Raw genomic sequence first — 55,965 nt, 5'->3', positions numbered from 1 at the left:
GGGTCTCCAGCATGCGCTGGCGCATGTTGCGCACCTCGTCCGCCAGCAGCGCCGGATCGCGCGGCGCGGCGAGAATCGCCTGGCGCGCCCGATCGAAGCGCTGTCCCAGCTGCTCGTCGCCGGCAACGAAGCGCGCCCGGCTCAGTGCCTGGTGCTCCCAGACCCAGGCCTGCTTCTCCTGATAGTTCTCGAAGGCCTGTACCGTGCTGACCAGCAAACCGCTGGAGCCGTTGGGACGCAGGCGCAGGTCGATGTCGTAGAGCCCGCCGGCGGCCGTGGTGCTGGTCAGCCAGGTGACCATCTTGCGGGCCAGTCGCGAGTACAGCTCCGGGGCGTCGGGGTGCGGGTCGTCGAACAGGAAGATCACATCCAGGTCGGAGGCGTAGCCCAGCTCCTTGCCGCCGAGCTTGCCGTAGCCGATGACCGCGAAGCAGGGGATATCGGTATGGCGTGCCGCAATGTCCAGCCAGGCATGACGCAAGGTCGCGTCGAGGATCAGGTCGGCCAGCCGGGACAGTTCGTCAGACAGGGCCTCGACGGTCCACATGCCGGCCAGATCCTGGGCAACCAGGCGGAAGGCCTGGGCGTGCTGCACATGGCGCAGGGTGTCCATCTTGGCTTCGACATCGCCCTGGCAATCAATCAACTGCTGTTCCAGCTGGGCGGCGATGGCCGGCCAGTCCGGCGTGCCGTACAGCACGCGGGCATCCAGCAACTCGTCCAGCAGGATGGGGTGACGGGTCAGATAGGTGGATACCCAGGCGCTGGCCGATGACAGCGAGGCCAGTCGTTGCAGCGTCTGCGGATATTCCGTCAACAGAGCCAGATAGGGCGCACGACGGCTGATGGCCTCCAGCAGGGTCAGGACGCGCGACAAGGTGGCATCCGGATTGGGAAAATGGCCGGAAACCTCCACCAGCGGGGGAATCAGTGCGTCGAATTTCTTGCGGTTGGCCAGTGCCATCTGCTGATAGCGCTGACTGGTGGACAGGCCGTGCAACAGGCGGGCGACGTCCTGCGCCTGCTGATAGCCGAGGGCTGCCAGCTGCGGGCTGATGTCACCTTCCCCGATATCACGCCACAGCGCGGTCAGCGGATGGTCGGGTGCCGCCTCGGTCGGCAGGAAAAACACTTGTTCGAAGTGCCGCGTGACATGGCGGCGGTGCTCGGTCAGTGCCGACAGAAAGGCATCGGTGCTGGAAAAGTTCATGGCACTGGCCAGATTTTCCAGTGCCTGAGGTTGTTCCGGCAGGGTCTGGGTCTGCTGGTCGTCGACATATTGCAGCCGGTGTTCGAGATTGCGCAGGAAGGTATAGGCCTGCATCAGCTCGTCGATGGCCTGCGGTTCCTGCAGACGCAGTACCGCCAGGCGTTGCAGTGTCTCCCGGGTGCCAAACAGCTGCAGGCTTTTTTCACGCCCGCCGCGAATCAACTGAAAGACCTGGGCGATGAATTCAATTTCGCGAATGCCGCCCGGGCCGAGCTTGATGTTGTCGGCCAGGTCGCGTCGTGCCACTTCGCGCCGGATCTGGCTCGACAGTTCGCGCATGGCGCCATAGGCGTTGTAATCGAGGTATTTGCGGTAGACGAAGGGACGGACCAGCTCGGACAGGCCTTCGGCATCGCCGGTCAGGGCGCGGGCCTTGATCCAGGCGTAGCGCTCCCACTCCCGCCCCTGGGTCAGCAGGTAGTTTTCCAGTGCGCTGAAGCTCATGGCCAGCGGCCCCGAGTCGCCGTACGGGCGCAGACGCATGTCGACACGGAACACCTGGCCATCGGCGGTGACATCGTTGAGCAGTGCGATCAGCTTCTTGCCTGCCTGGCAGAAATACTCGTGATTGCTGATGCTGCGGCTGCCATCGGTCTGGCCGTTTTCCGGATAGATGAAAATCAGGTCGATATCGCTGGAGGCATTCAGCTCGCGCCCGCCCAGCTTGCCCATGCCGATGACGATCAATTGCTGCGGGGTGCCGGTATCCTCGCCGATTGGCTGGCCGTACTGTGCCAGGGCCTGGCAGGCGACCGGCAGCGCGGTACGGACGGCAAACTCGGCCAGGGTGCTGATGCTGGAGACAATTTCGTCCAGTTCGGCCAGCCCGCCGACATCGCGGGTGATCAGGCGTGCCATCACGGCACGGCGCAGGGCGCGCAGGGCCGGCGCGAGGGCGTCGGGGCTGTCGAGTGCCGTCCAGTCGGTGAACGACTGCATCTGCTGCAGGGAGAAGGGCTGGTCAAGCTCCCGCTCCAGTCGCTCGCGTTCCTCCGGGTGTGCCTGCAAGACACGCGCCAGATAGCCGGAATAGGCGATGGCCCGGGTGATGGCACTGGCACGAATGGCGTTTGATGGCATAATGTCTCCGCGCTATAGAAGATGCATGGATTTCTCCGGGTGCGTGGTGTTTGCGGCCTGAACGCCGGTGCCGGAAAATCCTTGCGGTCGCCCTCCATTGTACTGGTTTGTCTCCCTTGAAAAAGCTCATTGGCTTGTTGCGTCACCTGCCGGTCATTCGCACCCTGAAATGGGGGCTGAGGCTTTCGGCTTGGCTGCTGGGTCTGGCGCTGCTGGCCGTGGCGGCGGGCTTCCTGTTTTTTACTTACCAGGTTCTGCCGAATCTCGACCGCTATCGTCATGCGCTGGAGCAGCAATCGGCTCAGGTGCTGGGGCGCCAGGTGCACATCGCCCGGTTGTCCGGAAGCTGGGACGGGATTGCGCCGCGCTTTGAGCTGCGGGCCCTGTCCATTGACGATCCGCACGGCAATCCGCTCACGCTCGACCGCATCGTGGTGGTGCCCTCCTGGAAAAGCCTGCTGGCATTTGAGCCGCGCATGGCGCTTATCCAGATCACCTCACCCTCGCTGGATATCCGCCGGGGTCATGACGGCAGGTTCTATCTGAATGGCTTCCCGCTTTCGGGCAACAAGCCGCGTGCTGCCGGCGCGGCCAATCCCGGCGATTTGTTGCTGCGCCAGAGCCGTATCCTGATCAGCGGTGCACGCATTGCCTGGCAGGATGAATACCTCGGCCTGCCCAGGCTGACTCTGGCCCGGGGGCGACTGGAGCTCACCAGCGGGCTGTTGTCGCATGAGCTGCGCCTGTCCGGCCGGCCTCCGGCCGCCGTCGGCGACAGTTTCGAGTTGAGCGGCAACTGGCGCGGGGATCATCTGGACGAGTGGTCGCAGTGGCGTGGCAGTGTATCGGCCAGTCTGCAAGGGGCCCGGGTATCACCCTGGAGCCGCTATCTGCAGAACTTTGGTCTGCTCAGTCGCGGCGAAGGGGATGGCTCGATCGAGCTCGCCTTTGCCGGTGGCCGCATCAACAGCCTGCAGGCCGACGTCAAGGTGCGCAATGCCGCCTATACCTTGCCCGGCGCTTCCGAACTGACCCTGCCTGCGCTGGGCGGGCACCTGCAGCTGGAGCGCAATGGCGAGGTCTATCAGATCAATGCCACGCATTTGTCGCTGCTCGGTGCCAACGGGCCGGTGTTTGAAGACTCCAGCATCAATGGTTACTGGGATACCGGCGCCCCGGGCGGCGGCGAGCTGCATGTCGACAACGTCAATCTGGCGGCCCTGCAGCCCTTCCTGCGTGCGCTGGGGATTGACCGCAATCCGCTGCTGGCCCGCTTTGCCCCGGCGGGCCAGCTGAAGAATCTCTCGGTCAGCTGGCAGGGCCGGATCGATGCCCCGACGCGCTACCGCTTCGAGTCCTCCTTTACCCGTCTGGCCTGGCAGCCCTTTGGCGAAGTGCCTGGCGTGACCGGGGTCAAAGGCTCGGTCAGCTTCGACCAGACAGGCGGCAAACTGCGGGTCGACCATGCCGAAACCGTGACCATGCCGCACATTTTTCCGCTGCCGCTGCGTTTTGGCTCGCTGGCGGCCGATGTGGGCTGGCGCAGCAGCGGGCAGGGCATCGATGTGCGCTTCGATCGCCTGCAGTTCGCCAATGATGATCTGCAGGGCAGTGTCACCGGCAGCTACCGCAACACCGGTTCGGGTGCCGGCCAGATCGACCTGACCGGCCAGATCGGTCAGGTCTCGGCGGTACGGGTCGCGGATTACCTGCCTTACCAGGCCGGTACCGATACCCTCAAGTGGCTGCGTGCCGCCCTCAAGGCCGGCACGCTGGAAAGCGCCCAGCTGCGTCTGCGCGGCAATCTGGATCAGTTCCCCTTCAAGGGCGGGCAGGGCGGCGAGTTCCTGGTACAGGGCAATGTGCGTCATGCTTCGCTGAAGTTCGATCCCGCCTGGCCGGTGCTGGAAGGGTTTGATGCCGCCCTGTTGTTCAAGAATGAGCGCATGGACATCCGCTCTGCCCAGGTGACGACGCTGGGCAATCGCCTCAATCAGGTGCAGGTGTCGATCCCCGATCTGTCCGCCCAGGACATTCATCTGGAGATCCAGGGCCAGTCATCCGGTCCGTTGGCCGATATGTTGCGCTATACCGCGCACAGCCCGGTCGATGGCTGGTTGTCCGGTTTCCTGGGCAAGACCCATGCCAGTGGCGCGGCAGCCTTGCGCCTGCAGTTGTCGATTCCGCTCAGTGGCAACAACGGACCGAAGGTCAACGGCCAGCTGCAACTGATGAACAATCAGCTGGCGCTGACGGTCTTGCCCCTGCCGCCGCTGCAGGCGGCCACCGGCACGCTGGCCTTCAATGAGCGGGGGGTGGCGACTTCCGGCATTCATTTCAATGCCTTCGGCGGCCCCTTCCTGCTGCGCGCCAATACCGATGCCAATGCGCGCATGCATTTCAGTGTCGACGGACAGGCCGACAGCCATCAGGTGCTGGCACAGTATGTCGATTTTCTGGCACCGCACATCACGGGTAGCTCGCACTATCAGGCGCGATTTACCTTGCACAATGGTCTGGAGTCACTGCAGGTCGGCTCGGATCTGCGCGGCACCCAGCTGTCGGCCCCGGCGCCACTGGCCAAGGCTGCCGGCGATGCCTTGCCGTTCAATCTGACCATGCTGCCGGCACGACAGCCGGCCAATGGCATGAGGCTGGATTTTTCCGCCGGCAGCCAGATCGCAGGCCGGGTGCGCTTCGATGCCGAAGGCAATGCCCTGGGCACCGAAGTGGTTGTCGGTCGCCTGCTGGGCGAGCAGCCGGCGCCGGGCATCCATGTCAAGGTGGCCCTGCCGGTGGTTGATGCCCAGGCCTGGACCAACTGGGCCCTGGCCGGGGTGCCGGCCCAGTCGCAGAGCCAGGCCATGCCTCCGCTGTATATCGAACTGGCTTCGCCGGAAATCCACTGGGGCGCCCTGGCGATTCACAAGGCATCGCTCTGGTTGGGGCACAGTCCGGGGGACGCGCGCTGGCATGCCATGGTGGACGCGGCGGAAGCCAAGGGCGAAGTGGACTACGACCCGAACGGCAATGGCAGCATTCGTGCCCGCCTGCCGCTGCTGGTGCTCAATCCGGCCTGGCGCGGCGGGAGCGGTGGCAGCGGCCCGGCCAGCCTGCCGGCGATGGATATCCACGTCAGCAAACTGGTATTCAAGGGAAACACCCTCGGCAGCCTGCAGCTCAATGCCCGCTACCTGGCTCGCGACTGGCAGCTGGATGATGTCAGCCTGACCCTGCCGGAAGGGACGCTCAGCGGCAGTGTGCGCGTACTGGATGCCGGGCGGGTCGAGACCCGCTTCAAGGGGCAGGCGACCGATGTCGGCAAGCTGCTGAGCCGTTTCGGCGAGGGGGATACTTTTAACAAGGGGCATGGCAGCCTGTCCGGCAGCTTGTCATGGCCGGGGGGATTGTCCGACTTCAATCCGGCGGCCCTCAGTGGCCAGGTCAGCATCAGTCTGGCCGATGGCCGTTTTGCCAAGGTTGATCCGGGCGTGGCCCGCCTGCTGGGGGTGCTGAGTCTGCAGTCCCTGCCGCGCCGCATCCATCTGGACTTCACCGATGTCTTCAGCGAAGGCTTCGCCTTCGACTCATTGCGGGGTGACGCCGCGATCAATCAGGGTATATTTAAATCGGATAATCTGATCATGAAGGGCCCGGGTGCCGACGTCAGTATCAATGGCGAAGTCAACCTGGGGGCCGAAACGCAGAAGCTGCTGGTGCATGTCGAACCGCACTTGTCCGAGGGGGTGGCGCTGGCAACCGGCGCCGCCCTGATCAACCCGGTGGTCGGTGTGGCGGCCCTGGCGGCACAAAAGGTGCTGCGTGATCCGGTCAGCAAGATCTTCTCGGTGGATTACAGTGTCAGTGGCACCTTCACCGACCCGGTGGTGACGCGGCTCAAGTCCGCCACCTTGACCAATACCTTGCGAAAGCTTCAACCATGAAATCCAAATTTCTCGTGGCTGCGGTGCAAATGGTGTCCGGCACCGACTGGCATCGCAATCTGCGCGATGCCGAGCGGCTTGTGGCCGAGGCGGCCGGACGTGGCGCCAGCCTGGTGGTGTTGCCGGAATACTTTTGCCTGATGGGGGCTCGCGATCAGGACAAGGTGGCGCTGGCCGAGGTGCCGGGTGAAGGCGTGCTGCAGCAGGCGCTCGCCGATATGGCGCGCTGCCACAAGATCTGGCTGGTTGGCGGGACGGTGCCGCTGGCGTCGGGCGAGGCGGGCAAGGTGTATAACACCAGCTGGGTGTTTGATCCTGCCGGCATGGCGGCAGCCCGCTATGACAAGATTCATTTGTTCGATTTTACCGGTCAGGGCGAGAGCTACTGCGAGTCGAATACCATCCGTCCCGGCAGCCTGCCGGTCAAATGTCGTACCGAGTTTTGCGAACTGGCCCTGGGGATCTGTTACGATCTGCGCTTCCCCGAGTTGTTCCGCCAGTTGGCCCCCTTTGATGTGCTGGTGTTGCCGGCGGCCTTCACGGCGGTAACCGGTCAGGCGCACTGGGAGGTTCTGCTGCGCGCGCGCGCCATCGAAAACCAGTGCTATGTGATTGCCTCTGCCCAGGGCGGTCAACACGAGAATGGCCGTGCCACCCATGGTCATTCGATGATCATCGATCCCTGGGGGCGCATCCTGACCGAATTGCCGCAAGGCGAAGGCGTGGTGCTGGCCGAGATCGACGCCAACATGATTCAATCTGTCCGCTCGCGTCTGCCAGCCCTGGCACACCGGGTACTGAAATGAAAGAAGCTGACATGCAAGAAGCCTTTGCCGCTGCCGAACAGTTGCTGCTGACCCCCAGCGGCCTGGACGAGGCCACCCTGGAATCTGCCTTTGCCCGTCTGGCGCGTCGTGATATCGACTACGCCGACCTGTATTTCGAATACATCCGCAACGAAGGCTGGAGCCTGGAAGAGGGTATCGTCAAATCCGGCAGCTTCAATATCGAGCAGGGCGTGGGTATCCGTGCCGTCAGTGGCGACAAGACGGCCTTTGCCTACTCCGACGAGATCAGCGGTGCCGCCCTGGCCCGTGCCATTGATGCCGTGCGTGCCATCGGCAGCAATGAGGGGCATTTGCCGGTGTCGGTGCCGCAGCGTCGCCAGCCCGAGGCGCTGTATCCGGCCATCGACCCCTGCGCCAGCCTGGAGGCGGCCGCCAAGGTGGCGTTGCTGGAAAAAGTGGAAAAACTGGCACGCGCCATGGATCCGCGCGTCATTCAGGTCATGGCGGGCCTGGCGGCCGAATACGATGTCATTTATCTGGCTCGCCACGATGGCGTCCGTGCCGCGGATGTGCGTCCGCTGGTGCGCCTGTCGGTCTATGTGATTGCCGAACAGAACGGTCGGCGCGAACAGGGTTCCAGCGGAGGCGGCGGCCGCTACGACCTGTCCGGCTTTACCGATGAAGTGGTCGAGCGCTTCGTCCGTCAGGCTGTCAATCAGGCGCTGACCAATCTCGACTCCCGCCCGGCCCCGGCTGGTCAGATGACTGTGGTGCTCGGGCCGGGCTGGCCTGGCGTGCTGCTGCATGAGGCCATCGGCCATGGCCTGGAAGGGGACTTCAACCGCAAGGGCACTTCGGCCTTCAGTGGCCGCATCGGCGAGCGGGTGGCAGCCAAAGGCGTGACCGTGGTGGATGACGGTACCCTGAGCGGTCGTCGCGGCTCGCTGGCCATCGACGACGAAGGTAATCCGACCCAGTGCACCACCCTGATTGAGGACGGCATCCTCAAGGGGTATATGCAGGATGCCATGAATGCCCGTCTGATGAAGGTAGCCCCGACCGGCAACGGCCGGCGTGAGTCCTATGCCAGCATTCCGATGCCGCGCATGACCAATACTTACATGCTGGGCGGCAGCCATGATCCGCAAGAAATCATTGCCTCGGTCAAGGATGGCCTGTATGCCGTCAACTTCGGTGGCGGTCAGGTGGACATCACCAGCGGCAAGTTCGTCTTCTCTGCATCGGAAGCCTGGCGCATCGAAAACGGCAAACTGACCTATCCGGTCAAGGGGGCCACGCTGATTGGCAATGGTCCGGACGTGCTGCAGTATGTCTCCATGATCGGCAATGACCTGGCGCTGGATCAGGGGGTGGGCGTCTGCGGCAAGGAAGGTCAGAGCGTGCCGGTGGGGGTCGGACAGCCGACCTTGCGCATCGATGGTGGTCTGACGGTTGGCGGCACCGGCGAGTGAGATGACGGGCCAGCCTTCTCCGGCTGGCCTTATCCTGCCTGCAGACCGCAGATCGAGGCGATCGGCTGGGGTCTGGCAAACAGAAAGCCCTGCTGGCAGTCGACACCGATCTGCCACAGATAATCCGCCTGCTCCTGCTGTTCCACTCCCTCGGCGACCACGGTCAGCTCAAGCTGCCGCGCCAGCGTCATGATGCCTTCGATGATGGTGCGGTCCTTCTCTCCCTGCGGTAGCGCGTCGATGAAGCTTTTGTCGATTTTCAGATAGTCGAACGGAAACTGGCGCAGGTAGGCCAGTGAGCTGTGCCCAATACCGAAGTCGTCAATCGCTACACCAATGCCCTCGGCCCGCCAGCTGGCCATGATCTGCCGGGCATGCTGCGGATCCTGGATCAGACCTTCTTCCGTCACTTCAATCACCAGGCTGTGTCCGGCCTGGCGCAAATGGTGCTGAAACTGGCGGATGGCCGCCAGCATCTCCTGTTCGAGCAATTGCTGCGGGCTGAGGTTGATGGCCAGCCGACTGCCGCGGGGAAAGCCGGCCTGACGCAAATCGCGCTCTACTTGCTGCATGACCTGGATCATCATCGGCGACAGCCAGCCCAGTGCCTCGACCTGCGCGATAAATGCTCCCGGCATCAGCAAACCCTTCTGAGGGTGCTGCCAGCGCACCAGCACTTCAAAGGCGCTCTCGCCCTTGCGGCAGCGGATGGCCTGGTAATACGGCACGAATTGCCGGCCGCGGATGGCGGTCAGGATGGCCCGCCGGAAGAAATAGCCGGGACTGTAACGGCGCCACAATACCCAGGCCGAGCCGAGCATGAAGAGCGCGATGCCACACAGAGCGAGCGGCAGATACAGGCGGGCCAGTCGCCAGACCAGAGCCGGGCTGTAGCGGGCGCTGACCTGCAGGCCGGGCTGCAGGTCTGAGTGTTGGCGAACCTCGAGTGGCGCATTGGCAGGCTGGCTGTCCCACTGAATGGTTCCCTGCCGATTTTCCAGGCGCAGCCCTGACAGGGTGATGCCGATTTCATCAATCATTTCGCCACGCATCACCTTGAGCAGATCTTCCAGCATGTTGGCATGCATGACCCCGATCAGGGCCTGACCATTGGCCATCGGCCGGTAGAGCACCATGCCGTGCTGGCTGGTCAGCGGCAGTTGCCGGCGCCAGAGCAACTGTGCCCTTGCCGGATCGGCTCGGCCGATCAGGGCGGACAGCGGCACGGCGGCGGGGGCGGGCGTTGTCCAGGCAGAGGCACAGAGGATAAAGCCATGTTCGCGGTCAGCAAGATAGATGGCATTGAGCGAGGTGGCCTTGGCCGCCAGTTGCTGCAGCGCTGGCAAGGCCTGTTGGCAGGACTGGGTCAGCAGCGGATGACTGCGCGTCAGATTGAGCTCGGCGCGCCGCAGCGCATTTTCAACAATCTGCAGGGTTTTGTTGACACCAACGCCGGTCAGCACACGTGCCTCATGGTCGGCGCGGGACCAGAGCAGGGACAGCATCAAGGTGGCGAACAGCAAGTTGAGAGTGATGAAGCTCAGCAGACGCAGTCGTTGGCTTGGGCCAAACAGGGGGGAGGCAGTCATGGGCAACAGCAAACGATCAACGTCCTCGTGAAGGCGGGCAGAATGAATCATCCTGCCAGACAATAGGACACGAGGTCAATAAGATGTTTGGTTAAATAATGCCAATATCTTTTAGTTATTGTATTAAATCAAAACCTGCTTTCCTGCGGCGGGCCCTCGCTCAGGCCCGGAACCCTGAACAGACGGCGCAGCCAGCGTACCGGCACACCGATCAGCGGCAGCTTCTGCAGCAATTCCTCGGCAGCATCCCAATAGTCGCGATGCCATACCACCATCCCGGCGGCATCGAAGCGCAGATGGCTGCCACCATGAATGTGATAGTCGCGGCCACGGATGCGGCAATGGAAATCCCAGGTGACAAAGGCCTGCCGGCCGTCCAGCAGGCGATCGGCAATGACGAAGCGAGCCGACTCGCTGCTGTCGAACATGTGCTGGAACAGCCGCCGCAGATCGCTGCGCCCGTTGACACGATTGAACGGATCCTGAAATTGCACTTGCTCGGCGTAGAAGTGATCGATCAGCGGTAGCGTCTGCGGTGATAAACGACCAAACCAGTCGAGCAGCGCATCGAGGCGGTCAGAAAAGGCGGGCTCAGACATGGTGTGGCTCCTCAGGCGCCGTGCCGTGAACGGGCAGGGCAAAACGGGGGTGGGCGAGATACTGGCGCAGGAAGTCGTTGAACTGGCGGGCCGCCGGCGAGGCGGCGCGCTCCTTGCGGGTGTAAACGAAGAACCGTCGGGTGACTTCGGGCTCGATCAGCGGGCGCATCACCAGGCCATGCAAAGACACCATGCTGGCTGCGTAGGCCATGCAACTGGTGACCCCGAGCCCGGCACTGACCATCGACAAGGCCGTCGACATGAAGCTGACCTCGGTGCCCGGCGTCAGTGCCTGGTCGCGGAATACGGCATGCAACTCCCCCGACAGCCGTTCGGTAAACTCGCCGCGCAGCGAGATGAAGGGCTGCGCCAGCAAGTCACGCCAGCGTACCCGGTCTTCCCGTGCCAGCGGATGGCTGGCCGGACAGACCGCCATGAAGGGCAGGTCAAAAAGCAGGGAGGCCTGAATATCCGAATTCTGCGTTCGTTCCGGGCCGATGCCGAGATCGGCCTCGCCGGAGAAGACCGCGGTCATGATGTTCTCTACCACGCAGTCGACCAGGCGCACCTGGATCCCTGGGTGGTGCGCCGAGAAAGCCGCCATGACTTCGGGCAGGAAAGTGGCTGCCATCAGTTGCGGGGCCGCAATGCTGACCGAGCCGGTCTTGAGTGTGCGCAGATTGCTGGCTTCCTCCAGTACGCCATCCAGATCCAGCAGAATCTTGTCGACACGCGGGTACAGGCTGCGCCCCACCTCGGACAGCTGGATGCGGCGCGTGGTACGGTCGAACAGTCGCAGGCCGAGACTGTTTTCCAGCTCCTTGATCAGGCCGCTCAGCGCCGATTGCGTGACAAACAGCTTGTCGGCGGCCAGCGTGAAGCTGCCGCTGCGGGCGACAGCGACAAAGGCCCGCAATTGGCGAAGCGAGATGCTCATCATGAAATCTGATAAATCTATTAAATAATACGGTTTGTACAATAAATCTGCCTGGGCTTCAATAACAGCATCCGTCCGGAGGACTTCGCGATGCAGATCCGCAAGATTCATCATGTGGCCTACCGCTGCCACAACGCCAAACAAACCGTCGAATGGTACGGCAAGTACCTCGACATGCGCTTCATTCTGGCGATCGCCGAAGACAAGGTGCCGTCCACCGGAGAGCCCGATCCCTATATGCATGTGTTCCTGGATGCCGGCAATGGTAATGTGCTGGCGTTTTTCGAGCTGCCGACCCGGCCGCCGATGGGGCGCGACCCCAATACCCCCGCCTGGACCCAGCATCTGGCGCTGGAGGTCGGCACCATGGAAGACCTGCTGCAAACCAAGGCCCGGCTTGAGGCAGACGGGATCGAGGTGGTCGGGCCCACCGACCATACCCTGTTCCAGTCGATCTATTTCTTCGACCCCAATGGCCATCGGCTGGAGCTGGCCTGCAATACCGCCACCAGCGACATGAACCGGCGCCTGGATGAGGTCAAGTGGGCGATGCTGGAGGAATGGGATCGTACCAAACAGGCCCCGCAACACGCGCGCTGGATGCACGATGGCAGCCATGCCCGCCGGCACGACGAGCCTTGAGCGCGCCGGCCATTGAACCAGACAGGAAAGGAATCCGATGAAGTTGGCTTCTCTCAAGCAAGGCGGCCGCGATGGCACCCTGGTGGTGGTCAGTCGTGATCTGCAGCACTGTGTGACCGTGCCGCAGATCGCCGCCACCCTGCAATCGGCGCTGGACCGCTGGGACAGTGTGGCCGGTCAGCTGGCCGAAGTCTCCGCGGCGCTCAATCGCGGCGAACTGGCCGAGGCCCGGCCCTTCGATGCCGCTGCCTGCCACTCCCCGCTGCCGCGCGCCTACCAGTGGGCCGATGGCTCGGCCTATGTCAACCATGTCGAGCTGGTACGCCGCGCGCGCAACGCCGAATTGCCGCCGTCGTTCTGGACCGACCCGCTGATGTACCAGGGCGGATCGGATGCTTTCGTCGGCCCGCGCGACCCGATCTACGCCCGCTCGGAAGACTGGGGGATCGACCTGGAGGCCGAAGTGGCGGTCGTTACCGGTGATGTGCGCATGGGCGCCAGTGAAGCCGAGAGCGCCGCCGCCATTCGCCTGCTGATGCTGGTCAACGATGTGTCGCTGCGTCATCTGATTCCCGGCGAGCTGGCCAAGGGCTTTGGCTTCTTCCAGTCCAAGCCGGCCTCAGCCTTTAGTCCGGTCGCCGTCACCCCGGACGAGCTGGGTGAATCCTGGCGCGATGGCAAGCTGCACCGACCCATGACCGTCCATGTCAACGGTGCCCTGTTCGGCCAGCCGGATGCCGGGGTCGACATGACCTTCAATTTCCCGCAGCTGATCGCCCATGCGGCCAAAACCCGCGAGCTGACTGCCGGGTCGATCATCGGTTCGGGTACCGTCTCCAACAAGCAGGACGGTCTGCACGGCTCTTCGATTGCGCACGGCGGGGTCGGCTATTGTTGCCTGGCGGAGCTTCGCATGTACGAAACCATCGAGAGCGGGCAGGCGCACACCCCCTTCCTGCGCTTTGGTGACACGGTGCGCATCGAGATGCTCGATACTGCCGGACACAGTCTGTTCGGTGCCATCGAACAGCGTGTGGCTCCCTATCCGGATTGATCTGCCCCCAGGAGGCGACCGTGCAGCTCTATACCTACTTTCGCAGCTCTGCCGCCTGGCGTGTGCGCATCGCACTCAATCTGAAGCAACTGCCCTGGCAGGCGCTGCCGGTGCATTTGCTGCGCGATGGCGGGCAGCAGCATCAGGCGGCCTTTCGCGCCATCAATCCGGCGGGCACCGTGCCGACGCTGGTGACCGATGACGGCCTGTTGATCCGGCAGTCACTGGCCATCATCGACTATCTGGATGAGGTGTATCCAAACCCGCCACTGCTGCCGGCCGATCCGGCCGGTCGGGCACGGGTGCGCGCCCTGGCGCTGCAGATCGCCTGCGACATCCATCCGCTCAACAATCTGCGCGTGCTGCAATATCTCGAGCAGGTACTGGGCCAGGACAAGCCGGCCCGTGACCAGTGGTACCGCCATTGGGTCGCTGCAGGTCTGCAGGCGCTGGAAGCCCTGCTGAGCGATGACCCGGCCAGCGGTCCGTTCTGTCATGGCGATCAGCCTGGCATGGCCGATTGCTGCCTGGTGCCTCAGCTGTTCAATGCCCGCCGTTTTGACGTGCCGCTGGACGGCTACCCGCGTCTGCTGGCCATCGAAGCCGCCTGCCTGCCGCTGCCGGCTTTCATCGCGGCGCATCCGGCGCAACAGGCCGACGCCGAGTCCTGATGTTGTCTGACAGTCGTGTGCTGTGCAGCAAAGTCATTGCATCAATCCCAAAGCTTGCCGCTTGTCCCCATGGCACGATTCTGCGCATCAATCAATCGGAGCAAGACGATGCCAAGTGGAATCTTGAAGAAGGTGGGGGGCGTTCCTCTGTACAAGCAGGGTGAGGTGGGTGATAAATCCCGACCGTATCTGTCGGTTGAGGGCGACAAGTTGGCGTCGCTGAACTGTAAAGTGAATTTCCCGGGGACGCAGAAAGAGATTGCTTGTCGCCACCTGGCGACCCAGGTGGTACTGGACTTGCTGCAGGGCAGCGATCAGCCAAAAGTGAACTGGTCGCACTATGCCTCAGCCGATGCCATTGTTCGCCATGTTCCGGCGGAGGTGGAGTCGCGATACCTCTCATTGCTGAATGGTGCCTCAACCGTCCATCTTGTTATCCCTGAACGCTTTGGCGAGTACCTGCAGCAGGAGTTCGACGAGATGGCGCGGTCGGGCGAGGCCTTGCGGGTCAAGTTGATGACATCGACTACCCATGTCATGGCGTTGTGGCTGACGCGCAAGCCGACGCCGGTGGTGCATTTCTACGACCCGAACCTGACCAACAAGGCGGTGCGCTGCAAGCCGCGAGATGTCGCGGCTTTGAGGGCGATGCGCTGGGAGGATTTTTCCCCGGCGGCAGGTAAAAGTTACTTCATCGGTGAGCAGCAACATTTCATGATCCTGGATTGTGGTGAGGAGACGCTGAGCCGAAACGCTGCAACCACACAACTGAAAACCAACCACTTGCCCGAGGCTTGCTCGGCTGCGGTGTTGATGGATCTGATGACCCTCAACCTGGGTGAAGCCGTGTTGGCGACAGCCCCGCAACTGCTCAGCATGTCTGTTGATCAGCGACTGGCTGTCCTGTGCTGTCAGGCGCCCGGCATGCTGGATGCCGCACACTACGCCATGAGCCATGCCCGGCATGCCTCGGCCAGCGCCTACCTGCATTTATTGGCCACCTTGCCGCTGATTGCGCGCGAGCGGCGTGCACTGCTGAACAATCGCTCAAGGGTCGGGAATCATTTGCTGACGCTGGCCATCTCTTTTGCGACCCCCGAAATCGTTGCCGGTTTTGCCCCGGTGCTTGATCGGTTGCCAAAGATTGACCGTCAGCAGGCGTTGCAGGAATCACAGGCAGTTTTTTTTGCGATTCAGGAGCATGCGCGCGGCATGTTGCCGGCATTGGCCCGTTTATTGCAGACCGTGTTGCCAGCGCAGCAGCAGGCGCTGCTGAGTGAGACGGACGAACAGGGGCTGACGCCTGTCACGCTGGCCCTGGTGAAGAAAGATCCGTCACTGATCCGTGACTTTCGCCTTCTCCTGCAAGGCTTGCCAGCCGAAGGTCAGCAGCAGGTCTTGCTGGGTCCGGATGGTCGAGGTGTTGCCTTGCAGTCCCTGCTGCGCAGCGCGGACAGACGCCTGCGTCAGGCTGCGCTGTCCTTGCTGCAGTCCCTGCCGCAGAGCTACCCGCACTTTCAGGCGCGCTGGGGCCTGCCGCCCTTGCCGCCCGGCAAGACGCTCCGTCCGGATGTCTCTGTCGTGCAGGCGCCATGGCGAGTCCTGACGGCGGGCACGCCACGGCATCGGGAAACCCAGATCTGAGGTGCAGGCTGTCCCGATGGGCAGCAAAACGCCCCCGGCAGCAGGCTGGCGGGGGCGTGAAGGATGCCGAAGCAGGGTCAGCTGTCGCTACCTTCTTCGCCGCTGCCAGCCATTTGCTTCAGGTGGGCATAGCGTTGCCGCATCTGGTTGTCCGCCTCTTGCACCATGCTTTGATAGTGCTCGGGGTGGGCGCGCTCGGTGATGCGGAAACGGCCTTCGCTCTCCATGAAATCGGCCAGCGGCAGGGTGGGCTCGGCGCTGTCCAGCTTGAACGGATTTTCCCCTGTGGCGATCTTGCGCGGGTCGTAGCGATACAGCGGCCAGTAGCCGGCCTGTACGGCGGCTTTCTGCCGTTCCAGACCATCACCCATGTCATAGCCGTGTGCGATGCAGTGGGCGTAGGCGATGATCAGCGAGACGCCGTCATAGCTGACGGCATCCTGCAGGGCACGTACCGTCTGCACATCCTTGGCGCCAAAGGCCACCGAGGCGACGTAGACATTGCCATAGGTCATGGCGATCTGACCCAGATCCTTCTTGGGTCGTACCTTGCCGGCGGTGGCGAACTTGGCGGCGGCCCCCAGCGGGGTGGCCTTGGATTGCTGGCCACCGGTGTTGGAGTACACCTCGGTATCCATTACCAGGATGTTGACGTTGCGCCCCGAGGCCAGGACATGGTCCAGGCCGCCGTAGCCGATGTCATAGGCCCAGCCGTCGCCACCAACGATCCACACCACCTTTTCCACCAGGTAGTCGCACAAAGCCAGCAGGCGGATGGCAGCCGGATCCTGGCGCCCGGTCAGTGCCGTGCGCAGGGCGTCGACGCGCTCGCGCTGTGCCTTGATGCCGGCATCGCTGCTTTGATCGGCATGGATCAGGCTGTCGGCCAGATCGGCCGGCAGGGTGGGTGCCAACTGACGCAGCAGTTCATGGGCGTGCGTTTTGTGCTGGTCCAGCGCCAGGCGGAAGCCCATGCCGAACTCGGCATTGTCCTCAAACAGCGAGTTGGACCAGGCCGGTCCTCGACCGGCACGGTCGGTGGTGAACGGCGTGGTCGGCAGGTTGCCGCCGAAAATCGACGAGCAGCCGGTGGCGTTGGCGATCAGTGTGCGGTCACCGAACAGCTGTGTCAGCAGTTTGACGTAAGGCGTTTCGCCGCAGCCCAGGCAGGCGCCGGAAAACTCGAACAGCGGCTGGATCAGCTGGGTGGTCTTCAGGCTCAGCTTGATGTCGGCGCGCTCAAACTCCGGCAGGCCGAGGAAGAACTCGAAGTTGTCGTGTTCGTCGGCAACCAGCGGTGCCTTGGGGGCCATGGCCAGTGCCAGTCGCTCCGGATTGGCCTTGTCCTTGCCGGGGCAGACCTTGAGACACAGGGTGCAGCCGGTGCAGTCTTCTGGTGCTACTTGCAGCAGATAGGCGCCACCCTTGGCTTCGGCCCCCTTGTAGGGCATGGACTTGAGCGTGGCAGGCGCCTGTTCCAGTTCGCTGTTGGCCACCCCCTTGACGCGGATGGCGGCATGCGGGCACACCATGGTGCACTTGTTGCACTGGATGCACAGCGACGGCTCCCAGACCGGAATTTCGTCGGCGATATTGCGCTTTTCGTATTTGGCGGTGCCGACCGGCCAGGTGCCATCGACCGGGAAGGCGCTGACCGGCAGCAGGTCGCCCTTGCCGGCCAGCATCATGGCGGTGACGCGTTGGACGAAGTCCGGCGCATTGGCCGGTACGATCGGCGGCAGGTCGCGACGCGCGTCGGCCTGGCTGCCGAGCGGCACTTCATGCAGGCCGGCCAGTGTCTGGTCGACGGCGGCGAAGTTCTTTTCCACCACCGCACGACCCTTGCGGCTGTAAGTCTTCTCGATGGCCTTCTTGATCTGGGCGATGGCTTCTTCGCGCGGCAGCACGGCCGACAGGGCAAAGAAGCAGGTCTGCATGATGGTGTTGATGCGGTTGCCCATGCCGGTGGCCTGTGCCACGGCGCGGGCATCGATGGTCCAGACCTTGAGCTGTTTGTCGAGAATCTGTTGCTGTACGCTGCGCGGCAACTGTGCCCACAACTGATCGGGCGCATGGGGGGCATTCAGCAGCAGGGTGGCGCCGTGGGCCGCGTATTGCAGCACATCGTAGCGGTCGAGGAAGACAAAGTGGTGGCAGGCGACAAACTGGGCTTCCTGCACCAGGTAGCTCGACTGGATGGGCTGCGGGCAGAAGCGCAGGTGCGAGATGGTGACCGCACCTGATTTCTTCGAGTCGTAGACAAAATAGCCCTGGGCATACAGCGGGGTGTTGTCGGCGATGATCTTGATCGAATTCTTGTTGGCACCCACCGTGCCATCGGAACCCAGGCCGAAGAAGACCGCGCATTGTTCGCCGTCTTCGCGCAGATGGAAGCGATCGTCCACCTTGAGCGACAACCCGGTCACATCATCATTGATGCCCACGGTGAAGTGGCGCTTCGGCTGGCTGGCGGTCAGTTCGTCGAATACCGCCTTGACCATGGCCGGGGTGAATTCTTTCGAGGCCAGCCCGTAGCGGCCGCCAATGACCTGCGGGCGGAAGTCCTGCGGCAGCCAGCCGGCGGCACGGCCTTCTTCCAGCGCGGCGATGACATCCAGATACAGCGGTTCGCCCAGGCTGCCTGGTTCCTTGCAGCGGTCCAGGACGGCGATCGAGCGTACCGAGGGCGGCAGGGCATTCACCAGGTCGCGGGCTGACAGGGGGCGATAGAGGCGAACCTTCAGGACGCCGGTCTTGCTGCCGGCCCGGTTGAGCGCCAGGCTGGTCATGTCGGCCACTTCGGCACCCGAGCCCATCATGACGATCACCTGTTCGGCATCGGCCGCGCCGACATAGTCGAACAGCTTGTATTGCCGGCCGGTGAGGGCGGCAAAGCGGTCCATTTCCTGCTGCACGGTGGCGGCACAGACGTCGTAGAACGGGTTGCGTGCCTCCTGCGCCTGGAAAAAGGTGTCGGGGTTCTGTGCCGTGCCGCGCACCACCGGATGGTCCGGGCTGAGTGCGCGATGACGCATGGCGTGTACCTGCTCGTCGTCCAGCAGGGCGCCCAGGGTCTCGTCATCGAGATAGTGGATCTTGGCGACTTCGTGCGAGGTGCGGAAGCCATCGAAGAAGTGCAGGAAAGGCACGCGTGTCTTCAGGGTGGCGGACTGGGCGATGGCGGCCATGTCCTGAGCCTCCTGCACCGAGGCCGAGGCCAGCATGGCAAAGCCGGTCTGGCGGGTGGCCATCACGTCAGAATGGTCGCCGAAGATCGACAGGGCATGGGTCGCCAGCGTGCGTGCCGAGACATGCATCACGAACGGCGTCAGTTCGCCGGCGATTTTGTACATATTGGGGATCATCAACAGCAGGCCCTGCGAGGCGGTAAAGGTCGTGCCCATTGCCCCGGCCTGAATGGCGCCGTGCACCGCGCCGGCAGCGCCGCCCTCGGACTGCATCTCGGTGATTTCCGGTACCACGCCCCACAGGTTGCGGCGCCCTTCAGCGGCCCACTGGTCGGCCAGTTCACCCATGGTCGACGAGGGCGTGATCGGATAAATCACGGCGATTTCATTGCTGCGGTAGGCGACCGAGGCGCAGGCCTCATTGCCGTCTACGGTGATCATTTGCTGCTTCTTCAACATCCTGGCCCAACCTTCTGGATGGATTTGTCAATCCGCCATTCAAGCATGGGGCGCGTTGCTCTGCTCCCACATAAATCAAATGTAGGCCAGAAATTAGTGTGACAGCTCGAAAAAATATTGCTACGCAGCAATCGGCGGCGTGAAAAATTCTGACTTTTAACCCGGAATAATTAGTTTATAAATTAACCGTAAGATACTGACATTTTTTTGGCGTCCCCGGCGGGCGTCAGGCATCGAAACGAGGTCTTGAGCTTGCATCAATTGCGCGGGTTGTTGATGGCTTTTTTGCTGCTGGCCGTCCTGGCTGGTCTGGGCTTGTTGCCCATGCTGTGGCCGGTGCCCGGTTTGCCGCAGGAGCGGCATGCGCTGGCATTCCTGCTGGCCGGGGTGGGGCTGTTGTCCGCCGTGGCGGCCTTGTTGGCCTATCGTGTGATCCGCCTTGGCTGGCAGGGCTCCCTGCGCGCCTTGCGCGAAAGCGAGCAACGCTTTCGCCATGTCTTTAATGCCGTCAGCGAGGCAGTCTTCATTCATCATCCGGTGACCGGGCAGATTCTGGATGTCAATCAGCGTGCCAGCGATCTGTACGGCTATGCTCCCGATGTCTTGCGTACCATGAGCGTCGGGCAATTGTCGTCCAATGTCCTGCCTTATACCGAGGCGGAGGCCCGGGTCAAACTGCTCAAGGTCATGACCGAAGGGCCGCAGCGTTTTGACTGGCTGGGACGCCATCAGAACGGCGCGACGTTCTGGGTCGAGGTGACGCTGCAGCAGGCGCGGATCGGCGAGCAGGATGTGGTGCTGGCGATGGTGCACGATATCCGCGAGCGCAAGCAGATGGAGCAGTCGCTGCGTCGTCGCCAGGCCATGTATGCCGTGCTCAGCGCCTCGAATCAGGCCATCATTCACGCCCGGACAAAGCAGGAACTGTTCAGTCTGGTGTGCCAGGCCATGCTGAAGATCGGCCTGTTCAGGCTGGTGTGGGTTGGTTCCCCGCAAGAAGGACTGGGGGGGGCGGTGCGTCCGCTGGCCTATGCCGGCTATGCCAGCGACTTTCTGGATGAGTTGTCCAATTACAGCTGGAACCAGTTGATCGAGGCGGGTACGCCGGCAGGGCGGGCATGGCAGAGTCGCAACCCGGTCATCATCAATGACTTCGCCACACTGGACAATCCGCTGGTGGACGGGGCGCGTGTGGCGCTGGTCCATGGCCTGCACAGCTGTGTGTCCATGGTCATTGGCGGTGGCGGGTTTCAGGGAACCCTGACCGCTTATGCCAGCGAGCGCGATTTCTTCGATGAAGAGGTGGTCGGGCTGATGCTCGAGGTGGGCAAGGAGGTCTCGTTTGCGCTGAAAAACCTGCATGAGGCCGAGCGGCAGAGCGCCACGCTCGAGCGCATGAAACTGCTGGCCAGGGTGTTTGATGAAAGCCGTGACGGCATTTTGATCTGCGATCGCGGCAACATCATCCTGATGGCCAACCGGGCGATTACCACGCTGTTCGGTTATGCCCAGGAGGAGCTGGTCGGCCAGCATCCGCGCATGCTGCGCTCCGGGCGGCATGGCAGTGCGTTCTACCGCGAAATGTGGGACTGCCTGATGAAGGACGGGTGCTGGCAGGGAGAGGTCTGGGACCGGCGCAAGGATGGCGAGCTGTTTCCCTGCTGGGCCAAGATTTATGTGATTCGCGATGAGCTTGGCCAGGTCAGCCATTACTTTGAAGTGGTTAGTGATCTGTCGGAACACCGTGCCAAGGAAGAGTTGCAGTGGATGAAGCGTTATGACCTGCTGACCCGTCTGCCCAATCGCAATGTGCTGCAGGAGCACGCCGAGGCGGCGATTGCCTATGCAGGCGAGCACGATCAGATGGTGGCCATGCTCAGTATCAATCTGGATCGCTTTCACTACGTCAACGAGTCACTGGGGCATGGCGCCGGGGATCAGGTGCTGAAGATCATGGCCGAGCGCTTCAGTGAGGTGCTGGATGAACAAAGTGTGCTGTCGCGCTTGTCTGGTGGCGCTTTCGTGGCGCTGCTGCCCGCACTTTCCCATGCCCGGCAGGCTGAAGAGGTTGCCAGTCAGTTGCTCAAGGCGGCTTCGCGGGTCTATGAGCTGGATGGCATCAAGATCAGCCAGACAATCTGTATTGGCATTGCGCTCTACCCGCTGGATGGTGATGACTTCAGTACCTTGCTCAAGCATGCCGACAGTGCCCGCATGGATGCCGCCGAGTGCGGGGGGAATCATCTGCGCTTTTATGTGCGTGAGTTGAACGAGCGCACGCGTGATCGTCTCAGTCTGTCTTCCGAGTTGATGCAGGCGCTGGAACATGAGCATTTCGAGCTGTTTTACCAGCCGCAGGTGGCCGCCGACAGCGGGGTGCTGACGGGCGTCGAGGCTTTGCTCAGATTGAATCACCCGGTGCGCGGCCTCGTCAGCCCGGTGGAGTTCATTCCGATTGCCGAAGAGACTGGCCTGATCGTGCCGCTCGGCGCCTGGGTGATCCGCGAGGCTTGCCGGCAGATGGCGCGCTGGCTTGAGCTGGGGGTGGAGACCATGTCGGTGAATCTGTCCCCCCTGCAGCTGCAGGATCCGCAGTTGTTCGAAATCATCCTGCAGGCGCTCAATGCCAATCAGCTGGCGCCCGGGCATCTGGAGTTCGAAATTACCGAAAGCGCCCTGATGCGCAACTCGATTGCCACGCTCAACCAGCTCAATCGTCTGAAAGCGCTGGGAGTGCGGATGGCGATTGATGACTTCGGTACCGGTTATTCTAACCTCAGCTATCTGAAACAGTTTCCGGTCGACCGGCTGAAAATCGACCAGGCTTTTGTGCGGGGTGTACCGGAAGATGCCAACGATGCCGCGATTGTCGAGGCCATTCTGGCGGTGGCGCGGGCACTGGGCTTGTCCACCATCGCCGAGGGCGTGGAGACCCCGGCCCAGGCGGATTTTCTGCGCCACTTGCATTGTGATGACTTCCAGGGCTTTTTCTACGCCAGGCCCATGCCGGCCCGCGAGTTCGAGGCCTGGCTGGAGACTCGCCTGCTGCTGGCACGGCATGGCTGAGCGCGTGGCTCGATGTAACTGCCTTATACTATCGACTTCATCATTGACCCTGGTTTATCCCTCTCATGTTGATGGAAGTCCGTGCCTTGCGGCGCACCGGCTTGCTGCCGGTGTCCTTTTCGCTGGCGGCCGGTGAGTGCCTGGCGATTGCCGGTCCCTCCGGCTGTGGCAAGTCCCTGCTGCTGCGTGCCATTGCCGATCTGGACCCCAATGAAGGCGAGGTCCGGCTGGCAGGTGCCGTGCGCGATGCCATGCCGGCCCCGCAGTGGCGGCGGCGTGTCGGCTATGTGCCGGCCGAACCCGGCTGGTGGGCCGATACCGTCGGCCAGCATTTTGATGACTGGGCTGCCGCTCAGCCACTGGTCACCCGGCTCGGTTTGCCGGCCGATGCCAATGCCTGGCCGATGACCCGGCCTTCCAGTGGCGAGCGTTTACGGCTGGCGCTGGTGCGTGCCCTGATGAATCGGCCTGCGGTGCTGTTGCTGGATGAGCCGACTGCCGCCCTGGATGCCGCGGCCGTCGGGCTGGTGGAGTCGCTGGTGGCCGATCAGCTGGCGCAGGGGCTGGCCGTGGTGTGGGTCAGTCATGATCCGGCCCAGGTGACGCGGGTGGCACGGCGCTGTCTGCGTTGGGATGGCAGTCAGTTTGTCGCGGAGGCACTGTGATGACTGGGTATATCCAACTGGGGTACGGCGACCTGTTGCTGGCCAGTGTGCTGGTGCTGACCAATGCGGCCTTGTCGCTGCGGCTGCATCTGGGGCTGGAGCGCAAACTGCTGGTGGCCGCCTTGCGCATGGTGTTGCAGCTGTCGCTGATGGGCTGGGTGCTGGTCAAGCTGTTTGCCTGGGTTTCGCCGCTGGCGACCCTGCTGGCAGCCCTGACCATGGTGGGGTTTGCCGGGCACGAGGCGGTGTCGCGCCAGCAGCGGCCGATGGCTGGCTGGTGGGGCTATGGGCTCGGTACCGGCAGCATGTTCCTGGCGGCTGCACTGGTGACGATTTTTGCCTTGACCTCGGCACTGCGGCCCGATCCCTGGTACGACCCGCGCTATGCCATTCCGCTGCTGGGCATGATTCTCGGCAATACCATGACCGGCATCGGACTGGGGATGAACGGACTGGCCAACGGTCTGTATAACCGCCGGGCCGCCATCGAGGCGCGGCTGATGCTGGGGCATGATCGCCGCTCGGCACTGGCGCCGGTCACCCGCGAGGCGCTCGTGGCGGCCATGCTGCCGATCATCAATGTCATGTCTGCCTCCGGCGTGGTGGCGCTGCCGGGCATGATGACCGGCCAGATCCTTGGTGGCGTGCCGCCGGCCCAGGCGGTCAAATACCAGATCCTGATCCTGTTCCTGATTGGCGGCGGCACCGGGCTGGGGGCGCTGGCGGCGGTGCTGGGCGGGGTATACCGTCTGACCGACTCGCGCCATCGTCTGCGGCTGGATCGTTTGCGTTCCTTGGCTTGAGCGCACTGATCGCAAGCTGAACGTAGCCCCTCGTGCCAGTGTCCTGTGACGACTGGTAATGGAGGGGTTTTTTGCCACTTACATATTCTTTATTGAAATAAAAAATAAAAATGATATAGTCTTATGATCTTTACCATGGAGTGATTCATGCAGACTGAGCAATTGGCAACCCTGTTTGGCGAGTTTCCTTATCTTCACGGTTTTTCTCCGGCGGAGCAGGCGCGTCTGGCGCGTCAGGCCCGTTTCCTGGAGAGCGAGCTGTATCGGGATATCGACCTGGCACGTTGTTGTCATTTGCTTGAGGTAGGTTGCGGGGTGGGCGCACAGACCGAGATCCTGCTGCGTCGTTTTCCGGATCTGCGCATTACGGGCATCGACTACAGTCAGCAACAGCTGGCCAGTGCGCGTGCCCGCTTGCTGGAAAATCCGCTGGCTGAAGGGCGAACGGAGCTGATGCAGATGGATGCCGGCCATCTGGCGTTTGCCCCCGCCAGTTTTGATGCGGCCTTTCTGTGCTGGGTGCTGGAGCATGTGCCCGAACCCGAGCAGGTCTTGTCCGAGGTGCGGCGCGTGTTGCGCCCCGGCGGGCGTGTCTATGCCACCGAGGTGATGAACGCCACGTTCTTCGTGTCGCCGTACTCGCCGCATCTGCAGCAGTACTGGCTGGCGTTCAATGATCATCAGCTGGCGCTGGGCGGCGATCCGTTTGTCGGTGTCAAGCTGGGCCAGATGCCGCTGCGCCAGGGGTTCCGCGACGTACGCACCGAGGTCAAGACCTGGCATCTGGATGCCCGTGATCCGCGACGCCGTCATGAGGTGCTGCTGTACTGGAGCGAATTGCTGCTGTCCGCGGTCGAGCAGTTGCTGGCCAGTGGCCGGGTCGATCAGGCGCTGGTGGCGGGCATGCAAGCCGAGTTGGCGCAGTTGGCCAAGGATCCGGATCTGGTGCTGTTCTACAGTTTTTGCCAGGCCAGTGCGCATGCCTGATTTTTTTTGCCTCCAATAGAATCAGGAGGAATCAAATGCATCATTTTTATTACTTCAACCGTTATTTCATCCTTGGCCAGCGGGTCGGGGAGCGTCACAAGGCAGACAGGAGAGAAGGTCATGTCGAATGCGTCGGTACTGAATCTGATCGGCCAAACCCCGTTGTTGCGGGTCAATCATCTGGACACCGGACCCTGCCAGCTGTTTCTCAAGCTGGAGAGCCATAATCCGGGCGGCTCGATCAAGGATCGGGTCGGGCTGGCGATGATTGCCGCCGCCGAGCGCGATGGCTTGCTGCAGCCCGGCGGCACCATTGTCGAGGCCACCGCCGGCAACACCGGTCTCGGCCTGGCGCTGGTGGCCGCGCAGAAGGGCTACAGACTGATTCTGGTGGTGCCGGACAAGATGAGCCGCTAGAAGGTGCTTCACCTGCAGGCGCTTGGCGCCGAGGTGGTGCTGACGCGTTCGGACGTTGGCAAGGGGCACCCTGACTACTACCAGGATCTGGCACAGCGCATCGCCAATGAGACGCCGGGGGCGTACTACATTGACCAGTTCAACAATCCGGCCAACCCGCTGGCACATGAAACCGGCACGGCACCGGAAATCTGGCAGCAAATGGGCCATGAGGTTGATGCCATCGTGGTCGGGGTTGGTTCCAGCGGCACGCTGACCGGCTTGTCACGCTTCTTTGGTCGTGAATCACCGGAGACGGCGTTCGTCCTGGCCGATCCGCAGGGGTCGATCCTCGCCGACTATGTCGAGACCGGTCACCACGGCGAGGCCGGCAGCTGGCTGGTCGAGGGCGTGGGTGAAGATTTTGTACCGCCGCAGGCCGACCTGTCGCGTGTGCGCCGCGCCTTCCGCATTTCCGACCGCGAGAGTTTCGAGACGGCGCGTCTGTTGCTGCAGAAGGAGGGCGTACTGGCCGGCTCTTCCTCCGGCACGCTGGTGGCGGCGGCCTTGCGCTATTGTCGCGAGCAGACCGAGCCCAAGCGCGTGGTGACCTTTGTCTGCGACAGCGGTAACAAATATCTGTCGAAAATGTATTCGGATGACTGGTTGCAGGATCAGGGCATGATCCAGCTGCCTCAGGTGGGCACCTTGCTGGACCTGATCCCGCGCCGCCATGATCTCGGACAGTCGGTGGTGTGCCGTCCGGACGAGACCCTGGCCCAGGTGTATCAGCGCATGCGCCAGTTCGATGTGTCGCAGTTGCCGGTGCTGGCCGATGAGACGGTGGTCGGCATCATCGACGAGTGGGATCTGCTGCTCTCGGTTCATGGCGAACCGGAGAACTTCCAGCAGAAGGTGTCGCAGACAATGAGCTCGGAGGTCAAGACGCTGCAGCCGGATGCCGGCTTGCAAGACCTGCTTCAAGTGTTCAATGATGGCTATGTCGCGTTGGTGGTGGACCGTAGCCATTACCTGGGGCTGATTACCCAGGCGGACTTGCTGGCTTTCTGGCGCCGTCAACCGCGTTAGCGGAGGAAAAGGCATGAGCTTGAATGAGGCGGGATTGCTGCCGTTTTTGCAGCAACAGGCAGTGATGGTGCTGGATGGTGCGCTGGCCACCGAGCTGGAGGCGCGTGGCTGCGATCTGAACGATCCCCTGTGGTCGGCGCGGGTGCTGATTGAGCAGCCGGCGCTGATTCGTCAGGTGCATGCCGATTATTTTTCCGCCGGGGCCGATGTGGCCACCACGGCCAGCTATCAGGCCACATTCGAGGGCTTTGCCCGCCGGGGGCTGGATCATGAGGCCGCGGCGGGTCTGATGCGGCGTGCGGTCGAACTGGCGCGCGAGGCGCGTGACGCCTTCTGGGCCGAACCGGCGCATCGCGCCGGCCGGCTGAAACCGCTGGTGGCCGCCTCGGTGGGGCCGTATGGCGCCATGCTGGCGGATGGCTCGGAGTATCGCGGGGACTATGCGCTGGATGAGGAGGGACTGATGGCCTTTCACCGGCCGCGCATGGCCGAGTTGCTGGCGGCGGGGCCGGACTTGCTGGCCTGCGAGACGGTGCCTTGCCTGAGCGAGGCCCGGGCGCTGGCGCGCCTGCTGGGCGAGTTTCCGCAGGCGCGCGCCTGGATCAGTTTTTCCTGCCGGGATGGCCGGCACAATAGCCAGGGGGAGCTGCTGGCAGATTGTCTGGCTGCACTGGAAGGGTTCGATCAGGTGCTGGCCGTCGGGCTCAACTGTACGGCCCCCGGCTTTGTCCCTGAGCTGCTGCAGTCAGCGCGGTCTGCCACGAGCAAGCCGCTGCTGGTCTACCCCAATTCGGGTGAACACTATGATCCGAACGGCAAGTGCTGGCATGGCGAGCGTGATCCGCAGGCCTTTGCCAGCGCGGCGCGTGGCTGGCAGCAGGCGGGTGCCCGCCTGATTGGCGGCTGCTGCCGCACTTCGCCGGCGGATATTGCCGCACTGGCTGCCTGGGCGCGCACCTGACGGTGCGGCGTCTTATCGTGCCGGCCTGAGCCAGTCCGGCGCGATGGCTTCCAGGGCCTGTGGCGCAAAGCCCAGCAGTGCCTGCGGAAAGCCCTGATCGCTGATGTTGTCGCTCGCCAGCGAGCGCAGGTTGTCGCGGCTCATCAGCGGTTCGCCTGGCAGACAGGCCAGCAGCCCGGCCTGCAGCATGCCCAGCGCCATCGGCATCGGCCAGACCGGCCTGGGGTGGCCGCTCAGCCGGCCGGTATAACGCACCAGTTCTGCTAGGGTGTAGCGCTGAGGGCCGACCAGATCGAGCGTCTGCCGGATACTGGCCGGGGTATCCAGGGCGGCCTCAACGGCATGGGCGACGTCTTCGACCCAGACCGGCTGGAAGCGGGTCTGGGCGCAGGCCAGCGGGATCAGGGGAAACAGCCGGTTGAGCCGGACAAACAGGGTGAGAAAGTTGTCGCCGCGCCCAAAAACCACCGAAGGTCGCAGAATGGTCCAGTCCAGCCCGCTGTCGCGCACGGCCTGTTCGCCAGCGGCCTTGCTTTGCTGGTAGAGGCTGGGCGCATCCGTGGCGGCGCCCAGGGCACTGATATGCAGCAAACGCGGTACCCCGGCCGTCCGGCAGGCTTCGACGATGCGGGCAGGCAGGTCGGCGTGAACCGCCTGAAATTGCTGACGGCTGCCATGCAAAATGCCGGCCATGCTGATGACCGCATCGTGCCCGGCCAGCCAGTCCGCCATGGCGGTTGCTGACTGCAGGTCGACCCGACTGAGTTGTACCCGCGGCAAGACCTGCAGGGGGTGCAGCTGCAAGCCGGTCTTGCGGCTGGCAATGCTCAGCTGCCATCCCCGCTGATTCAGCCGGTTGGCGATATGTCTGCCGATGAAGCCACTGCCACCGATCAGTGCGATCTTGTTCATGCTGTGTCCTGTTTGTTCTTCTGGCCATTCATTCTAGCGACTGCGGCGGTGTATTGCCTGCCAACTCCACTGTGCCCCCTGTGCCGCCCAGGCACCCAGCAGCAGGAAACCCAGTAATCCCGCCAGCGCCTGCTGCCAGAAGGTGGTCAGCAACTGAATGCTGCCCAGGCTCGTGGCCAGCACCAGCAGCAGCCCGGCCAGCATCCATCCGGTTTCCGGCCAGCGCATGACGCCGAGCATGTCGCGCCTTGTCGGCAGGGCATAACCCAGCGCCAGACCCAGCGGCAGCAATTGTGTCGCCTGTCGGGTGATCACGCCGACGATCAGGCTGGCCAGTGCCAGTAGCAGCCAGGGCAGGCGCCGGCATTCGGCAGGCTGCGCGGCATGGGCTTCGTGGCGCCATTGCCAGCGTTCCAGCGCGATCAGCAGCGCGGCCAGCGTCAGGCCGGCCAGGACGTCGGAGATGAAGTGTACGCCGAGCCAGACACGGGCCATGGCGGTCCAGGTCGCCAGCAGGAGGGCCAGGGGCAGGGTCCACTTCAGTGGCAGCCTGGCGCGGCACCAGAAGGCCAGTGCGCCGAGAAAAAACAGGGCACTGAAGGCATGTCCGCTGGGCATGCCGAAGCCTGCGGCGCCGCGTTCGCTCAGTGCCGGCAGGTAATGAAAGGGCCGTGGCAGGGCCAGCAGCGATTTCAGCCCCTGGGTCAGCATGGATAGCAGCGCCAGCCAGTAGGCCATGCGGTGCAGGTAGCGGCGGCCGAGCGCCAGGGCGACGAAGGGCAGGCACAGGACATAGAACCAGACCTCGCCAAGAAAGCTGCCGCTGCGGAAAAATCCGCCCCAGCCAGGGGTGGCCTGTTGCAGGGACTGGATCAGCGGTAGTTCCTGCTGCTGGATGGCCGGGGCAGCCTGACGGAAGTCCGCATGGTCCTCGGTCTGACTGTCCGGAATGCTGTCGAGCTGGTCGAACAGGCGCGCAATCTGGGCCGGGTAGCGCAGCGGCAGGGCCGCCGCCTGCTGGCGGGTGAAGAGCCCCGCCTGGATGACCTCGCTGCCCAGATGCGGTGCGTTCAGCAGGTTGAGCCGGTCATCGCTGATCGGCATGGGTTGCAGGGTCTGGCAGGCGTACAGACGGAATGATTCACCAAAGCACGGAAGTCGCAATCCGACGCGGACCGCCAGTCCGGTCTCCTCCAGGGTTTCACGCGCCGCGGCCTGCTGGCCGGTTTCCTCGCCGTCGATGTAGCCGGCCGGCAGCGACCACTGATTGGCCGGGCCGCCCTGTACCAGCAACAGGCGCTCTCCGTCGCGCAGGGCGCAGCCGGCACCGGCAGCCTGGCTGGCGGGGGACAACAGCAGGGAGGCCAGCAGTAACGGCGTGACAAGAAAAGGGAAACGGGGCATGGGGGGGCTCTGGGTGGAATGAAAGCCTATTGGATTCATATGACCTGCTGGCGTTCATTTTGCATGTCATATTCCTAAAAAGAATAAAAATAAAAATATAAATAATTTTCGGGAATGAGGGTGGCAGGATACAGTATGCACATTGCCAGCCAGACGGAATTCATCGTGATTAGCATAGAGCATGTCAACAAGTCCTACCGCAGCGGCGGCCAGTCGGTGCAGGCGCTGACGGATGTCAGTCTGCAGGTGGCGCAGGGGGAGATTTTCGGCGTCATCGGACGCTCGGGGGCCGGCAAGAGTTCCCTGATCCGCTGCCTGAATCTGCTGGAGCGGCCGGATTCAGGGCAGGTGCTGGTCGATGGCATCGACCTGACCGCTTTGCCGCCACGCGAACTGCCGGAGCATCGCCGCCGCATTGGCATGATTTTCCAGCATTTTAATCTGCTGCACTCCAAAACCGTGGCCCAGAACGTGGCCTTTCCGCTGCGACTGGCCGGCGAACGGCGCACCGCCGTGATCCGGGAACGGGTCGATGAGCTGCTGGCGCTGGTGGGCCTGGCCGGCCTTGGCGACCGTTATCCGCATCAGTTGTCGGGCGGGCAGAAGCAACGGGTCGGCATTGCACGGGCTTTGGCCAATCGTCCGACGGTCCTGCTGTCCGATGAGGCAACGTCTGCGCTGGATCCGCAAACCACCCAGTCGATTCTCGCACTGCTGGCGGATATCAATCAGCAGTTGGGGCTGACCATCGTACTGATTACCCATGAGATGTCGGTGATTCGCCAGCTGTGTGACCGGGTGGCGGTGCTGGACCATGGCCATATTGTCGAATCCGGCACGGTGAGCGAAGTGTTCCTGCATCCCCGCCATGCTGTGACGCAAAGCCTGCTGGGCGAACTGGGCCTGGTGGATGAATCGGCACTGCAGCGCTTGCGTCAGGAAACGCGCGGACCGCTCATTCGCCTGACCTTTGTCGGTGAAGCGACCCATCAGCCGGTGCTCAGCCGCGTCACGCAGCAGACCGGCCTGCATTTCAACATCCTGCAAGGCTCGGTCGGGCATATCAAGACCACGCCCTATGGCCAGTTGCTGGTCGAAGCTGTCGGCGAGGTGCCCGACTTGTCCAGGGTGCTGCGTCAGTTTGAACAGTGGCAGATCCATCATGAGGTACTGGCATGAACCTGAACGATATTTTCTGGCCGGAAATCGCCGAGGCCGCCCGCGACACCCTGGTGATGAGTGGGTTTTCGCTGCTGTTCAGTGTGTTGCTCGGTCTGCCGCTGGGGGTGCTGCTTTTTCTGACCGGCAAACAGCGCCTGCTGCAGCAAGGGGTGCTGAATCAGTTGCTGTCTTTGCTGGTGAACGTGCTGCGTTCCGTACCGTTCATTATTTTGCTGATCATCATGATTCCGCTGACCGTCTGGCTGATCGGGACCTCGATCGGTGTGGCAGGTGCCATTCCGCCGCTGACGGTGGCTGCGACGCCGTTCTATGCCCGGCTGGTGGAAAACGTGCTGCGCGAGGTGGATCACGGTGTGGTGGAGGCCTGTCTGGCCATGGGGGCACGCCGCCGCCAGGTGGTGCTGTCCGCCCTGTTGCCCGAGGCCATGCCCGGCTTGCTGGCCGCGGCCACGGTGACCGCGGTGGCACTGGTGTCCTATTCGGCCATGGCAGGGGCGATTGGCGGCGGCGGCCTGGGGGATCTGGCGATTCGCTATGGCTATCAGCGCTTCCAGGTGGATGTGATGGTGGTCACGGTATTACTGATGATTGTGCTGGTGCAGCTGCTGCAGTGGGGCGGTGACCGGCTGGTGAGACATTTTTCCCGACGTTGATGCGGAATGGTTCCGGCATCTGAATTGTGATTCTAATGAAATGAAAGGAAGTGCCATGTTGAAAAAGCGTCATTTTCTGGCTGCAGCCCTGATTGGCCTCGCTTCGCTGGCGGTACGGGCCGAGACGCTGACGGTGGCGGCCAGCGCCATCCCGCATGCCGAGATTCTCGAATTCGTCAAACCCAAGCTGGCGCAGCAGGGAGTGGATCTGCAGGTCAAGGTGTTTGATGACTATGTGCAGCCGAATGTACAGGTGAGCGAGAAGCGCATTGACGTGAACTTCTTCCAGCATCAGCCGTATCTGGACAAGTACAACCAGAGTCATGGCACCAATCTGGTCGGGGTGGTGCCGGTACATGTCGAGCCCTTCGGTATCTACTCGCATCGCGTCAAGGGTCTGGCCCAGGTGCAGAGCGGTGCCACCATCGCCATTCCGAATGATCCGTCCAACGTCGGCCGCGCCTTGCTGCTGCTGCAACACAAGGGGCTGATCACGCTGAAGGATGCGCATAACCTGCTGGCCACGACGCGGGACATCGTCAGCAATCCGAAGCAGCTGAAGATTCGCGAACTGGATGCCGCCGTGTTGCCGCGCGTGCTGGATCAGGTCGATCTGGCGGTGATCAACACCAACTATGCGCTGGAAGCCAAGCTGGTACCGACCCGTGATGCGATTGCCCTGGAAAATGGCACCTCGGCTTATGCCAACCTGCTGGTGGCCCGTCCGGACAACAAGAATGCCCCGGCCGTGAAGAAGCTGGCTGCGGTGCTGAATTCGCCGGAAGTCCGTCAGTTTATCGAGCAGAAGTACAAGGGGGCGGTCGTACCGGCTTTCTGATTAATGGCTGACCTGGCCGAGGCTGGGTCTCCTGATGTTCCCTACCTGCGGTTTCCTTGGTGAAACTGGCGCGGTGCCTGATGGCTCCGCGCTTTTTTTTGTGTCGGAATGGACAAAGAAAAAGCCCGATCGGATGATCGGGCTTTTGTCTGGATCTGGCGTCCCCACGGGGAATCGAACCCCGGCCGCCGCCGTGAAAGGGCAGTGTTCTAACCGCTAAACTATAGGGACTGTGGTGGAGATAAGCGGGATCGAACCGCTGACCTCTTGCATGCCATGCAAGCGCTCTCCCAGCTGAGCTATACCCCCGTACTGCGAACAGTGGGGCGCATTATAGGGACAGCATTTTCTGCTGTAAAGGGGTTTGGTGAAAAAAGTTCAAAAAAGTGAATTGAGCGGGACGGGCGGGCTGGGCCGCAGTCCCTTTTTGCGCAGCAGCACCTGACAGTACCAGGCGTTGGGCATGCTGCAGCTCAGCAGACTGTGCCGGTCGTGCTGGGCTGGCCGGACGGTGCTTTGGCCGGCACGGGCCAGAGAGGGCAGCAGGGCAAGTAGTAGGGCAAGCAGCAGGGTGGCTGCGGAATATCGCCGGGACATGGTGTTTCCTCCGGGGGTCAGTGGTTGCTGGCGGCGGGTTTCTGTTCATGCATGATCAGACGGCTGCAGTACCAGCCAGTGGCCAGATTGCAGGTGATGATGCGCTGCAGCTGGCTGCGGGTCAGATTGAGGTGGCGCAGGGTCTCTGCCTGTACCGCGCCGGCCAGCAGCAGCGGAATCAGCAGGATGACGAGGTGACGAGGGTTCATGGTGTTTTCCTTGGGCATTACAGCGGGGTTTGAGCCAGGATGGCCAGCAACTGGCGCATGGGGTAAATCAGGGACTCCATCAGCCCCTGTGAAGGTGCCAGCGGGTGCAGATAGCCCGGCAGTTCGGCGCGGGCAGGGATGACATGAAGAATGCCGAAAATGAGCAAGATCACATACATGGCAATCCTTTCATTGTGCGAATAAATAGAACAAAGTTTTATATAAAAACCAATTGCACTGCATTTTCGGTTATGAACATCCGACAGGCCACGGGCAGGTTTTGCAGCAGTCTTTCCGCAGTGGCTCGGTTATAATGCGAGGTTTGCCACTCGTCATAACGCACACTATGTCGGTCGGACATTACGAAAACTTCCCGGTGGGGTCGCTGCTGCTGCCAAGGCGCCTGCGCGCCGCAGTGCATGTGATCTACCGCTTTGCCCGCCATGCCGATGACCTGGCCGACGAGGGGGATGCATCGCCGCAGGCCCGGCTGGACGCATTGCAGGCGCTGCGCAGCGAACTCGATCTGCTCGCCGCCGGCCAGCCAGCCACGCTGCCGCTGATGCAGGATCTGGCACGAGTGGTCGAAAGCCATGCCCTGCCGCTGGCGCCGTTCTATGATCTGCTGTCGGCCTTCAGTCAGGATGTCGAGAAAACCCGCTATCAGAACTTTGCCGAGCTGATCGACTATTGCCGTCGTTCGGCCAATCCGGTCGGGAGGCTGATGCTGGCGCTGTATGGCGAAACCGATGCCCGCAGCGTGGCCATGTCCGACGGCGTCTGCAGTGCCTTGCAACTGATCAATTTCCTGCAGGATGTGGCCATTGACTGGCAGAAAGGGCGGGTCTACCTGCCGCAGGAAGATCTGGCCCGCTTCCGTGTCACCGAAGCGCAGATTGCCGCCGGCGACGCCGGCGGGCTGTGGACGCCGCTGATGCTCAAGCAGATCGAACGCGCGCGCAAACTGCTGCAGGCCGGTGCCCCGCTGGGCAAGCGCCTGCGTGGTCGCATCGGTTTCGAACTGCGGCTGATCATTCTCGGCGGCGATCGTATCTTGCAGAAACTGCATGCGCAGGGTGGCAATGTGTTTGCCCGGCGTCCGGTGCTGGGCTGGCGGGATTGGCTCTGGATGATATGGCGTGCCACCCGGGTGCGCTGAATGATGCTTTCGACAAGGAGAGGCGTGTGACGCCCGAGCAATATTGCCAGGACAAGGCTGCAGCCAGTGGCTCCAGCTTCTACTACAGTTTCCGTTTTCTGCCCGATGCCCGGCGCCTGGCGATCACGGCGCTGTATGCCTTTTGCCGCGAGGTCGACGATGTGGTCGACGAAACGCTCGAGCATGAGGTGGCCCATGCCAAACTGGCCTGGTGGCGTGAAGAGATCGGCCGTCTGTACGACGGTCGCCCCGGTCATCCGGTGACCCAGGCGCTGGCGCCGCATGTGTCGTCGTTTGCGCTGCCGAAGGAAGCCATGCTGGAAATCATTGATGGCATGGAGATGGATCTGAAGTTTGCCCGTTATGAGCGTTTCGAGGATTTGCTGCGCTACTGCCGCCGGGTTGCCGGCGTGGTGGGGGAGCTGTCGGCGCGCATTTTCGGTTTCAGCGATGCCGCCACCTTGCAGTATGCCGACCGGCTCGGCGTGGCGCTGCAACTGACCAATATTATCCGGGATGTCGGCGAAGATGCCCGGCGTGGCCGCATCTATCTGCCGATCGAGGATCTGCATGCCTTCGATGTGCCGGCCGCGGATCTGCAGCATGGCCGTGAAAGCGATGCCTTCGCGCGTCTGATGCAATTCCAGATTGAGCGGGCGCAGGACTATTACCGCCAGGCCTGGGCGCTGTTGCCGCCGGCTGATCGCAAGGCGCAGCGGGCCGGATTGCTGATGGCGGCGATCTATCGCGCCACGCTGGCGGAAATCCTGCTGGACGGCCCGGAAAAAGTCCTGAACCAGCGGCTGTCGCTGACGCCGCTGCGCAAGCTGTGGCTGGCATGGAAGACCTGGACCTTCGGCTACCGGCCATGAAGCCACGGGTGGCCGTCATCGGGGCCGGCTGGGCCGGACTGGCTGCCGCCGTTGAACTGGCCGGTCAGGCCGACCTGACCTTGTTCGAGGCCGGTCGCCAGGCGGGTGGTCGGGCGCGCCGTGTTTCCAGTGACGGCAATCATGTCGATAACGGTCAGCACATTTTGCTCGGGGCCTATGAGACCTGCTGGCAACTGATGCGCAAGGTCGGCGCCGATCCGGATCGGCTGCTGCACCGGCTGCCGCTGAACTGGTGGCAGGCCGATGGTTTGCAGATGCGTTGCCCGTCCTGGCCGGCGCCCTGGCATCTGCTTGCCGGCCTGCTTTCGGCCCGGGGCTTGCCCTGGTCCGGCAAGGGGCAGTTGCTGCGGGCGCTCGGACGGCTGGCCCTGTCGGGCTGGCAGGTTGCTGCGGATCAGACCGTCGCCGAGTGGCTGCAGCAGCAGGGGCAGGGGGCCGCGCTGCAACAGGTATTCTGGCGCCCCCTGGTGCTGTCGGCGCTGAATACGCCGCCGGAGCAGGCCGCCATGTCGGTACTGGCGGCCGTCTTGCGTGACAGTCTGGGTGCGCGTCGCGCCGCGAGTGACATGATGCTGCCGCGCACCGATCTGTCCGCGCTGTTTCCCGAGCCGGCGCTGGCCTGGCTGGCGGCGCAGGGCGCCACGCTGTGTCTGGGGCAGCGCGTCGGGCAGTTGCAGGCAGCCGGGCAGGGGGTGAGGGTGGACGGGCAGCCTTTCGATGCGGCCATCGTGGCCTGCGCCCCGTATCATCTGCCTCATCTGCTGCCGGACGATTTGCTGCCGGCGGCTGTCAAGAAGCTGGATTATTGGCCGATATATACCGTATACCTGCGCTTCGCTCAGGCGCCGCAGTTGCCGCGGCCGATGATCGGCCTGCGCGAAGGCACGGCCGACTGGCTGTTTGATCGTGAAGCCCTGTGCGGCGAGGCTGGCATGCTGGCTGCGGTGATCAGTGCGCCACAGGCGGGGCGATTGCCCGAGGGGGCGCTGGCACTGGCCGAGGCCGTGCTGGCCGATGTGCGCCGCATCCGGCCGGATCTGCCTGCGCCGGTGTGGTCGAAGGTGCTGGTCGAGCGCCGGGCGACGTTTGCTGCTACTCCCGGCATGGTCAGGCCTGGGGTGCGTCTGAATGCGGCATCGTGTTATCTCGCCGGAGACTGGTGTCAGGGGCTGTATCCGGCGACGCTGGAGGGGGCTGTGCGCAGTGGCGTTGCCGCTGCCGGGGCGTTGTTGCAGGACATGACAATCATGAATAGACAGACACAATGAAAAAAGAATTTGCCCGCGATTATCTGGCTGGCCGAGTGATGCTGGTGACCGGGGCCACCAAGGGTCTGGGGCGGCACTTGGCCCTGACCTTTGCCGCCCACGGTGCCACTGTGGTGCTGCTGGCACGGCATGTGAAACGGCTGGAAGCGGTCTATGACGAGATTGTGGCGGCGGGCGGCCCCGAACCGGCGGCGATTCCGCTGGATTTGTTCACGGCGACCGAGGCCGAGTTCAACCAGCTGGCCCTGCAGGTGCAGCGCGAGTTCGGTCGCCTGGACGGGATCGTGCACTGTGCCTCGTATCTGTATGCCCTGTCGCCGCTGGTGGATCAGGGCATTGAAGAATGGATGAACCAGTACCGCATCAACACGGTTGCGCCGCATGCACTGACCCGTGCCTGTCTGCCGCTGTTGCAACAGTCGCCGGATGCGGCGGTCTTGTTTGTCGGCGAGACGCATGGGTTGCACCCGGCGGCTTTCTGGGGTGGCTTCGGCGCCTCCAAGGCCGGACTGGCCTATCTGACTCAGGTGGCGGCCAGCGAGTGGGATGATCGCCCGAATCTGCGCGTCAACCTGCTGGTGCCGGGGCCGATCAATGCGCCGCAGCGCATGAAGACGCACCCGGGTGAAGATCGCAGCGAGCGAGCCGAATTGAGTGATGTCATGCCATGGTTCCTGCACTGGGCAGGACCGGACAGTGCCGGACGGAGCGGCCAAATCATCGAGCTGGATCTGCGCCAGCACGATCAGGAAGGGGACTAGCATGCGTGCATATCTGGTGTTGCCTTTGGTGCTGTGTCTGTCCGGTTGCAACTGGTTCAATCACGTCACCGGGCTGAGCAAGGAACAGGACCGGGCGACCGGTGCGGCCTGCCGCCAGACCGGGCGCTCGCTCGAGGAGTGCTTCCGGCGCAATCCGGATGCCGACAAGGCGCAGGTGTTTGCCGGTTGGCGTGAAATGCACGAATACATGACCAAGCAGCAGTTGCCGACCATGATGCCCCCGCCGGATCCGCCGCCGCCCGCCGCCTCGGCGCCAGTGGCCGCGGGCCACCCGCCGCCTGCCGCGGCAGACGGCAACCAGCCGCCCACCATGTCCGACGCGGGTGCCAATGATGGCAATGGCGGTAAACCGGACCCCGAGGTCCAGGCCGTGCTGGATACCATCAATAACCGCAGTGGTAATGGCGCCACCACGCCGAGCAATGCTGAAGAGAAGCAGTTGCAGTCCATCCTCAAACAGGGGGCGGCCAGTTCGGCCCCACCCAAGCCGAAAAAATAGGCATGGCCAAAAGTAAAACCGTTTTTTCCTGTACCGAATGTGGTGGCGAAACCCCCAAGTGGCAGGGGCAGTGCCCGCATTGTGGTGCCTGGAATACCCTGACTGAATCGCTGGCGCAACCTGCTGCCGGCAGCGGTCGCTATGAAGCCTGGAGCGGCACCGCCCAGGTGCAGTTGCTCAGTGAGGTGCAGGCCGAAGACGTGCCGCGCGACAGTGCCGGCATTGACGAGCTGGACCGGGTGCTGGGCGGTGGCCTGGTGCGCGGGGCGGTCATCCTGATCGGCGGCGACCCGGGCATCGGCAAGTCGACCTTGCTGCTGCAGGCGCTGGCTGCCATGGGCGCCACGCGGCCTGTGCTGTATGTCTCCGGTGAAGAGTCGCCGCAGCAGATTGCCATGCGCGCCTCGCGGCTGGCCGTGGATGCCGGCAAGGTGCGTCTGCTGTCTGAAATCCGCCTGGAAGCCATCATGGCGGTGCTCAAGCGCGACAAGCCGGAAGTGGCGGTGATCGACTCCATTCAGACCCTGTATACCGATCAGGTCACCTCGGCGCCCGGCTCGGTGTCACAGGTGCGCGAATGCGCTGCCCAGCTGACGCGCATGGCCAAACAAAGCGGCACGACGCTGTTGCTGGTCGGCCATGTCACCAAGGAAGGCTCGCTGGCCGGACCGCGCGTGCTCGAACACATGGTCGACACGGTGCTGTATTTCGAGGGGGATTCGCACTCCAGCTTCCGCATGATTCGCGCGGTGAAGAACCGCTTTGGCGCCGCCAATGAACTGGGCGTGTTCGCCATGACCGAGCGTGGCCTCAAGGGGGTGTCCAATCCTTCGGCAATTTTCCTGTCCTCCTGGCGAGATGATGTGTCCGGGGCCTGCGTGCTGGTCACCCAGGAAGGCTCGCGCCCGCTGCTGGTGGAAGTCCAGGCGCTGGTCGACGATGCGCACGGGTTTCAGCCCAAGCGTCTCAGCGTTGGCCTGGAGCAGAACCGGCTGGCCATGCTGCTGGCCGTGCTGCACCGCCATGCCGGCGTGGCGTGTTTTGATCAGGACGTGTTTCTTAATGCGGTCGGCGGCGTAAAGATCACCGAGCCGGCCGCCGACCTGGCGCTGATCCTGGCCATGGTGTCCTCGCTGCGCAATCGCCCCCTGCCACCCAAGATGGTGGTGTTTGGCGAGGTGGGGCTTGCCGGCGAGGTCCGGCCGGTCACGCGTGGACAGGAACGACTGCGCGAGGCCGCCAAGCTGGGCTTTACCCGTGCCATCGTGCCAATGGCCAATCGGCCGAGGCAGGAGATTGAGGGGCTGGAAGTGATTGGTGTCGACCGGCTGGAACAGGCGGTGGATTACTGCCGCGGCCAGTAAGCAGGCGGCGGGGCGCAACAGAAGATGGCCGGTACCGGGTACCGGCCATTTTCTGTTATTCAGTGCCGGGTGCAGTGCTGGCAGCTGCCTTCACACAAACCGGCCGAGTTCAGCGACTGTTTCAGGGCGCAGACCGAACGGCGGCAGGCAATGAAGCGCACATTGTGTTGCGAGGCCAGGGCGCGGAAATGGCGCATGACGTTGTGACCGAGAAAGTCGGTGAACAGGATCAGCAGCTCCGTGCCGGCGGGCAGCCGGTCAAGTTTGCGCTGGTGGGAGCTGTTGCGTCCGCTGACGTGCCGCTGAATGGTGATGCCGAACTGATCCAGCACGGCAGGGATGTTGCCAAGGGTATCAGCGCCGACCAACATTGCGTTCATGTCGTATTCTCCTGAGTGGTGTGATGCAAAGATAATGAGAATCATTCTCATTGTCAATCATCCGGTCAGGACTTTCGGTCAGGCGCTGATATCCACTTGGTGCGGGCTGCCGCTCGGGTTCTCCATGGCGACATAGCTTCCGTCACGCCAGAAGTGGGCGTGCATCGGCAGGGCATGGCGAGGTCCGGCCGGCAGAAGCCGGGCCGCCATGCAGCGAATTTCCGGGTCACTTCCCAGAGAAAACTGGGCAAAAAGCGGTGTGCCGGAGGACCCGCACATCGTCGGCGGAGGTTCGGCCGACAGGGGCGGGTTGCAGCGATCGGCTGCGTGAAAATCGGTCAGGCGGGTCAGTGTATAGTCGACCCGGGCACCCTGGCTGGCGCCGGCGCGGGCATCCAGCACCAGCTGGCCCATCTGCTCGCCGCAAGGGGGCCTCAGTGCGGTGTGCGGCAGCTGCATGTCCAGCACGAAGGGCTGTGCCGTCGCGCCCGGCAGGGTGAGCTGACCGATGGCGGTCAGCCGCAATGCCTGGCTGGCCGGATGGGTCAGGGCATGGCGTGCATGGGTCAGCCAGCTTGGTGCCAGCGCATCGTCGTACAGGGACTGCCCCCCGTGTTGCGGGTCGGTCAGGCTCAGCGGTTGCGGGCTGAGTGTTTCGAGCAGGGCCTGCATGAGCGCCAGCAGGGTTTCCTGGCTGCAGGCAGCGGCCAGCTCGCTATCGCTGGCCTGGTGCAGGTCGACCTGCTCATCCTGATGGTCGCTGGCGTAGCCTGTGCCGCTGCCGGGGAAGGCCATGCCCGGCGGCGTGGCGGATTGTCCGGTGCGGGAAGACTGTTTGACTGACTCGATGAGCATGATCGTCACTCCTGCTGTCTCTGCCCCTATATCGTCTTGATCGGGGCGGGCTTGAGCGACTTTTTGCCTTTGCTTACAACTGTTTTCCGGAGCGCCAGATCGAGACGATCAGCCACAGGCTGTTGATCAGCGCAATCAGAAAGCCAAACAGCCCGAGGAAAGGGAAGCCGAACAGCCTGGGGCCGGCATTGACTGTCATGACAATCGATGAGCCGATGATCAGGGCACCGGTCACGATCCCCATGGTCAGCCGGTTGGCGCTGCGATCCAGTTGCCGGGCAAAGCTGTCCAGCCGCTTGAGGTCCAGGTTGACGCTGAACTTGCCCTGGCGCATGTCTTTGCCCAGGCGCGCCATGCCGCGTGGCAGTGAAGACAGCATGCCCAGCGTCTCGCCCAGTGTATGCCGACCCCGCTTGAGCAGGCTGGCGGGGTGGTAGCGCGCCCGCGCCAGACGACGCACGAAGGGCGTCAGATGGTCGATCAGCAGGAAATCCGGATCCAGCTGCCTGCCCAGTCCCTCAAGGGTGATCAGCGCCTTGAACAGCATGGCCAGATCTGCCGGCAACAGAATGGAGTGGTTGCGGATCAGGTCCATGATCTCGCCAATGAGCTGGCTGATGCGCAGGTTTTTCAGCGGAACATGCTCGTAGGCGAACACCAGTTCTCCGATGTCGGAAGCAAACTGGGCTTCGTCGATCGGCTTGCTGCCGGTCCACTCGATCAGAACGTCCATCATGGCGCGCTCGTCGTGCTGGGCCAGGGCCAGCAGCAAATCGACAATCTCGTCGCGGCGGGCGTGTGACAGCCGCCCGACCATACCGAAGTCGACAAAGGCGATGCGCGGCCCGGGCTGGAAAATGACATTGCCCGGGTGCGGGTCGGCGTGGAAAAAACCGTTGACCAGAATCATCTTCAGCACCGCATTGGCGCCATGGTGTGCCATCTGTGCCGGCACCAGGCCGGCCGCATCCAGCAGGTCCAGCCGGCTGCCGGGAATCCCTTCGATGAAGTCCTGTACATTCACCATCGGGTTGGTGTACTGCCAGTGGACGCCGGGGACGGTGACGTGAGGATCTTCGGCGAAGTCGCGGGCAAAGCGCTCCATATTGCGGGCTTCTACCGCCAGATCCAGCTCCCGGGTCATGGAGCGGGCAAACTGCCGCACGATCTCCTGTGGCTGGAAACGGCGCGCATCGGCGAACTCGGACTCCAGCACGCTGGCCAGGTGCGCCAGAATGCGCAGGTCGGCCTGCACCTTTTCCACGATGCCAGGGCGGCGCAGCTTGACTGCCACGGTGCGTCCGTCCCTGAGGACGGCGCGATGCACCTGGGCAATCGAGGCCGAGCCGATGGGGCAGGGATCAAAGCTGGAAAACAGTGCATCCGGCGAAGCGCCCAGCGCCGTCTGCAAGAGCTGCGGCAGTTGCCCGGCATCGATCGGGGGCACTTCGTTCTGCAATTTTTCGAATTCGGCGATCCAGTGCGGGGCAAAGACGTCGACACGGGTCGAGAGAATCTGGCCCAGTTTGATGAACGTCGGGCCCAGCTCCTCGAGCGCCTGTCGGACGCGTACCGGTGTCGGTGTGGTCTCGGGATTGTCCGATTTTTTCAGGTGCAGCCATTCGCCCGCCATCTCGACCGCACGCGGCAAGCGCAGACGTTCGGCAAACTCGCCCAACCCATGCCGGATCAGCACGCCGGAGATCTCTTTCAGTCGCGGCAGATCACGCATGGCAACCAGTGTTTCTTTCAACATATTTTAACTGCCTTGAGTAGGGCGGCTTTACACTGCCAGCCCTGTCCGTTAAAGTCCGGCCTATGAAATTGCACCGCCGCATACTCGCCCTCGCGCTGGCTGGCTGGTTGGCCTGCGTCACCGCCGCACCGGACAAGACACCACCGGATAAAGTTACGAAGGACGATAATACCGCAGCCGAGCCTGCGGGGGACCCCATTGGCAATTATGCCTCTTCGCCGACCGATGATGCCGTCGGCGACATGTTGCTGCAGGCGATCAGCCTGATGGGCGTGGCCTATCGCTTTGGCGGTTCCAACCCCAGTACCGGGCTGGATTGCAGTGGCTTTATCCAGTACGTCTTCAAAAAATCCCTCAAGGTCAATCTGCCGCGCACCGCCGCCGGCATGGCGCGGGTCGGACGTTCTGTCAATAAGACGGAACTGATGCCTGGCGATCTGGTCTTCTTCAATACGCGCGGTTTTTCCTATTCGCATGTCGGTATTTATCTCGGCAACGGCAAGTTCATTCATGCCCCGCGAACCGGCAAGACCATCGAGGTGGCACAGCTGAACCAGTCCTACTGGGTGTCGCATTACAACGGGGCCCGTCGTGTGGCCCGAGGCAGTGGCACGGCCGAGGCGGCGGATAACGCCGATGTGCCGGCAGACAGCGCCGATACGCTCGACACCACGCCGGGCAAGCGCGTCAGTTCGGTTTGTGTCAAGGGCAAGAAGTGCCGCACGGTCAGTGCCAAGGCGGCCGCGCCGAAAAAGGGCAAGAAGAAATCCCGCAAGTAGCATGCTTGCTTGCCCATTTGCACGCGTGTCGGGTCTATAATCCCGGATAGTCTGTCGATGCCCGCTTCAGCGGGCATCGTCGTTCAAAATGGATGGAAATCAAGTGCAACTCGAACTCCCGGTCTGGCTTGGTCCGGACGGCAAGCCGGTGGCTTGTGTCGAAAAACTCAAGGTCATGCGTGAAAACCTGGAAGAGCTGGGGCAGATGGCCCAGGACGCCTTCGAGGATGCCGTGCTGATGGGCTGTGATGAAAATCAGGTCCGCGCGGTGCTGGTCAGCATCATGCAGGCATTGAAAAACCCCTATAACCCTTAAGCCGCAAGGATTCCCATGCAACTGCCCTTTGAGGCGATGATTGGTCTGCGCTACCTGCGTGCCAAACGCCGCAATGGCTTCATCTCGTTCATCTCGCTGATTTCGGTGCTGGGCATTGCGCTCGGCGTGGCGGCGCTGATCATCGTGCTGTCGGTGATGAACGGTTTCCAGAAGGAAATTCGCGGCCGCATTCTCGGTGCCGCCGCGCATATCGAAGTCAGTGATTACCAGGGGCATGTGGCCAACTGGCAGGGGCTGCAGCAGTTTCTGCTCAAGCAGCCGCGCGTACAGGCCGCGGCGCCCTTCGTTTCGGCCCAGGGCCTGATGTCCTTCGGCGGTACAGTGCGCGGCGCCATGGTGCGCGGGGTGAGCCCGGCGCTGGAAAGCCATGTGGTGGACATTGGCCGGCACATGGTTGCCGGAAGCATCGATTCGCTCAAGCCTGGCGGCTTCGGCATCGTGATCGGCAACCAGTTGGCGCTGCAGCTCGGCGTCACGCTGGGCGAGAAGGTCACGCTGATCACGCCGGAGGGCAACATCACCCCGGCTGGCATGATGCCGCGCCTCAAGCAATTCACGGTGGTGGGCATTTTCAAGATGAATATGTACGAGCTGGATGCCAGCTTTGCCATGATCGACCTGCAGGATGCCCAGGTACTGTTCCGGCTCGGCAATGACGTGACCGGGGTGCGCCTCAGGCTGGACGATGTGATGGCCGCACCGGCAGTCAAGGCGCAGCTGCAGGGGGTGCTGAACCAGAATGCCATGGTCTCCGACTGGACCGACATGAACTCGAATTATTTCCGCGCCGTGCAGATCGAAAAGCGCATGATGACGATTATCCTGACGCTGATTGTTGCCGTGGCGGCCTTTAATCTGGTTTCGACGCTGGTGATGGTTGTCACTGACAAGCAAGCGGATATCGCCATTCTGCGCACCCTCGGGGCGGCGCCGGGCAGCATCATGTCGATCTTCATGATCCAGGGGGCGGTGGCCGGGGTGCTCGGCACCTTGTCCGGCGTGGTGTTTGGCGTGCTGGGCGCCTGGAATATCGATGCGCTCGTCAGCGTCATCGAACACATTACCGGCAGCAAGCTGCTGTCGCCCGAGGTGTACATGATCGATTATCTGCCGACCGACGTGCAGTGGGCGGATGTCAGCATGATTACCATTGTTTCCCTGCTGCTGGCCCTGTTCGCCACGGTATACCCAAGCTGGCGCGCCTCGCGTACCCAGCCGGCGGAGGCCTTGCGCTATGAATAATCCTGCCGTGATCGAATGCCGCGGACTGGGCAAGTCGTTTTGTGAGGGGCCGCTGGATGTGACCGTGCTGTCCGGCGTGGATCTCACCGTGGGGCAGGGCGAGACCATGGCGATTGTCGGTGCTTCGGGCTCGGGCAAGAGTACCTTGCTGCACCTGCTGGGCGGCCTGGACAAACCGACGACCGGCACGGTATCGGTGCTCGGGCGGCCGCTGGCCGGGATGAACGAGCGCGAGCTGGGTGCCTGGCGCAACGCCAAGCTGGGCTTCGTCTATCAGTTCCACCACCTGCTGCCCGAGTTCTCGGCACTGGAAAACGTCATGATGCCGCTGCTGGTTCGACGCCTGTCGCGTCACGAGGCTGCCGAGCAGGCCGCCACCATGCTGCAGCAGGTTGGCCTCGGACAGCGTCTGGCGCACAAGCCGGGTGAATTGTCCGGCGGCGAACGCCAGCGGGCTGCCATCGCCCGTGCCCTGGTGACCCGTCCGGCCTGTCTGCTGGCCGATGAGCCGACCGGCAATCTGGATCACCATACTGCCAATGTCATATTTGACCTGATGCTTGAATTGAATCAAAGTTTCGGCACCAGCCTGCTGATCGTCACCCATGATCGCGAGCTGGCGGGTCGAACCGACCGGCAATGGCGACTGAGCGATGGCGTGCTGATGCCCGATGCCGCCACCGGAGCCTGACATGATGGGGGGCGTGCTGATGCTGTTCCGACGGGATGAAATGAGTGTCGATGCGCTGATCGACTCGATCCAGACCTGGGCGGGTCTGACCGAGTTCGTGATTGGTGCTGTCTGTCTGCTCGTCGGCTGGTGGCTGAGCCGCCAGGCCTTCCGGCGCTGGTTTTTGCATCATCCTGACCGCTTCGAGCGCTTCCTGCCCTATGCCGGCCTGCGCCTGGTGTTGCCGCTGACCTCCGAACTGCTGCTGCTGTTCAGTGCGGTGGTCTGGGTTGTGGTGCTGCAGCACCGGCCACACGTCCTGCTGGCTTTTGCTGCCATGTTGTTATGGATGGCGATTATCCGCATGTTGACGGCGATCGTGCGCGAGGCTTTGCCCCGTAGCCGCTTCGAGCGACATACCGAGAATTTTATCTCGACGGTGCTGTGGCTGGCCTTTGTCACCTGGGCGATCCAGCTGGATGATTTCGTGCTGGACTGGATGGAGTCGATCTCCTTCCGTATTGGCAAGGTACAGCTTGATTTGTCGATGATCCTCAGCGCCCTGCTGTGGGTGTCGGTGATCATGTTTGCCGCCCTGTGGATCAGTCGTGCGGTGGAAAAGCGGCTGATGCGCCTGACCGAGCTCGACCTCAATCTGCGCATCGTGTTTTCCAAGCTGGCCCGCACCGGCCTGATGATCGCCGCGGTGCTGATCGCCTTGCCGATCGTCGGTATCGACCTGACCGTGCTGTCAGTCTTCGGCGGTGCCCTCGGTGTTGGTCTCGGCTTCGGCTTGCAAAAGATTGCCAGCAGCTATGTTTCAGGCTTTATCATCCTTCTCGACCGCTCGATTCGCATTGGCGACCGCCTGATGGTCGGCGACCGGGTCGGCTACGTGACCAAGATCACTTCGCGCTTTGTGGTGCTCAAGGGTACGGATGGCACCGAGGCGCTGATTCCCAATGACACCATGATTGCCAATACGGTGATCAACCAGTCTTACTCCGACAAGATCATGTGGAGCAGTGTCAAGGTGGATGTCGCCTACGACACCGATCTGGAGCTGGCACTCAGGCTGGTGGAACAGGCCGCACGCCATCCGCGGGTGCAGGCCGAGCCGGGGCCGCGCGGTTTTGTGACCCAGTTCGGCGCCAGTGGAATCACCCTGGAAGTCGGTTTCTGGGTGCTGGATCCGGAAAACGGCTTTCTCGGTCTGAAGTCCGATATCCACATGGCCATCTGGCGTTTGTTCCGCGAACAGGGTGTGACCATGCCGTTCCCGCAGATGGAGGTGGCGGTCAAGTCGCTGCCGGCGGAGAAAGCGCCATGAAGACCTGGAAACAGCCCGAGTCAGTGCTGGTGGTGATTCATACCCTGGCGGGAGAGGTGCTGCTGCTGGAGCGTGCCGACCGGCCTGGCTTCTGGCAGTCCGTCACCGGCAGCCGAGAGGGCGATGAGTCGCTGTTCGAGACGGCCCGGCGCGAGGTGTGCGAGGAAACCGGCCTGCTGGCCGAGGCGCCGGCCCTGAGCGACTGGGGTATCAGCAATACCTACGAAATTTATCCGCACTGGCGTCATCGTTACGCGCCCGGTGTGACGCACAACCGCGAGCAGGTGTTCGGCCTGCAATTGCCAGACCGCCTGCCGGTCCGGCTGGCGCCGGGGGAGCATCTGGCCTGGTGCTGGCTGCCCTGGCAGCAGGCGGCTGAGCGGGTGTTCTCGCCTTCCAATGCCGAGGCGTTGCGGCTGCTGCCCTCGCGCCTGGCGCCGGGGTAGGGGGACCATGCAGCCGCTCAGCGTCGTGACCTTCAACATGCACAAGGGCATGTCGCCGCTGAACCGGCATGTGCGGCTGGAAGACATCGCCAGGGCGCTGGCAGCGCAGGCGCCGGATCTGCTGTTCCTGCAGGAAGTGCAGGGCAAGAACCGCCGTCGCGCCCTGCATCATGCCGACTGGTCGGTGGTGCCGCAGCACCACTTCCTGGCGCGCCGGCTCAATCTGCGTGCCGCCTACGGGCTGAATGCCGCCTATGAGCACGGCCACCATGGCAATGCCGTGCTGACACGTTTTCCCATCGATTCCTGGTGCAATCTGGATATTTCGGTCAACCCGCTGGAAAGTCGCGGTGTGCTGCATTGTCAGCTGCAGCCCGCCGGCTGGCCGACGCCGGTGGTGGCGCTGTGTGCTCATCTGAATCTGCTGGGGCACGACCGGCGTAAGCAATATCACACGCTGGCACGCTATATCCGCGAAAATATTCCTGCGCAGCTGCCATTGATTCTGGCCGGTGACTTCAATGACTGGCGTGGCCAGGCCACGCAATGTCTGCAGCAGGAGGCTGGACTGAGTGAAGTGCATCAAAGTCTTTTTGGTAGCCATGCCCGCAGTTTTCCTGCACGTTTGCCGATGTTGTCGCTGGATCGCATCTATGTGCGTGGTCTGCGTCCGGTGGCCGCAGCCGTGCTGGAGGACCATCCCTGGCCCCACCTTTCTGACCATCTGCCACTGACGGCTTCTTTGTTGCCGATGTTGCTTTAAGAAAAACCTGTTGACACAAACTGAAAATTTCTGTTCAATAAAAAACACAATTTATCGCCGATTTGAACACAGCTTGCGGGCGTAAAACAGCTAAAGCGTGGGTAGCCTTGCGGCTACAGTCCTCTCGCAGCATGAGTGGCATTCCATGTACAGCCCGCCAGCAGTTCCGGCGGGCTTTATGTTTTGGAGTGTTGCCATGATTCAATTGCAGTCGGTGTCCAAGCGTTTCCAGCGCCCCGAGGGGGGCTGGTTTCATGCCGTTGATGACACCACGCTCTCTATCGCCCAGGGCGAGATTTTCGGTTTGATCGGTTTTTCCGGTGCCGGCAAATCGACCCTGTTGCGTCTGATCAATCTGCTGGAGCGCCCGGATAGCGGTGCCGTGATCGTCGATGGTCAGGATCTCACCGCCCTGAGCGCGGCACAGCTGCGTCGTGCGCGCCAGAATATCGGCATGGTGTTTCAGCAATTCAACCTGCTGGCTAATCGCACCGTGGCACAGAATGTGGCCTTCCCGCTGGAGATCGCCGGCTGGCGCAAGGCCGATATCGCCAGCCGCGTGGCCGAATGCCTCGAGGTGGTTCACCTGAGCGATCGCGCCGACCATTATCCGGCGCAGCTGTCGGGTGGCCAGAAGCAGCGTGTCGGGATTGCCCGTGCCCTGGCGCCGCGCCCACACGTCATTCTGGCCGACGAGCCGACCTCGGCCCTCGATCCGAAAACCACCCAGTCCATCCTGTCTTGCCTGCAGGAAATCAATCAGCGCTTTGGTGTCACCGTCGTGGTGGTGACCCATGAAATGGGGGTGGTGCGTTCGATCTGCCACCGTGCGGCGGTACTGAATCAGGGGCAGGTGGTCGAGGTCATGACCATTGACGATGGGGCGGTACAGGCGCAATCCGAACTGGCGCGTTCCCTGCTGGAGGCTGCGTGATGGACATCGCTCAACTGAATGATATTTGGCAGGACCTGAGCCTGATGGGGCCGGAGATCGGCCAGGCGCTGATCGAGACCGCCATGATGCTGGGCCTGGGGCTGGCCGCCGCCATTCTGCTGGGAGGGCCGCTTGGCATTGTGCTCTACCTGACCCGACCCGGGCAGATGTTCGCTCATCGGGGCGTGCATGGCGTGCTGGGCTGGCTGGTGAACCTGGTGCGGTCCTTTCCCTTCATCATTTTGATGGTGTCGCTGGTGCCGCTGACCCGGCTGATTGTCGGCAGCACCATTGGCCCGGTGGCGGCATCGGTGCCGCTGGCCTTTGCCGCTATCCCGTATTTTGCCCGTCTGGTCGAGCAGACCCTGCGCGAAATTCCGCGCGGTGTGATCGAAGCGGCCGAAGCCATGGGGGCCAGTCCCTGGCAGATCATTGCCAAGGTCCTGCTCAACGAAGCGCGCGCCGGGCTGATTTCCAGCCTGACCATCCTGACCATCAGCTTCCTGTCCTATACGGCGGTTGCCGGGGTGGTGGGTGGCGGTGGCATCGGTGACCTGGCTATCCGCTATGGCTACTACCGCTTCCAGACCGATGTGATGGTGGCCATGGTGCTGTTGCTGGTGGCCATCGTGCAGATCATCCAGTTTGTCGGCAATCGTCTGGCCCATCGGCTGGACAAACGCTAACGCTTACCTCAAGTCATGAAACAAGGAGAAATGACAATGCAGAAATGGATCGTGAAATCGCTGGTAGCCTCGCTGGTAGGCTTGTCGCTGAGTGCTTCGGCGCTGGCCGCCGACCCGGCCAAGAAAAATATCGTGATCGGGACCACCGTCGGTGACTTCGGCGACATGGTCAAGCAGCAGATCAAGCCGCTGCTGGAGAAAGAAGGCTACAGCGTGCGCCTGGTGGAATTCACCGACTACGTTCGCCCGAACCTGGCGCTGGCCGAAGGCTCGCTGGACGTTAACGTGTTCCAGCACAAGCCCTATCTGGACAGCTTCGCCGCCGAGCACAAGCTGCAGCTGACGCCGGTGTTCCAGGTGCCGACCGCCCCGCTGGGCCTCTATGCCGGCAAGCTGAAGTCGCTCAAGGACGTCAAGCCGGGCGCCACCGTGGCGGCACCGAACGACCCGAGCAACTTTGCCCGTGTGCTGGTGATGCTCAACGACCTGGGCTGGATCAAGCTCAAGGCCGGCATCAACCCGCTGACCGCCTCGCAACATGACATCGCGGCCAATCCGAAAAACATCAAGCTGCTGCCGCTGGAAGCCGCCCAATTGCCGCGTGCGCGCAGCGATGCTGACTTCGCTGTCATCAACGGCAACTATGCCACCAGCTCCGGCATCAAGCTGACCGAAGCGCTGTATCAGGAAAAGAGCTATGCCTACGTCAACTGGGGGGTGGTGCGCAGTGCCGATGCGGCCAAGCCCTGGGCCAAGGACGTGATTGCTGCCTATAACTCGGCGGAATTCAAGAGCTGGGCCAAGCAGAAATATGCCGGCTACAAGCTGCCGGCCAACTGGAAATAAACCGTTTTTTGCGTCAAGGCGTATTCACGGGGGCTTCGGCCCCCTTTTTTTTGCCCGAAAAAAGCCGCGCACCAGGGTGCGCGGCGAGGGAGAGACGAGGGGGTCAGGCCTTGACCGGCTTCTTCAGCAGCCGCAGCAACAGGGCCGTGACCACGGTGCCGACGATCAGGCACAGGACATAGCTGCCCAGATGGGTGACGGCATTGGGGATGGGCAGAATGAAAATGCCACCGTGCGGGACGCGCTGCTCCACGCCCAGCATCATCGCCAGGGCGCCGGTGAGCGCCGAGCCGCCCATCAGGGCCGGGATGACGCGCAGCGGATCGCGGGCGGCAAAGGGGATGGCCCCTTCGGTGATGAAGGAAATGCCCAGTACGGCAGCTGCCTTGCCGGCCTCGTGTTCATCGCGCGTGAAGCGATCGGCAAAGATCCAGGTGGCCAGGGCAATCCCCAGTGGCGGCGTCATGCCGGCGGCCATCGCGGCGGCCATCGGCGCATAGACCTGACTGGCGATCATCGCGGTACTGAAGGTGTAGGCCGCCTTGTTGACCGGTCCGCCCATATCGAAAGCCATCATGCCGCCGATCAGCGCGCCCAGCAGGATGGCGCTCGAGCCCTGCATGCTCTTGAGCCACTCGGTCAGCCAGGCCAGTGCGCCGGCGACCGGGGTGCCGACGACATAGATCATCAGCAGCCCCACCAGCAGCGAGCCCAGGACCGGCAGAATCAGCACCGGTTTCAGGCTGTCCAGATTGCGGTGCAGCTTGATGTGACGGTTGAGCCAGTCGGTGCCGTAACCGGCGATGAAGCCGGCCACGATGCCGCCCAGAAAGCCCGAACCCAGGCTGCCGGCCAGCATGCCGCCGACCATGCCGGGGGTGATGCCGGGACGATCGGCGATGGAGTAGGCAATGTAGCCGGACAAAATCGGCACCATCAGGGCGAAGGCAGATTTGGCCCCGATCTGGAACAGTGCCCAGGCCAGGGTGCCCTTGTGGCTGTCATCGAAGGCATAGATGCCCCCCAGGGCGAAGGCCAGGGCGATCAGGATGCCGCCGGCCACCACAAATGGCAGCATGAACGATACCCCGGTCATCAGATGTTTGTACGGCCCGCTGCGCTGGGCGCTCAGGTCGGCCTTGGCTGCCATGGTCTGGTCCAGCAGCGAGGCGCTTGGTGTCTGTTCGCGTGCTTCGGCGATGGCGCGTCGAACCAGTTCGGTACCGTCGGCAATGGCCTGCTTGGTGCTGGCGTGCAGGATGCGCTTGCCGCCAAAGCGCGACAGGTCGACCTGGGTGTCGGCGGCGATGATGACCAGGTCGGCTCCGGCAATCTCCTCTGCGCTCAGGGTGTTCTGTGCCCCGACCGAACCCTGGGTCTCCACCTTGATGTGGTGTCCGAGTGCCTTGGCGCCCTGAATCAGCCCTTCGGCCGCCATGAAGGTGTGGGCCACCCCGACCGGGCAGGCGGTGATGCCGACAATCGACAGGCCGGCTGCAGCGCTGCCGGCACCGGCCCCGCCCAGCGCGGCGGCCGGATCGTTCAGCACGGCATCCAGACTTAACTGGCGCTGTGGTTTCTGGGCGAAGCGCGCCTTGTCGGCAGGTTCGCCCACCAGCAGGATCTCGCTGGCCCCGGCTATTTCGGCCGCTGTCAGGGACGGCGTGCCATTGATCTCGATACTCAGCGTCAGGCCGCGCTTTTGCGCCGCCTGCTTGAGCGCTTCACTGGCCAGCAGGGCCTGGGTCAGACGCCCCGGGTCGGTGATGACGACAATCGTGTTGGACATGGTCTGTCTCCTCTGGGTGTTGGCTGCAGGCCGCTCAGGCAGGCAGTCGGGTCAGCTGGACTTCTGCGGCCAGCTTGTCAATGGTGGAACGGTCGGGCAGGTTCGGGCCGAGAAAAGCCAGCTTGCCGGCGGCGAAGGCCATGGCCTGGCGCATGCTGTCTTCCCATGCCAGTCCGGCATGCTGGGCGGCAACCCAGCCGGCCAGCAGTGCATCCCCGGCGCCCACTGTGCTCAGTGGTTTCTGCGGTGCCGAGCGGGCCAGCCACTGGCCGGGCTCGCCGACAAACAGCGCGCCCTGTTCGCCGAGCGAGACGATGACCTGGCGAACGCCCGAACGGTGAATAGACAGCGCCGTGTCCAGGATGTCACGGATTTCCGGCAGGGGGTGGCCTGCCCATTGCGCCAGTTCCTCGCGATTGGGTTTGATGCAGTCGGGCAGGGTGGTGCCGGCCAGTGCCCGGCGCAACGGTTCGCCGCTGGTGTCGAGGATGATGCGGCTCTGATCATCGGCCAGGCGGCTGCACAGTCTGGCGTAGCAGTCATCCGGGATGCCGGTCGGCAGGCTGCCGGACAGAACGATGTAGCGTCCGGGTTCGGCCAGCTCGTCCAGGGTGTCGCGCCAGCGCGCAAACACCGCCGGATCGACCGCTACCCCGGGCAGGTTGATGTCGGTGGTGTTCTGCTCGCTGCTGAGTTTGATGTTGACGCGGGTATGACCCGGCTGCAGGACAAAGCGGTTGCCGATGCCTTTCTGGTGGAACATCTCGGCGAAGGTGTCCGCACTGTCGCGTCCCAGAATGCCGGTGGCGATCACCGGAATATCCCAGTCGGCGAGGCAGCCGGCCACATTGACGCCCTTGCCGCCCGGGTGACTCTGGCTGTCCAGCGCTGCGTTGACTGCCCCGGGGTGGAGTTGCGTCAGGCGTACCGTCTGGTCGATAGCGGGATTCAGCGTCACGGTAATGATCGGGTTGCTCATGCGCTTTCTCCACACAGGCGGCGTACGTCAGCGGCGTTGTCGCAGGCCAGGGCGCGCTCGGCCAGTGCCTGCAGCCCATCCTTGCGACTGGCGCGCAGTCGTGCCTTCACTGCCGGGATGTCGCTCGGGCTCATCGACAGTTTGTCGACCCCGAGGCCGGCCAGGATGGTCGCACCATCCGGGTCACCGGCCAGGCCGCCGCAGACGCTGACATCAATGCCATTGCTGTGGGCGCCTTCCACCGTCTGACGAATCAGGCGCAGCACGGCCGGATGCAGGGCGTCCGCCTGGGCGGCCAGCTGCGGATGCTGACGGTCCATGGCCAGCACATACTGCGTCAGGTCATTGGTGCCGATGGAGAAGAAGTCGGCATGCAGTGCCAGCTTGTCGGCCAGTACTGCCGCTGCCGGCACTTCGATCATGATGCCCAGCGGGATGGTTGGAGCCTGCAGCGACTGGCGGATCGCTTCGCAGCGCTGCCGCAACTGCTGCAGCTCGGCGACGCTGGTGATCATCGGGAACATCACGGACAGCGGCCCATGAATCGCGGCCCGATACAGCGCCCGCATCTGGGTATCCAGCAGGTCGGGGCGCTGCAGCAGCAGCCGGGCGCCACGTACGCCGAGGAAAGGATTGTCCTCGGCCGGCAGGGTCAGCCAGGGGGCCTGCTTGTCGCCACCGATGTCCAGCGTGCGGACCACCAGCGGTTTGCCATCCAGTGCGCTGAGCATGGCGCGGTAAGCCTGGTATTGCTCCTCTTCTTCCGGCGCATGGTCGCGCTCGACGAACAGCAGTTCGGTGCGCATCAGGCCAACGCCTTCGGCGCCGGACTGCAGGGCGCCGGCGGCCTGATCGTCCCGGTTGATATTGGCCTGGATGCCGAGGCGATGGCCATCCAGTGTCTGGGCCGGTAAACCGGCGCTCTGCTGTGCCGACTGCAAGGCCTGGCGCTGGCGCGCCATGCTCTCCTGCGCCTGCTGCAGTGCCTGTTTGCCCGGGTTGAGGTAGAGCGCTCCCTGCTGACCATCGAGAATCACCTGGGTGCCATCGGCGATCTGCAGCAAGTCATCGCCGGCGCCGACCAGGGCCGGCAGGCCAAGCGTGCGGGCCAGAATCGCGGTGTGCGAGGTCGGGCCGCCCCGGGCGGTACACAGACCGAGAATATTGGCGGGGTCCAGGCGCGCCGTGTCCGAGGGCGCCAGGTCCTCGGCCAGCAAAATGACCTTCTCCGCAGGATCCAGCCGGTGTCCGCTTGTCTGGCCGGGCAGCAGCAGATCCAGGACTGACCGTCCGGCATCGCGCAGGTCGGCGGCCCGCGCCGCCAGCAGGGGGTTGGGGTTGTCCTGCAGGCGGCTGGCGCTTTCCTCCACGGCTTGTTGCCAGGACCAGGCGACCCCATGACCGGCAGCCATCAGGCGGCAGCAGTGCCCGATCAGCTCGCCGTCACTGAGCAAGGTGTTTTGGGCGTGGAAGATCTGTGCGGCCTCGGCGCCGAGTCGGGCCTGTGTGTCGTCTGCCAGTGTCTGCAGTGCCTGGCGTGCCTGCTGCAGGGCATCCTCCAGGCGTTGTCCCCCTTCGGCCAGCGAGCCCGGCACGTCCTCGACCTGATGCTGGCGGGTTTGCCAGCGCCGGGTGATGCCGATGGCCAGCCCGGGGCTGGCGCCGATGCCTTGCAGGCTGTCTAGTCCCGCCTCGGGCGTGAAGAGTGGCGAGGCCGCCGCCCGCGCCTTGGCTTTGGCCAGCTCGGCGGAGGCTTTCTCGCTCTGACTCAGTGACTGCATGCAGGCAAACAAGCCATCCAGCGCCTGTTCGGCATCGCTGCCGTCAGCCGACAGCGTCAGGATATCTCCCTGCTGCAGACCGAGCTGAAGCAGGCCGACCAGATGCCGGGCGTCGGCCACTTCGTGGCCGTGGCGGATCTGCAGTCTTGCGGCATACTGCTTGGCGGTATTGACCCAGACGCTGGCCGGGCGCGCATGCAGCCCGTTCGGGTAGTCCAGTTGCCAGGTCTGGCGCCAGGGCAGGTCATGGGCCGGCTCCGGGGCGGGCTGGCTGACGCCCGGCGAGGCATTCAGCGCCTGCAGGATCTGCTCGGCATCACCGGTATGAAACAACTGCTGCATCAGGGCTTCATCCTGCATCATGCGTGTCAGTCGGCGCAGGATGGCGAGGTGCTCGTCGGAGCGCGCGGCAATCCCTACCACCAGATGAACGGTTTCTCCCGGGTTCCAGGTCAGTCCCGCCGGGCTTTGCAAGACCACAATGCCAGTTTGTCTGATCAGCGAGCGGTCCTCGGGCATGCCGTGCGGAATCGCCACGCCATGGCCGAGAAAAGTGTTGGAAACGTTTTCACGTTTAAGCAAGCTTGTGCCATATTCGATCGGTGCGATGTCACAGGCTGCCATCAGCGCTGCAATCTGCTCTATAGCCTCGTCTTTGCTGGAAGCATCAGAAGATAAAAGAATATTTTTACTTTGCAGTATGGTTTCGTTCATGGCGAGGCTACCGTTTGAGAAGATCTGCTATGATTGAAAACGATTACATCATAAAAGTCAATTTGCCGTGGATACCCTCTGGTTGATTCATGACTTTTTGTGGCGGGAAACGGGGGGGGCATGCTGGCCGGCAGCCCGGGACGCCGGCCGTTTGCCGGTCTGGTCCTTAAGTAATTGGCCGAGGCAGGGCACAATGGTGCCTGCAAGATCATTTTTTACAAGCGGGGTAGGTTCATGGGGGCAAAGATCAAGGATGTCGCTGCACTGGCCGGGGTGTCGGTCGCGACCGTTTCGCGCGTGCTGAGCAACGGGCCGGTGAGTGCGGCGCTGCGTCAGCAGGTGGAGGCGGCCGTGCAGCAACTCGGCTACCGTCCCAATCTGTCGGCCCGGCGCCTGCGTTCGCAGCATAGTCAGACCATCGGCCTGATCGTGGCGGATATCCGCAATCCTTTTTTCACCGCGGTCAGCCGGGCGGTCGAAGATGTGGCGTATCAGGCCGGCATGCGGGTCATTCTGTGCAATGCTGATGAAAACCCCGACAAAGAAGCCATGTATCTGCGCCTGATGCAGGAGGAACGGGTATGCGGCGTGATTTTTTCTCCGACCAGTGTGAC

Annotated in this window: 49 protein-coding genes, 2 tRNA genes and 1 pseudogene (2 of these 52 only partly in view); 34 read left to right on the top strand and 18 right to left on the bottom strand. The window is 63.0% G+C overall.

Annotated elements, in window-relative coordinates; genetic code table 11:
- Positions 1 to 2,350, bottom strand: the 5' portion of a protein-coding gene (glnE, locus tag JNO51_RS09870) for a bifunctional [glutamate--ammonia ligase]-adenylyl-L-tyrosine phosphorylase/[glutamate--ammonia-ligase] adenylyltransferase (protein ID WP_215776565.1). 329 nt of this gene lie to the left of the window's left edge; 2,350 of the gene's 2,679 nt are visible here — the first part of the coding sequence; the start codon lies at positions 2,348 to 2,350; its stop codon lies off the left edge, out of view.
- A 116-nt stretch (positions 2,351 to 2,466) separates the two neighbouring features.
- Here glnE and JNO51_RS09865 point away from each other — a divergent pair, with 116 nt between their 5' ends.
- The 3 genes from JNO51_RS09865 to tldD are packed head-to-tail and all read left to right on the top strand — an operon-like array spanning position 2,467 to position 8,554.
- Positions 2,467 to 6,294, top strand: coding sequence for a YhdP family protein (locus tag JNO51_RS09865; protein WP_215776563.1), 3,828 nt, complete (start codon positions 2,467 to 2,469; stop codon positions 6,292 to 6,294).
- The gene (locus JNO51_RS09860; protein WP_215776560.1) at positions 6,291 to 7,100 is read left to right on the top strand and encodes a carbon-nitrogen hydrolase family protein; all 810 of its coding nucleotides are present in this window, start codon (positions 6,291 to 6,293) and stop codon (positions 7,098 to 7,100) included. Before JNO51_RS09865 ends, JNO51_RS09860 begins: the two co-directional genes overlap by 4 nt.
- Positions 7,097 to 8,554: a metalloprotease TldD gene (gene tldD / locus JNO51_RS09855; RefSeq protein WP_371822828.1), complete on the top strand. Its 1,458-nt coding sequence runs from the start codon at positions 7,097 to 7,099 to the stop codon at positions 8,552 to 8,554. Before JNO51_RS09860 ends, tldD begins: the two co-directional genes overlap by 4 nt.
- Positions 8,555 to 8,583: 29 nt before the next feature.
- Here the strand turns inward: tldD and JNO51_RS09850 are convergent, their stop codons facing one another.
- The 3 genes from JNO51_RS09850 to JNO51_RS09840 all read right to left on the bottom strand — a co-directional run bounded on the left by JNO51_RS09850 (position 8,584) and on the right by JNO51_RS09840 (position 11,679).
- A complete protein-coding gene (locus JNO51_RS09850) occupies positions 8,584 to 10,143 on the bottom strand; it encodes an EAL domain-containing protein (protein WP_215776558.1) in 1,560 nt (519 codons plus the stop codon).
- A 128-nt stretch (positions 10,144 to 10,271) separates the two neighbouring features.
- A complete protein-coding gene (locus tag JNO51_RS09845; protein ID WP_215776556.1) occupies positions 10,272 to 10,742 on the bottom strand; it encodes a nuclear transport factor 2 family protein in 471 nt (156 codons plus the stop codon).
- A complete protein-coding gene (locus JNO51_RS09840; protein WP_215776553.1) occupies positions 10,735 to 11,679 on the bottom strand; it encodes a LysR family transcriptional regulator in 945 nt (314 codons plus the stop codon). Before JNO51_RS09840 ends, JNO51_RS09845 begins: the two co-directional genes overlap by 8 nt.
- Positions 11,680 to 11,769: 90 nt before the next feature.
- On the opposite strand from JNO51_RS09840, the gene JNO51_RS09835 reads away from it, so the two are divergent.
- The 4 genes from JNO51_RS09835 (at position 11,770) to JNO51_RS09820 (ending at position 15,690) form a co-directional block, all read left to right on the top strand.
- Complete coding sequence (locus JNO51_RS09835; RefSeq protein WP_215776551.1) at positions 11,770 to 12,321, top strand: VOC family protein; 552 nt, start codon at positions 11,770 to 11,772, stop codon at positions 12,319 to 12,321.
- 37 nt (positions 12,322 to 12,358) lie between these two features.
- Positions 12,359 to 13,375, top strand: coding sequence for a fumarylacetoacetate hydrolase family protein (locus JNO51_RS09830; RefSeq protein ID WP_215776547.1), 1,017 nt, complete (start codon positions 12,359 to 12,361; stop codon positions 13,373 to 13,375).
- A 20-nt stretch (positions 13,376 to 13,395) separates the two neighbouring features.
- Positions 13,396 to 14,046 (top strand): maleylacetoacetate isomerase, encoded by a 651-nt coding sequence (gene maiA, locus JNO51_RS09825; RefSeq protein ID WP_215776544.1) that lies wholly within the window; start codon positions 13,396 to 13,398, stop codon positions 14,044 to 14,046.
- A gap of 108 nt (positions 14,047 to 14,154) precedes the next feature.
- On the top strand, positions 14,155 to 15,690 hold the full coding sequence (locus tag JNO51_RS09820) for a ShET2/EspL2 family type III secretion system effector toxin (RefSeq protein ID WP_215776542.1): 1,536 nt from the start codon (positions 14,155 to 14,157) through the stop codon (positions 15,688 to 15,690).
- 77 nt (positions 15,691 to 15,767) lie between these two features.
- On the opposite strand, the gene nifJ is transcribed toward JNO51_RS09820, so the two are convergent.
- Positions 15,768 to 19,319 (bottom strand): pyruvate:ferredoxin (flavodoxin) oxidoreductase, encoded by a 3,552-nt coding sequence (gene nifJ / locus JNO51_RS09815; protein ID WP_215776539.1) that lies wholly within the window; start codon positions 19,317 to 19,319, stop codon positions 15,768 to 15,770.
- Between the two features lie 294 nt (positions 19,320 to 19,613).
- Here nifJ and JNO51_RS09810 point away from each other — a divergent pair, with 294 nt between their 5' ends.
- The 7 genes and pseudogenes from JNO51_RS09810 to mmuM all read left to right on the top strand — a co-directional run bounded on the left by JNO51_RS09810 (position 19,614) and on the right by mmuM (position 27,304).
- Positions 19,614 to 22,403, top strand: coding sequence for an EAL domain-containing protein (locus JNO51_RS09810; RefSeq protein WP_215776537.1), 2,790 nt, complete (start codon positions 19,614 to 19,616; stop codon positions 22,401 to 22,403).
- 65 nt (positions 22,404 to 22,468) lie between these two features.
- Entirely contained in the window at positions 22,469 to 23,068 is a 600-nt protein-coding gene (locus JNO51_RS09805; protein ID WP_215776535.1) for an ATP-binding cassette domain-containing protein, read from the top strand.
- Positions 23,068 to 23,871 carry an ABC transporter permease gene (locus JNO51_RS09800; protein ID WP_215776532.1) on the top strand — a complete coding sequence of 268 codons (804 nt, stop codon included), beginning with the start codon at positions 23,068 to 23,070 and terminating at the stop codon, positions 23,869 to 23,871. The genes JNO51_RS09805 and JNO51_RS09800 overlap by 1 nt, the downstream gene beginning before the upstream one ends.
- A gap of 147 nt (positions 23,872 to 24,018) precedes the next feature.
- Positions 24,019 to 24,858, top strand: coding sequence for a class I SAM-dependent methyltransferase (locus JNO51_RS09795; protein WP_215776530.1), 840 nt, complete (start codon positions 24,019 to 24,021; stop codon positions 24,856 to 24,858).
- Between the two features lie 120 nt (positions 24,859 to 24,978).
- Positions 24,979 to 25,818 (top strand): annotated as a pseudogene (locus JNO51_RS17390) (PLP-dependent cysteine synthase family protein); the annotation flags it as partial.
- 84 nt (positions 25,819 to 25,902) lie between these two features.
- Positions 25,903 to 26,343 carry a CBS domain-containing protein gene (locus tag JNO51_RS17385; protein ID WP_371822931.1) on the top strand — a complete coding sequence of 147 codons (441 nt, stop codon included), beginning with the start codon at positions 25,903 to 25,905 and terminating at the stop codon, positions 26,341 to 26,343.
- Between the two features lie 13 nt (positions 26,344 to 26,356).
- Positions 26,357 to 27,304: a homocysteine S-methyltransferase gene (gene mmuM, locus JNO51_RS09785; protein ID WP_215776528.1), complete on the top strand. Its 948-nt coding sequence runs from the start codon at positions 26,357 to 26,359 to the stop codon at positions 27,302 to 27,304.
- 12 nt (positions 27,305 to 27,316) lie between these two features.
- Here the strand turns inward: mmuM and JNO51_RS09780 are convergent, their stop codons facing one another.
- Both JNO51_RS09780 and JNO51_RS09775 read right to left on the bottom strand, forming a co-directional pair.
- Positions 27,317 to 28,216, bottom strand: a complete 900-nt coding sequence (locus tag JNO51_RS09780; RefSeq protein WP_215776525.1) for a complex I NDUFA9 subunit family protein — start codon at positions 28,214 to 28,216, stop codon at positions 27,317 to 27,319.
- A 33-nt stretch (positions 28,217 to 28,249) separates the two neighbouring features.
- Positions 28,250 to 29,620 (bottom strand): phosphatase PAP2 family protein, encoded by a 1,371-nt coding sequence (locus JNO51_RS09775; protein WP_215776523.1) that lies wholly within the window; start codon positions 29,618 to 29,620, stop codon positions 28,250 to 28,252.
- 135 nt (positions 29,621 to 29,755) lie between these two features.
- On the opposite strand from JNO51_RS09775, the gene JNO51_RS09770 reads away from it, so the two are divergent.
- Genes JNO51_RS09770 through JNO51_RS09760 form a run of 3 tightly spaced genes read left to right on the top strand, consistent with a single transcriptional unit; the run spans position 29,756 to position 32,293 of the window.
- Entirely contained in the window at positions 29,756 to 30,799 is a 1,044-nt protein-coding gene (locus JNO51_RS09770) for a methionine ABC transporter ATP-binding protein (RefSeq protein WP_305798418.1), read from the top strand.
- Positions 30,796 to 31,455, top strand: a complete 660-nt coding sequence (locus JNO51_RS09765; RefSeq protein WP_215776520.1) for a methionine ABC transporter permease — start codon at positions 30,796 to 30,798, stop codon at positions 31,453 to 31,455. Before JNO51_RS09770 ends, JNO51_RS09765 begins: the two co-directional genes overlap by 4 nt.
- A gap of 55 nt (positions 31,456 to 31,510) precedes the next feature.
- Complete coding sequence (locus JNO51_RS09760) at positions 31,511 to 32,293, top strand: MetQ/NlpA family ABC transporter substrate-binding protein (RefSeq protein ID WP_215776518.1); 783 nt, start codon at positions 31,511 to 31,513, stop codon at positions 32,291 to 32,293.
- A gap of 156 nt (positions 32,294 to 32,449) precedes the next feature.
- On the opposite strand, the gene JNO51_RS09755 is transcribed toward JNO51_RS09760, so the two are convergent.
- The 5 genes from JNO51_RS09755 to JNO51_RS09735 form a co-directional block, all read right to left on the bottom strand.
- Positions 32,450 to 32,524 (bottom strand) — tRNA-Glu (locus tag JNO51_RS09755).
- Between the two features lie 2 nt (positions 32,525 to 32,526).
- Positions 32,527 to 32,602 (bottom strand) — tRNA-Ala (locus tag JNO51_RS09750).
- A gap of 69 nt (positions 32,603 to 32,671) precedes the next feature.
- A complete protein-coding gene (locus JNO51_RS09745; RefSeq protein WP_215776516.1) occupies positions 32,672 to 32,890 on the bottom strand; it encodes a hypothetical protein in 219 nt (72 codons plus the stop codon).
- Between the two features lie 17 nt (positions 32,891 to 32,907).
- Positions 32,908 to 33,099 (bottom strand): hypothetical protein, encoded by a 192-nt coding sequence (locus JNO51_RS09740; protein ID WP_215776515.1) that lies wholly within the window; start codon positions 33,097 to 33,099, stop codon positions 32,908 to 32,910.
- A 17-nt stretch (positions 33,100 to 33,116) separates the two neighbouring features.
- A complete protein-coding gene (locus JNO51_RS09735; protein WP_215776514.1) occupies positions 33,117 to 33,278 on the bottom strand; it encodes a hypothetical protein in 162 nt (53 codons plus the stop codon).
- Between the two features lie 167 nt (positions 33,279 to 33,445).
- Here JNO51_RS09735 and hpnC point away from each other — a divergent pair, with 167 nt between their 5' ends.
- The 6 genes from hpnC to radA are packed head-to-tail and all read left to right on the top strand — an operon-like array spanning position 33,446 to position 39,064.
- Positions 33,446 to 34,258, top strand: a complete 813-nt coding sequence (hpnC, locus tag JNO51_RS09730) for a squalene synthase HpnC (protein ID WP_215776513.1) — start codon at positions 33,446 to 33,448, stop codon at positions 34,256 to 34,258.
- Positions 34,259 to 34,284: 26 nt separating this feature from the next.
- Positions 34,285 to 35,130, top strand: coding sequence for a presqualene diphosphate synthase HpnD (hpnD, locus tag JNO51_RS09725; RefSeq protein WP_252346051.1), 846 nt, complete (start codon positions 34,285 to 34,287; stop codon positions 35,128 to 35,130).
- Complete coding sequence (hpnE, locus tag JNO51_RS09720) at positions 35,097 to 36,419, top strand: hydroxysqualene dehydroxylase HpnE (RefSeq protein WP_252346050.1); 1,323 nt, start codon at positions 35,097 to 35,099, stop codon at positions 36,417 to 36,419. Before hpnD ends, hpnE begins: the two co-directional genes overlap by 34 nt.
- On the top strand, positions 36,416 to 37,180 hold the full coding sequence (locus tag JNO51_RS09715) for an SDR family oxidoreductase (RefSeq protein ID WP_215776511.1): 765 nt from the start codon (positions 36,416 to 36,418) through the stop codon (positions 37,178 to 37,180). The genes hpnE and JNO51_RS09715 overlap by 4 nt, the downstream gene beginning before the upstream one ends.
- Before the next feature lies 1 nt (position 37,181).
- Complete coding sequence (locus tag JNO51_RS09710) at positions 37,182 to 37,700, top strand: hypothetical protein (protein WP_215776509.1); 519 nt, start codon at positions 37,182 to 37,184, stop codon at positions 37,698 to 37,700.
- 2 nt (positions 37,701 to 37,702) lie between these two features.
- Positions 37,703 to 39,064 (top strand): DNA repair protein RadA, encoded by a 1,362-nt coding sequence (gene radA, locus JNO51_RS09705; RefSeq protein ID WP_215776507.1) that lies wholly within the window; start codon positions 37,703 to 37,705, stop codon positions 39,062 to 39,064.
- A 59-nt stretch (positions 39,065 to 39,123) separates the two neighbouring features.
- On the opposite strand, the gene JNO51_RS09700 is transcribed toward radA, so the two are convergent.
- The 3 genes from JNO51_RS09700 to JNO51_RS09690 all read right to left on the bottom strand — a co-directional run bounded on the left by JNO51_RS09700 (position 39,124) and on the right by JNO51_RS09690 (position 42,055).
- Entirely contained in the window at positions 39,124 to 39,444 is a 321-nt protein-coding gene (locus tag JNO51_RS09700) for a DUF2325 domain-containing protein (protein ID WP_215776505.1), read from the bottom strand.
- A gap of 78 nt (positions 39,445 to 39,522) precedes the next feature.
- On the bottom strand, positions 39,523 to 40,299 hold the full coding sequence (locus JNO51_RS09695; RefSeq protein WP_215776503.1) for a hypothetical protein: 777 nt from the start codon (positions 40,297 to 40,299) through the stop codon (positions 39,523 to 39,525).
- 73 nt (positions 40,300 to 40,372) lie between these two features.
- Positions 40,373 to 42,055, bottom strand: a complete 1,683-nt coding sequence (locus JNO51_RS09690; protein ID WP_215776501.1) for an AarF/ABC1/UbiB kinase family protein — start codon at positions 42,053 to 42,055, stop codon at positions 40,373 to 40,375.
- 62 nt (positions 42,056 to 42,117) lie between these two features.
- Here JNO51_RS09690 and JNO51_RS09685 point away from each other — a divergent pair, with 62 nt between their 5' ends.
- From JNO51_RS09685 to JNO51_RS09640, 10 genes are all read left to right on the top strand, one after another.
- Positions 42,118 to 42,834 (top strand): C40 family peptidase, encoded by a 717-nt coding sequence (locus tag JNO51_RS09685; protein ID WP_215776499.1) that lies wholly within the window; start codon positions 42,118 to 42,120, stop codon positions 42,832 to 42,834.
- A 103-nt stretch (positions 42,835 to 42,937) separates the two neighbouring features.
- Positions 42,938 to 43,150 (top strand): hypothetical protein, encoded by a 213-nt coding sequence (locus JNO51_RS09680; protein WP_252346049.1) that lies wholly within the window; start codon positions 42,938 to 42,940, stop codon positions 43,148 to 43,150.
- 15 nt (positions 43,151 to 43,165) lie between these two features.
- Positions 43,166 to 44,413 (top strand): lipoprotein-releasing ABC transporter permease subunit, encoded by a 1,248-nt coding sequence (locus JNO51_RS09675; RefSeq protein WP_215776495.1) that lies wholly within the window; start codon positions 43,166 to 43,168, stop codon positions 44,411 to 44,413.
- Positions 44,406 to 45,104, top strand: coding sequence for a lipoprotein-releasing ABC transporter ATP-binding protein LolD (gene lolD, locus JNO51_RS09670; RefSeq protein ID WP_215776493.1), 699 nt, complete (start codon positions 44,406 to 44,408; stop codon positions 45,102 to 45,104). The genes JNO51_RS09675 and lolD overlap by 8 nt, the downstream gene beginning before the upstream one ends.
- A gap of 1 nt (position 45,105) precedes the next feature.
- Complete coding sequence (locus tag JNO51_RS09665; RefSeq protein WP_252346048.1) at positions 45,106 to 46,413, top strand: mechanosensitive ion channel family protein; 1,308 nt, start codon at positions 45,106 to 45,108, stop codon at positions 46,411 to 46,413.
- Positions 46,410 to 46,859 (top strand): dihydroneopterin triphosphate diphosphatase, encoded by a 450-nt coding sequence (gene nudB / locus JNO51_RS09660; protein WP_215776490.1) that lies wholly within the window; start codon positions 46,410 to 46,412, stop codon positions 46,857 to 46,859. Before JNO51_RS09665 ends, nudB begins: the two co-directional genes overlap by 4 nt.
- 7 nt (positions 46,860 to 46,866) lie before the next feature.
- The gene (locus tag JNO51_RS09655) at positions 46,867 to 47,622 is read left to right on the top strand and encodes an endonuclease/exonuclease/phosphatase family protein (protein WP_215776488.1); all 756 of its coding nucleotides are present in this window, start codon (positions 46,867 to 46,869) and stop codon (positions 47,620 to 47,622) included.
- 196 nt (positions 47,623 to 47,818) lie between these two features.
- Positions 47,819 to 48,556: a methionine ABC transporter ATP-binding protein gene (locus tag JNO51_RS09650; RefSeq protein WP_215776486.1), complete on the top strand. Its 738-nt coding sequence runs from the start codon at positions 47,819 to 47,821 to the stop codon at positions 48,554 to 48,556.
- Positions 48,556 to 49,242, top strand: coding sequence for a methionine ABC transporter permease (locus JNO51_RS09645; protein WP_215776484.1), 687 nt, complete (start codon positions 48,556 to 48,558; stop codon positions 49,240 to 49,242). The genes JNO51_RS09650 and JNO51_RS09645 overlap by 1 nt, the downstream gene beginning before the upstream one ends.
- A 36-nt stretch (positions 49,243 to 49,278) precedes the next feature.
- The gene (locus JNO51_RS09640) at positions 49,279 to 50,088 is read left to right on the top strand and encodes a MetQ/NlpA family ABC transporter substrate-binding protein (protein ID WP_215776482.1); all 810 of its coding nucleotides are present in this window, start codon (positions 49,279 to 49,281) and stop codon (positions 50,086 to 50,088) included.
- A 103-nt stretch (positions 50,089 to 50,191) separates the two neighbouring features.
- Here JNO51_RS09640 and JNO51_RS09635 read toward each other — a convergent pair whose 3' ends face one another.
- Genes JNO51_RS09635 through ptsP form a run of 3 tightly spaced genes read right to left on the bottom strand, consistent with a single transcriptional unit; the run spans position 50,192 to position 55,351 of the window.
- Entirely contained in the window at positions 50,192 to 51,877 is a 1,686-nt protein-coding gene (locus JNO51_RS09635) for a PTS fructose transporter subunit IIC (protein ID WP_215776480.1), read from the bottom strand.
- 34 nt (positions 51,878 to 51,911) lie between these two features.
- Entirely contained in the window at positions 51,912 to 52,856 is a 945-nt protein-coding gene (gene pfkB / locus JNO51_RS09630) for a 1-phosphofructokinase (RefSeq protein WP_215776477.1), read from the bottom strand.
- On the bottom strand, positions 52,853 to 55,351 hold the full coding sequence (gene ptsP / locus JNO51_RS09625; RefSeq protein ID WP_215776474.1) for a phosphoenolpyruvate--protein phosphotransferase: 2,499 nt from the start codon (positions 55,349 to 55,351) through the stop codon (positions 52,853 to 52,855). The genes pfkB and ptsP overlap by 4 nt, the downstream gene beginning before the upstream one ends.
- A gap of 234 nt (positions 55,352 to 55,585) precedes the next feature.
- On the opposite strand from ptsP, the gene JNO51_RS09620 reads away from it, so the two are divergent.
- Positions 55,586 to 55,965, top strand: partial view of a LacI family DNA-binding transcriptional regulator gene (locus tag JNO51_RS09620; protein WP_215776472.1) — the beginning only. 610 nt of this gene lie beyond the right edge of the window; 380 of the gene's 990 nt are visible here — the first part of the coding sequence; its start codon is at positions 55,586 to 55,588; its stop codon lies beyond the right edge, outside the window.

The organism is Paludibacterium sp. B53371 (assembly GCF_018802765.1).
Classification (GTDB): domain Bacteria; phylum Pseudomonadota; class Gammaproteobacteria; order Burkholderiales; family Chromobacteriaceae; genus Paludibacterium.
Note: the sequence above shows the minus strand (reverse complement) of the source record. Positions and strands in the feature narration are given on the sequence as shown.

What these genes read in the sequence shown, in the direction of transcription:
- JNO51_RS09860 (WP_215776560.1), top strand. Translation starts at nt 6,291, where the DNA reads ATGAAATCCAAATTTCTCGTGGCTGCGGTGCAAATGGTGTCCGGCACC.
- tldD (WP_371822828.1), top strand. Translation starts at nt 7,097, where the DNA reads ATGAAAGAAGCTGACATGCAAGAAGCCTTTGCCGCTGCCGAACAGTTG.
- JNO51_RS09850 (WP_215776558.1), bottom strand. Translation starts at nt 10,143, where the DNA reads ATGACTGCCTCCCCCCTGTTTGGCCCAAGCCAACGACTGCGTCTGCTG.
- JNO51_RS09845 (WP_215776556.1), bottom strand. Translation starts at nt 10,742, where the DNA reads ATGTCTGAGCCCGCCTTTTCTGACCGCCTCGATGCGCTGCTCGACTGG.
- JNO51_RS09840 (WP_215776553.1), bottom strand. Translation starts at nt 11,679, where the DNA reads ATGAGCATCTCGCTTCGCCAATTGCGGGCCTTTGTCGCTGTCGCCCGC.
- JNO51_RS09835 (WP_215776551.1), top strand. Translation starts at nt 11,770, where the DNA reads ATGCAGATCCGCAAGATTCATCATGTGGCCTACCGCTGCCACAACGCC.
- JNO51_RS09830 (WP_215776547.1), top strand. Translation starts at nt 12,359, where the DNA reads ATGAAGTTGGCTTCTCTCAAGCAAGGCGGCCGCGATGGCACCCTGGTG.
- JNO51_RS09820 (WP_215776542.1), top strand. Translation starts at nt 14,155, where the DNA reads ATGCCAAGTGGAATCTTGAAGAAGGTGGGGGGCGTTCCTCTGTACAAG.
- nifJ (WP_215776539.1), bottom strand. Translation starts at nt 19,319, where the DNA reads ATGATCACCGTAGACGGCAATGAGGCCTGCGCCTCGGTCGCCTACCGC.
- JNO51_RS09810 (WP_215776537.1), top strand. Translation starts at nt 19,614, where the DNA reads ATGGCTTTTTTGCTGCTGGCCGTCCTGGCTGGTCTGGGCTTGTTGCCC.
- JNO51_RS09805 (WP_215776535.1), top strand. Translation starts at nt 22,469, where the DNA reads ATGTTGATGGAAGTCCGTGCCTTGCGGCGCACCGGCTTGCTGCCGGTG.
- JNO51_RS09800 (WP_215776532.1), top strand. Translation starts at nt 23,068, where the DNA reads ATGACTGGGTATATCCAACTGGGGTACGGCGACCTGTTGCTGGCCAGT.
- JNO51_RS09795 (WP_215776530.1), top strand. Translation starts at nt 24,019, where the DNA reads ATGCAGACTGAGCAATTGGCAACCCTGTTTGGCGAGTTTCCTTATCTT.
- JNO51_RS17385 (WP_371822931.1), top strand. Translation starts at nt 25,903, where the DNA reads ATGTATTCGGATGACTGGTTGCAGGATCAGGGCATGATCCAGCTGCCT.
- mmuM (WP_215776528.1), top strand. Translation starts at nt 26,357, where the DNA reads ATGAGCTTGAATGAGGCGGGATTGCTGCCGTTTTTGCAGCAACAGGCA.
- JNO51_RS09780 (WP_215776525.1), bottom strand. Translation starts at nt 28,216, where the DNA reads ATGAACAAGATCGCACTGATCGGTGGCAGTGGCTTCATCGGCAGACAT.
- JNO51_RS09775 (WP_215776523.1), bottom strand. Translation starts at nt 29,620, where the DNA reads ATGCCCCGTTTCCCTTTTCTTGTCACGCCGTTACTGCTGGCCTCCCTG.
- JNO51_RS09770 (WP_305798418.1), top strand. Translation starts at nt 29,756, where the DNA reads ATGCACATTGCCAGCCAGACGGAATTCATCGTGATTAGCATAGAGCAT.
- JNO51_RS09765 (WP_215776520.1), top strand. Translation starts at nt 30,796, where the DNA reads ATGAACCTGAACGATATTTTCTGGCCGGAAATCGCCGAGGCCGCCCGC.
- JNO51_RS09760 (WP_215776518.1), top strand. Translation starts at nt 31,511, where the DNA reads ATGTTGAAAAAGCGTCATTTTCTGGCTGCAGCCCTGATTGGCCTCGCT.
- JNO51_RS09745 (WP_215776516.1), bottom strand. Translation starts at nt 32,890, where the DNA reads ATGTCCCGGCGATATTCCGCAGCCACCCTGCTGCTTGCCCTACTACTT.
- JNO51_RS09740 (WP_215776515.1), bottom strand. Translation starts at nt 33,099, where the DNA reads ATGAACCCTCGTCACCTCGTCATCCTGCTGATTCCGCTGCTGCTGGCC.
- JNO51_RS09735 (WP_215776514.1), bottom strand. Translation starts at nt 33,278, where the DNA reads ATGTATGTGATCTTGCTCATTTTCGGCATTCTTCATGTCATCCCTGCC.
- hpnC (WP_215776513.1), top strand. Translation starts at nt 33,446, where the DNA reads ATGTCGGTCGGACATTACGAAAACTTCCCGGTGGGGTCGCTGCTGCTG.
- hpnE (WP_252346050.1), top strand. Translation starts at nt 35,097, where the DNA reads ATGGAAGACCTGGACCTTCGGCTACCGGCCATGAAGCCACGGGTGGCC.
- JNO51_RS09715 (WP_215776511.1), top strand. Translation starts at nt 36,416, where the DNA reads ATGAAAAAAGAATTTGCCCGCGATTATCTGGCTGGCCGAGTGATGCTG.
- JNO51_RS09710 (WP_215776509.1), top strand. Translation starts at nt 37,182, where the DNA reads ATGCGTGCATATCTGGTGTTGCCTTTGGTGCTGTGTCTGTCCGGTTGC.
- radA (WP_215776507.1), top strand. Translation starts at nt 37,703, where the DNA reads ATGGCCAAAAGTAAAACCGTTTTTTCCTGTACCGAATGTGGTGGCGAA.
- JNO51_RS09700 (WP_215776505.1), bottom strand. Translation starts at nt 39,444, where the DNA reads ATGAACGCAATGTTGGTCGGCGCTGATACCCTTGGCAACATCCCTGCC.
- JNO51_RS09695 (WP_215776503.1), bottom strand. Translation starts at nt 40,299, where the DNA reads ATGCTCATCGAGTCAGTCAAACAGTCTTCCCGCACCGGACAATCCGCC.
- JNO51_RS09690 (WP_215776501.1), bottom strand. Translation starts at nt 42,055, where the DNA reads ATGTTGAAAGAAACACTGGTTGCCATGCGTGATCTGCCGCGACTGAAA.
- JNO51_RS09685 (WP_215776499.1), top strand. Translation starts at nt 42,118, where the DNA reads ATGAAATTGCACCGCCGCATACTCGCCCTCGCGCTGGCTGGCTGGTTG.
- JNO51_RS09675 (WP_215776495.1), top strand. Translation starts at nt 43,166, where the DNA reads ATGCAACTGCCCTTTGAGGCGATGATTGGTCTGCGCTACCTGCGTGCC.
- lolD (WP_215776493.1), top strand. Translation starts at nt 44,406, where the DNA reads ATGAATAATCCTGCCGTGATCGAATGCCGCGGACTGGGCAAGTCGTTT.
- JNO51_RS09665 (WP_252346048.1), top strand. Translation starts at nt 45,106, where the DNA reads ATGATGGGGGGCGTGCTGATGCTGTTCCGACGGGATGAAATGAGTGTC.
- nudB (WP_215776490.1), top strand. Translation starts at nt 46,410, where the DNA reads ATGAAGACCTGGAAACAGCCCGAGTCAGTGCTGGTGGTGATTCATACC.
- JNO51_RS09655 (WP_215776488.1), top strand. Translation starts at nt 46,867, where the DNA reads ATGCAGCCGCTCAGCGTCGTGACCTTCAACATGCACAAGGGCATGTCG.
- JNO51_RS09650 (WP_215776486.1), top strand. Translation starts at nt 47,819, where the DNA reads ATGATTCAATTGCAGTCGGTGTCCAAGCGTTTCCAGCGCCCCGAGGGG.
- JNO51_RS09645 (WP_215776484.1), top strand. Translation starts at nt 48,556, where the DNA reads ATGGACATCGCTCAACTGAATGATATTTGGCAGGACCTGAGCCTGATG.
- JNO51_RS09640 (WP_215776482.1), top strand. Translation starts at nt 49,279, where the DNA reads ATGCAGAAATGGATCGTGAAATCGCTGGTAGCCTCGCTGGTAGGCTTG.
- JNO51_RS09635 (WP_215776480.1), bottom strand. Translation starts at nt 51,877, where the DNA reads ATGTCCAACACGATTGTCGTCATCACCGACCCGGGGCGTCTGACCCAG.
- pfkB (WP_215776477.1), bottom strand. Translation starts at nt 52,856, where the DNA reads ATGAGCAACCCGATCATTACCGTGACGCTGAATCCCGCTATCGACCAG.
- ptsP (WP_215776474.1), bottom strand. Translation starts at nt 55,351, where the DNA reads ATGAACGAAACCATACTGCAAAGTAAAAATATTCTTTTATCTTCTGAT.